A 57,671-nucleotide genomic window follows, 5' to 3' on the forward strand; every position below is an offset into this window, starting at 1 on the left:
GGCCGCGGCGATCATGGCGCGCTTGAGCGAGGCCACTTCCAGCGAGGTTTCCGTCAGCAGCGTGCCGGTAACAGCCGAAGCCCCCGTCATGCAGATATCGGCATGCAGCGTTTTGATGAAGCTTTCCCCCGGCTCGCCAGCAAGATGGCGATGCCCGGGCCGCACCGTGCCGCCCGGCAGGATGGTGCGCCAGGATTTGATGTCGGCGGCGAAATCGGCGATCTGCAGGCTGTTGGTCACCACCGTCAAGGGAAGGTCGCGTTCGGCGGCGGCCCGCACCGCCTCCATAACCGTCGAGGAGCTGTCGAAAATGACGCTGTCGCCGGCACTCAGCCGCTCCGCCGCCTCGCGGCCTATCGCAACTTTTTCCGCGTGCTGAAGCGCGGCATTCACCGTCATCTCCCGTTCGAAGGTCGCACGCATCGGCTGCAGCAGATGCGCGCCGCCGTGGGTGCGCTCGAGATAGCCTTTTTCCACCAGATGCTCGAGATCACGCCGCACGGTCGATTGCGATCCGCCGATCGTATCCGCGAGCTCCTGAATGCCCGCCGCGCCATTGATGCGCAGGTGCTCCAGAATAAGCGCCCGTCTTTTGGCGGGAACCATATCAACACGCTTGCTCGAAGACTCCATACAATCACCCGGTTTTCGGCCCGTAGAAACGCGCCGATTCTCTCCAATGTCCGTCAAGCTCTACCAAATCGTGTATCCGCAATCCACTGCAACGATTGTGCCCGTCATGGCGCTGGCGGCGTCCGAAGCCAGAAACAGAATGGGCGCGGCGATCTCATCCGGTCTTGCGACGCGCTTCATCGGCGTCATCTCCATCCAGACCGGCATCAGGGTTTCGTCTGAAAAGCCGCCGCGCGACATGACGGTGTCGACATAGGTGGGCGCAACGCAATTGACCCGAACGCCGCGCTCAGCCCATTCGCCCGCGAGGCAGCGCGTCATGTGGTGAACGGCGGCTTTGGCCGTGTTGTAATGCACTTGCCGCTGTGGCTTGTTGGAAATCAGTCCGGACATCGAACCGAGGGTGACGATGGAGCCGTGTCCGCGCGCCAGCATCGGCCGGGCAAATTCACGGCATGACCAGTAAGCGCCGTTGAGATCGACATCCACCACCTTCAGCCAGACCTCGTCGCTCATCTCTTCGCCCGGCGTGTCCGGCCAGGCGATGCCGGCATTGGCAATCAGGATGTCGACGGCGCCGAAGCGGTCGTTGGCGGCCCGCGCGGCCTCGGCGACGGCTTTCGCATCCGTTACATTGAGCTGCATGGCATCCGCCGCATGGCCTCGTGCCTTCAGTTCCGACAGACCCGCCTCCAGCACTTCGGCATTCATGTCGGAAATGATGACATGCGCGCCTGCTTCCGCCAGCGCTTGCGCCGTCGCAAGGCCGATGCCGCGCCCGCCCCCGGTGATGAAGGCAGTTTTTCCATCCAGACGAAATCGTTCGAGAAACATCGTTTTTCCTTCAGGCCTGTTTGAGGGCGGCGGGGGCGGTTGCGACGCCGGGATTTCCGAGAACGAGAAGGCACCCGGCGGTGAAACTGTCGCCGAGGCCAAGCGTGGTGGCGGGCTTTTCAACATAGGGCGAAGCGCAGGCAACAAAGGTCCAGCGGCCTTTCCGCACGCGATTATCGAAGGGCAACGCGTGGAACTGCGCCAGCGCATCGGTACGGATCGCGTTTGCCGGCTCCCCATTGGCGGCCCGGGCGCTGGCAATGGCGCATCCGGCCATCAGCGCCAGTTCCTCCTCGTCGGGGTCGTTGCGTGTCACAGCTGCCGCCCAGGTGTCGGCATGCACGCAGACGCGGTCTATATCCAGCCGGTCTCCGAGAGCGATCAGCGCCTCCATCGGATGCTGGGCGGTGCTATCCATCGCCAGCAGTTCCGAATGACTCATGCCGAGCGAACTGATTGCGCCCCTGGCCTGATCGAGCAACTCGCTTACGGCGTCCTGCGAAGCGTAACCGGCAAGCTCGAAATGCACCGTCTTCAAGCCCGCATCCATCCAGTCGCGGCTGAGCGCAAAGACATGGCGGGCGGCGTCGCCGACATTTTCCGCGGCCTCGTCATTGAGGCCGGACAGAAGGCCGGCGGCGGCGGTGGAGGCGCGCTTTCGTGATACCGCCTCAAATGCCGCATCATGCTGGATACCGCGATCGCAAAAACGCACGATGATGCGTGTCGAACGATTGGGCGTGAGCGCACCGATTGGCTTGCCCGCGGTGAATTCGAAGATGAATATTTCAGGGATATGCCGTTCTGTCGGCGTCACTTCCGCTGCGGTTTTAAGTGCATTGCCCTCGGCCAATAAAACGCCCGGTGGGATCTGGCGAAGCTGTTGCTCATGGCGATCCTCCAGCGCCACCAGGGAGGCGACGCCGAGCCGCGAAAGCACCCAGGCGGCCTGCGGGCCGGTGCCGCCCAGCGCGTAGCGAACATCCAGATGATCGCGCAGCCATTGCGGGCCGTCCACCCAGTCGGCGCGTACTTCACCGCCGATACCCTTTGCGGCGCGCGCCAGCAACATGGCGGCGAATTGACCCGCCGGCGTTTCGGCTGGAGCATTAAGAAGCGGCTGCATATTGTGCATGTCGACCCGTGCATCGACACAGGTGGACATGCCGCACAAGAACAGCCCCGCCCGCGAAAGCGCCGATGTTCCAATCGGGCCGGAGCGCGGATCGGCGAGCGCAGCATAACGCTCCCCCCAGTCGCCTGTAAAAACGTCACCCATAGCCGAGTATCTCCTCCTCACGCGGCAATGATGTCAATTGCTACCATTATCTCTCAAATCGTCAACGAGATTTTGCGCTGAAAATGCTATTTTGCCAGAATTTGCGCAATGCAGCGCATTTTTAAAGCGGCGCAGCACATGTTTTGCGCATGCGAACGTCTTGGGTAGCGTATTGACCGCTAATTTGCCAAAAATAAAGACATTTCAAGCGTGTGGGCAGACGCCCATTGTGGCGCTGATGTTTTGTTGATGTGGCACGAAAAGACGCTGGAAGACGTTTGGACGAGTAATTTAAAATATTGATTTCTTTTTATAAAACTCGAACTTTGGAAACTTTGAGTCCTATCCTTCGGTCAAGAATATGGGGTGAGCCGCCTTCTTTTAGAGAGAAAAAGATAGCTATTGACAGAATATGAGAAGTGGCCGTTTATAAATGCAAGTCTGCGGTCGCAATAGAAGCGCTGGCAGCCGAACTCCAACATTCATTGAGGGCTACGATGGTCACGAGACTCGACAGAAAACTGGCGAATATTCGCGCAGGGCGTTACAAACCGACTGATTTTATCATTGCCGATGCAAAGGACAGCGATGTCGGCGCGGGTGTCTCCGCCACCGGTTTCGATTATTCCGTCAAGCCGCCCCGCCGTCGCACCCGCCAGGAATTCATCACCCAGATCGAGGAGATCATCGACCAGGACGTGGTCGACATCATGCTGGTGTCGCAGTCCAATCTCGATCTGCTGGACGAGCGCGGCGCGTTTTCCGGCAGCGAGGTGAAACCGGCCATTCGCGGCAATCTCGAAAGCATGTGCTGGGGTGGCGTGCGGCATGGCACCTATACACAGTCGCCATCCGTGCCGTTCCGCGATACGGGCCTTGCCCGCGCCATCGCCAACTATCCGACCTCGGGCACCGATCTCTGCCTTTATTCGGTGTGCTTCACCAACGATCTTGACCGCGACATATGCACGCTGAAAGCTTTCGCCGAGTTCCGCGCCGAAGCATCGAAGCACAATTTCAAATATTTCTACGAGGTCTTCAACCCGAATGTCGATATCGGCCTGACGCGCGAACAGACCGGCGAGTTTGTCAATGACCACATCATCAAGTCACTGGCGAGCGTGCCGCGTGCCGAACGGCCGCTGTTTCTCAAGATGCCCTATAATGGGCCGAAGGCGCTGGAGGAACTCGCCTCGTTCGATTCCGAGCTGATCGTCGGCGTGCTTGGCGGCGGAGCGGGCACCACCCGCGATACGTTCGAGCTGGTGGCGCAGTCGGAGCGTTACGGTGCGCGGCTCGCGCTGTTCGGGCGCAAGATCAATCTGGCTGAAGCACCGCTCAATCTGATCGTGCTGATGCGCGCGGTTGCCGACGGCGCCCTGAAGCCGGAAGAGGCGGTTCGCGCCTATCATGGCGAGCTGCAGACACTGGGGCTTTCCCCAGTACGCCCGCTCGCGGACGACCGCGTCATTACCGAGGACGTGCTGAAAGCGGCGGCGGCCAAGGCGGCCTGATAGCTGCCGGGTTTCGAGTGAACGCGGCTCTGGGGAGGGCCGCGACAAAATCGGGCGGCAGGTCCGCCGGCATCTTTAAACAATGCGTCTTTAAACAATAAAGGGAGGAATATGATGAGGAAGACGTTGTTTCTTGCAACGACAGTTCTGACTGCCGTTCTGTCCGCTGCTGTTGCGAGTGCCGCGCAGAAAGAAGTGACCGTATGGTCATGGTTCGTGCAAAGCACCATGAAGAAGTCGATCGCGGCCTTCGAGAAGGCCCATCCAGACGTGAAGGTGAACTACACCTATTACAATTATTCACCGGAATATATCACCGCGCTGAAGGCGGCTGCGGCATCCGGGAGTTTGCCTGACATCATCGGCCTGCAGCCGGGGTCCCTCACACAGCAATATCGCGATAATCTCGAGCCCGTAAACGACCGCGCCGCCAAACAATGGGGTGCAACATGGGAGGAGAAGATTTTCCCCGTCAACCGCAAACAGATGTTGATGGGCAATCCCGTCGGCGACAAGAATTTCTACATCATTCCCCAGGAATCGCAGGTTCTCTGCATCTGGTATAACCGCAAGCTCTTCGAAAAACACAATATCGCTGTGCCGAAGACCTATGCGGAACTGAAGGCTGCCGCCAAGACGCTGAGCGATAACGGCCTCATCCCGATGTTTCAGGGTGCTGCGGACGGCTGGCAGAACGAAAACGTCTTCCTGATGCTCGCCAACCAGTTTTCCCCCGGCATCGTCGACAAGGCGCAGGCGGGTGAAACGCCGTGGACCGCGCCGGAGCTGGTGGCTGCCATGAAGGCGTGGAAGGGCCTCTTCGATGACGGCATCTTCCAGCAGGGTGCGCTTGGCGCGCATGCCTATCCGACCGGCGCACAGCTCTTCGCACAGGGCAAGGTGGGCATGATGGCGCTTGGCTCCTGGTGGATGCAGGAAAGCAAGTTCCCGCCGCCGCTCTCCGAATATGTACAGAACATGGACGGGTTCGACTTCTTCTACATGCCTCCCGTCAAGGAGGGTAACAAGGCAAGCCCGCCGGTCGGCGGCATCGACATTGGTTACGGCCTGACGAAGAATGGCGGCAAGAATGACGCCGCATGGACCTTCCTTGCCGAACTGACCAATGGTGTCGGTCTGCAGGAGGCGCTGAACGACCTGAACGATCTGCCGGCCTTCGAAGGCCATACGCCGAAGGGCGATATTACCGACCACGTCAAGCAATTGTCGGCGCGGTTCATGGCAGATCTGCCCAAGGCCGAAAACCAGCGCTTTTCTTCGCCGGCAGTGGCCGAGGCGCTGGACAACGCCCTGGCGGGCGTATCCGCTGGCAGCATCGAAGCCGAGGCTGCGCTGGCCAAGGTGGACGAGGCGACCAAAAAAGCGCTCGCGTCCAAGTGACAGGCGGCCTCAAGATGCCGGGCGCTGCCAAATGCGCCCGGCGGGTTGAAGCGCATCGACCAAGACAAGACCTCCCAGGTGCGCTTCAACACCTTTCGATGCCGTTTCGTTTGAGGGCGGCGTGATTATCAATCGGTGAGAACCCATGCGTGCAGAAGTTTTAAGGGCCGGCGCTACGCCTGTTATCATTGAACGCAGCAGAGTTTCGAGGACGTCCATGCTTTATGTCTTCGCCCTTCCTGCCGTTCTGCTGTTCGTCGTTTTCATTGCCTATCCAATCCTTTGGGTGACGGGACAGAGCTTCTATGCGGCTTCCGGCGAGGCACGCAGCTTTGCGGGGTTTTCGAATTACGCCACGGTTCTTGGTGACCCCACCTTCTGGATCGTCGTGCGCAACATGGCGCTCTGGGGTGTCATCACCATTCCGGTCCAGATGCTGGTGGGCGGGGTGCTCGCCTGGTTCATCGAACGGCACACGGACCGTCTGCGCGGTTTCTTCCGCACCATGTTCTTCCTGCCCGTCGTCACCTCCGTTTCGGTGGTCAGTCTCGTCTGGGTGCAGATTTACGCGCCCTATTACGGCATCGCGCAGGAATATCTGAAATATGCCGGCATCGTCATGTCGACCTCGCCGATCGGCGATCCCAAAACGGCGATCTATGCCCTCATCGTTGTCAACATCTGGCAATGGACCGGGTTTTCCATGCTGATGTATATCGCCGGCATCGCCAACATGCCGTCTGAAGTGCTGGATGCGGCGCGCATCGATGGCGCGAAGGGTTTGAAACTCGCCGCCCATGTTGTGGTTCCCATGCTGGCGCCCGCCACGAAATCGTTGCTGCTTCTCGGCGTCATCGGCACGCTTCAGACCTTTCCCATCGTGCATCTGATGACCGGCGGCGGCCCGAACCGGGCAAGCGAGGTTTTCGGCACCTTCATCTTCAAGCAGAGCTTTGTGCTGGGCGATACCGGCAGCGGTGCAGCACTTTCCGTGATCGTTCTTGTCGTGGCGCTTGGCCTCTCGCTGCTGCAGATCGCAGCACTTGGCGCGCGGCTGACGCCTGCCGGAAAGGATCGGTCATGACGGCTTTTGCCCGCAACCGCGCACGCGGCCTTCTCGTTCATGCGGTGCTGTTCATCGTGCTCGGCATCTGGATGGTCCCGCAGGTCTATATGCTGTCCGTGGGGCTGAGAACGCCGGCGCAGGCTTTTGACGCCGCGCTCTTCACATGGCCCGTGACCTTCGACAATTTCATCACCGTCATCCGCGACAATCCGCTCGGCGGCATCTTCCTGAACAGCCTGATCGTGACGGTCGCGACGGTGGCGATCGTGGTCGCCGTATCATCGCTTTTTGCTTTTTCCATCGCCATCCTTCGGCTCAAAGGCACGCTGTTCCTCTACACCACGCTTCTGACCACGCTGATGGTGCCGCTTGCCTCGATGGTGTTGCCGCTTGCCATTCTCCTGAAGAATTTCGGCTGGGTGAACACCTATATCGGCCTCATATTGCCCTATGCCGCCCTTGGCGTGCCCTTCGCCATGGTCATCCTGAAATCCTTCATGGAAGACGTACCGCGTGAATTGTTCGAGGCGGCCAAGGTGGATGGCTGCAACGCCTGGCAGACCTACTGGCATGTGGCGCTGCCGCTGGTGCGCCCGGCGCTGGTTTTCGTCACCATCTGGCAGTTCATCGTCACCTGGAACGAATTTTTCTTGGCGCTGATCGTGCTGACGAAAAGCGAGATGAAGACGCTCACCATCGTGCCCATGCAATATTCCGGCCTTTACATGGCCAATCCCGGCGCGCTGTTTGCGGTGCTGACCCTGATCGCGCTTCCCCTCATTCTTCTTTATGTGCTGGTGCAGCGCGCCTTCGTGCGTGGCCTGACTGCCGGTGCGGTGAAAGGCTAGACCCATGGCGACGCTTTCGATCGACAAAATCACCAAGGCCTTCGGCAGCCTGACGGTCATTCCCGAATTGTCGCTGACCATAGAGGATGGCGAATTCTGCGTGCTGGTCGGCCCCTCCGGTTGCGGAAAATCGACGCTGCTGCGCATCATCGCCGGGCTGGAGCCGATCAGCTCGGGCCGCGTGCTGGTGGATGGCGCGGATATGAGCGATGCCGAGCCGCCCGAACGCGGCGTGGCCATGGTCTTCCAGTCCTATGCGCTTTATCCGCATATGGATGTTGCCCGCAATATCGGCTTCGGGCTGGAAATCGCCCGGACGCCTACGGCTGAAATCGGCGAGCGGGTGGGCCGGGCAGCCGGGAAACTCAAGCTTTCGAACTATCTGAAACGCAAGCCGCGCGAATTGTCCGGCGGTCAGCGCCAGCGTGTCGCCATCGGCCGGGCGATGACGCGCAAGCCGAAGCTGTTCCTGCTCGATGAACCGCTTTCCAACCTCGATGCGGCCCTGCGCGTCGGCATGCGGGTGGAAATCGCACGGCTGAAGGCGGAACTCGGCTGCACGATGATCTATGTCACACATGACCAGGTGGAAGCGATGACGCTTGCCGACAAGATCGTCGTCATGAATGGCGGTCGCATCGAGCAGATCGGCTCGCCGCTTGCGCTCTACCAGCGTCCCGCCAATCTTTTCGTCGCGGGCTTCATCGGCTCGCCCGCCATGAACCTTCTGAAAGCGCGCGTTGTCGCCGTTGCAGAAGGCATCGCCACCGTGTCTCTCGCCGCTGGTCCCTCCCTCAATATTGCTGTTTCAAGGCCGCTTGAGTCCGGTGACACCGTAACCCTCGGCATCCGCCCCGAACATATTGCAATCGGTGAAGGGCAGGGCGGACAGTCCTATCAGATGAAAGCGACGATGGTCGAACTGCTCGGCAGCGATACTTTCATCCATGTCCGCGAGGGCGAGGAAACCATCACCATAAGAGACAGTTTTGGCCGCATGGTGCGCGCGGGAGACCGCATATCCATGTCATTCCCGGCCGCCGCCTGCCATCTGTTCGATGCGAACGGGCAGAGAGTGTCGCGGGATATGAAGAACCCGCAGGAAACTGAACCGGGGCGGATCAATTGAAACGTTGTGAAGGGTGCGGAATCTTCGGCACCATGAGGGAGGAAGACGGGAAATGACGGATTTTCAGGGCAGAACGATCCTTGTGACGGGCGGCAGCGGCGGTATTGGCGGGGAAACGGTGCGCCATCTCGTGCGCGCCAATGCCGATGTCATCGCGGCAGGACGTTCGCAGGAGGCGCTCGAGGCGATCGCGAAGGAAACCGGTTGCCGTACATTGACGTTCGATCTTGCCCGCGACGAGGAAATCCGCGCCGCGCTGGAGGGGCTCGATCTATGGGGCGTCGTCAATTGCGGCGGTTTCGGTGGCGAGATCGCCACGCCGATGGATACGGATATCGCCATTTTCGACAAGGTCATCACCATCAATGCGCGCGGGGCGCTGCTGGTGACGAAATATGCCAGCCAGTCCATGGTGAGGCTCGGCAAGGGCGGCGCCATCGTCAACGTGTCCAGCCAGGCCGCTCTTGTGGCGCTGCCGGGCCATATCTCCTATGGGTCTTCCAAGGCTGCTCTCGACAACATCACCCGCTGCTCGGCGCTGGAGCTCGGCCGCTACAATATCCGCGTCAACAGCGTCAATCCAACTGTCGTGATGACACCGATCTCGTCCGGCCATTGGAGCCAGCCGCATGTGGCCGAGCCTTTCCTGAAGCAGATGCCGCTCGGCCGGTGGGCCAGCGAAGCGGAAATCGCCGCCCCCATCGTCTTCCTGCTCAGTGATGCAGCCTCGATGATTACGGGTGTTTCGCTGCCCATTGACGGCGGGTTCACCTGCTGCTGATTGGCAAGTTTATTCGGCGATCATCCGAATTGTGTGGCGCATCCATCAGGTGCTCCTCCTCTCCCCCGCATCTATCGCAAGATTGCCGAAGTCAGATTCCTTTGGATGCTTCACCATGAGCACCGCTTAAAGTCGATCCGAGCTACCTCCGTTTTTAAGAAACTGGGCGACCGCAGACTTCAGCGCTACACCGCTGACGCTGGTTTTCACCATGTCCCTGACCAGCATGGAAATGATCTTGGCGGCTTCGCGGACCGGCAAACCACCATCGCGGATGTTGGAAACGCAGTTCCGTCTGGAATCCGGGTTCCCCGATTTTGGACCGTAGGTGATATAGGCCCCTAGACTGTCGGCAGCGGAGAGGCCCGGACGTTCTCCGACCAGCACGATCGTCAGTTTTGCACCGAGCGCCTCGCCGACAGGATCACCAAGCGCAACCCGAGCCTGGTTCGCAAGTACAATCGATGCAATTGACAGGTTCAGGATAGCCAGTTTTGGCACAAGCGCCTCGATCAGTGGCGCTGAGTTGAGATCGACCGCACTGGATGACAAGCCATCTGCCGCGATAATCGCCACGTCATAACCCTTGCCCGCGCCCGCCTGTTTCAGCCGCTCGGTCGATTCCGCGGCGAGCAGTCGTCCGAGATCCGGTCGTCTTACATAGATGTTGCGATCACTCGCCATGCTGTCGACCCGGACCACGGAAAGGCCGAGGCGGTTGAGCCGTTCCGTGAGCGCAGTCCTGTCAACGCTGGTCCAGACCGCTTCGCGCGCCCGCGCGTGATCGAGCAGGAAGGATAGCTGTGCTCCTGTTGGCAGACCTGCACCATGGCGCCCGAGCGAGACGCGCGCGTCGGTCATTTCCTTGAGGTTCAACCCCTGTTCGGTAACGGAGGGTTCGATCACCATTGTCATATATCAGGCTCCGATCAAATTGCTGCTGCGGACATAGTCGGAGAGCACGGCCGGCTCGCCAATCAGCGCACCGTCGCAATCCGTCAGGCCGATTTCGGAAAGCCATCTTTCGAATTCCGGCGCCGGCGGCCGTTTCAGCGTCTCGCGGCAATAGACAGCATCGTGATGCGACAGCGACTGGTAGTTCAGCATGATATCGTCGGCACCCGGCACGGTAATCACGAAATTGACATTGGCGGCGCAGAGCAGCGTCAGCAGCGTATCCATGTCCTCCTGGTCGGCATCGGCATGGTTGGTGTAGCAAACGTCGACGCCCATCGGCAGGCCCAGGAGTTTGCCGCAGAAATGATCCTCGATGCCGGCACGGATGATCTGCTTGCCGTTGAACAAGTATTCCGGCCCGATGAAGCCGACGACCGTGTTGACGAGCAGCGGATCGAACTCGCGTGCCACCGCATAGGCGCGGGTCTCCATCGTCTGCTGGTCGACGCCAAAATGCGCATCGGCGGAAAGGGCCGCACCTTGTCCCGTTTCGAAATACATCACGTTTGCATCCGCCATGCCGCGCCCCAGCGACCGTCCCGCCTCATGCGCCTCCTTCAGCAGAGCCAGATCGACACCAAAACCGCGATTTGCCTTTTCCGATCCGGCAACCGACTGGAAGACGAGGTCGACCGGAGCGCCGCGCTGGATCGCCTGGATCGCCGTGGTCACATGGCCGAGGCAACAGGTCTGGGTCGGGATCGCAAGTTTTTCCCGCAATTCGTCGAGCAACGAGACTATGCGGACATAGTCATCTGTCGCATCGGTTGCGGGATTGACGCCGATCACAGCATCTCCCGACCCCATCAACAGTCCGTCGATGGCAGACGCCATGATGCCTCGGCTGTCATCGGTCGGGTGGTTGGGCTGGTTGCGGGTGGAAAGCCGTCCTGCAAGCCCGATTGTGTTGCGAAATCTTGTCACGACGCGGCGCTTGGCGGAAACAGCGATCATGTCCTGCAGCCGCATGATCTTCGATACTGCCGCAACCATTTCCGGCGTCAGCCCCCAGGTAACGGCCTCAAGCCGGTCATGCGTTGTCTCGGGCTTGAGCAGCCATTCACGGAATTCGCCGACGGTAAGTGAGGAGACTGCGGAAAAGGCTGCCGGGTCGTGCCGCTCCGCGATCAGACGGGAAACTTCGTCTTCTTCCGACGAAATGATTTCCTCACTGAGAAATGCCTTCAAGGGCAGATCGGCCAGCGCCATCTGGGCCGCAAGCCGCTCGACCGGGCCTGCCGCGGCAATGCCAGCCAGCTGGTCGCCGGAGCGTTCCGGCGTCGCTTTAGCCAGCAGCATTTTCAGATCATCGAAGCGGAAGACAGTCCGCTCGAGCGTCGTCGTATAGGGCATTTTTTAATTTACCAGTTGAGTAGTGAGAGGGCTTCGTCGTGAAGCCTTGGAGTGGCGGACGCCAGAACTCGTCCATCGGAATGTATCGAAAGCGCATTGCCCTTCCAGTCGGTAATGCACCCGCCAGCTCCCGCGACAACGGGCACGAGAGCCATGTAGTCGTAGGGCTGAAGTCCAGTCTCGAGAGCGATGTCGCAATGGCCGGAGGCGATCAGACCATAGATGTAGCAGTCTCCACCGAAACGCCGCAGCCTGGCTTTGCGAGAGAGACGCTCGAAGCTTTCGGCTTCGCTGTCCACAAACATATCCGGTGAGGTTGTATAGAAACGTGCCTCGGACAGGCTCTCGCAGCCGCTGGTGCGGGCCTGCTTGCCGGCAAAGAGTGCCTGTCCCGGCAGTCCCTGCCACCGTTCACCGGTGGCTGGAATATCGATCACGCCGCAGAACGGCTTTTCCTCGAAAGTCAGTGAGATAAGCGTGCCGAATAGCGGAAAGCCGGTGATGAAGCTTTTGGTGCCGTCAATCGGGTCGAGCACCCAGGTGAAGGCATTGCCTTTTTTGACGCCGAACTCCTCACCATAGATACCATGGTCGGGAAAACGCGCGCCGATCATCTCACGAAGATGTTTTTCGATTTCGCGGTCGGCGATTGTCACCGGGCTTTCGTCGAGTTTTGAGATCACGTCGAGCTGCGTTCTGAAATAAGAGAGCGCCAGCGGACGCGTGGTATCGGCAAGTTCAGCGGCGAAGGCATTATATGTCGCTGCCTCTTGCGGGCTGATATCGGTGATGGGCATCAGAGTGCTTTCAGGAACAGGGGCCAACGGGGATCGTGGATGATCGATCGGGCACGCATGTGCTTCCAGATTCCGTATTTGTAAAAGTCGAAATCGAGGGTCGAGATCCGGTTCTGCACCATCGCCCAAGTGCTCCATTTGATGTCGGCAAGTGCTTTGTGGACGATGAAGCGAGCGTGGTACGACTTGTCGTAACGTCCGAAATATTCCTCGATTATCTCGCAGTCGGTTGCTTCCGAATAGAACATCTCGCCGCTCCAGATTGCGAGATCGTAGAGCCTTTCATTGTTTGATGCATATTCGAAATCGATCAGCTTGATGGACTTGTCGTCGCCGATCAGGAAATTGCCGGGCATCGGATCATTGAAGCAGGGAACGAGGTCGAGCCCCGATGCCTCAAGCGCAGCGCGTGCCTGCCGGTAGTTCCACAAGAGCCAGTCATGGTCGAGCGGCCAGTGGCCGCCAAGCTGGCGCACCTGATCGAAATGTTCCTCGATCATGTCGAAGACGGTTTTCGTGAGAGGCAGGGCAGGCGCGTCGTGAAACTGACGGTAGACGCGCACCGCTTCGTTGCGGATCGCTCTATCGGCAAAATCCCTGTGGGTCGAGGCGCGGCGACCGTCAATAAATTCGGCAATTTCGATATCGAGGTGGTCGAGATAATCGAATGTCTTCGGTCCGATGCCGATCGCTTCCGCTTGCTTGCTGGCTGCGGCTGCGGCTTTGCGGTCGATGAACATTTCGGTGCCACGGCCTGGGATTTTCAGAAAATACCCCCGCTCTTCGCCTTCAACCTCAATGCGAAAGTTGGTGTTACTGATGCCACCGGAGACAGGACGGTAGCGCAGCCTTCGTCCTTTCCATGGGGCCACCTGGACAATTGCGGCCTCAACCGCCTTTTCGGCGTCGGACCGTGCCGTTCCCAGTTCGTTCATAGGCTTGTTCCCGTTATCGTTTTAGCCTGTCGTGACGTATGGTCGTGCTCTAGAGCGATCGTAGCCTGGCCTCGAAATCCGGATGGCCAAGCAGCATCCGGCAGCGCAGGAAACGCCAGCCGGCATATTTCAGGAATTCAACGCCTTTTGGCGGCGATCGAAGCTCAAGCACGAGGCTGCGCAATGCCCAGTAGAGATCGTCTGCCGCGGCATAGACACGGCAGCGATTGAATGCCTTTTCGCTGAAGCTGCCATCATGCATTTCAAGCAGCGGCTTCATCTGGCTTTCGAACTGGTAGAGTTCGTTCATCTGCGCGCCGAGCTGATAATAGGGGTCGAGATCGGCCGCCATGTCGAAATCGACAAGTTGCAACGCACCATCGGGTCCGAGCATCACATTCGAGGAATGCTGATCGCCATGGGCGGGTTTCAGGTCCATGCCGGCGGACGAAACCGCCTCGCGGATCGGCGTCATCCAGGACAGCATCCATTCGGCATCACCGGGTAGGCTGGCATCGCCAGCCGCAACGATCGACCAGAGATGGTCGATACCTTCGAATACCGACCATGTGCGGCCGGTGGAAACGCCGGTTGCGATCGTCTTCTGCATTTCGATCAATCGGGCGACAGTTTCCGGTCGCATCAGATCGTCAATCTTCGCGGCTCGCCAGCCGTCGCCAAGCCGGGCAAACAGCGCGCTGCGGGTACCGCTATCGTAACCAACAGGCTCCGGTGAAAAACCAAGCTGATGAGAGCGGGTGGCGGCAGCATAGGCAGCCTTGCTCTCCACAAGATCGGCTACCTCGTCGGCACCCAGACGCAGGAAATAACACGCCGCGCCGTCTGCCGGTGCGACCGCAAAATTACAGGATTCGACGGCATGATAGGACGGCGATGCGACAGCCGCCGTCGTTGACTCATAGGAAGGGGTATCGCCAATCACGGCCGAAAAGGCTGACAACGCCTTCTCAGCGCGGGCTTCCATCGCTGATTGAGGAAAACCCGTTTTCTTCATTCGGCAGCCTCGCTTAATTCCGCGGCCTTCACACCTTCGCAGGCGATCTTGTAAAGCATGTCTGCCAGTATCTGCGTGCCGAGGGCCTGGTCTTCAGGGGAGGTGTATTCGGTCGGGTGGTGGATTACGCCGTCACGGCTGTGGACCGCCAGAACCACCGCCGGGCAGACATCGGAGACGGCAACGGCGTCGTGACCGCCGATCGTATCAAGATGGCGAGCGGTTTGGCCGAGATGCGCCGCAGCGCTTTCCGCGAGCGTCACCAGGCCCGGCGCGAATGTTCCTGCCTTGCGGCGGTCGATGGAGCGGACCTCTGAGGTTACGCCCGCTTTCAGCGCCGCCTCCTCGATCTTGATCTTCATCTTTCCTTCCGCCGCCGTCAGGATCTCCGGCGATCCTGAACGCAGCTCGATGAAAAGGATGGCTTCGGCCGGCACCACGTTGGGAGAATTGGGGAAGACTTCCAGGCGGCCGACGGATGTATGCAGGTCGAGGCCGTATTCCGTCGATAGCTGCTTGAGGTCGGCGATCAGATATGCCGCCGCGAGTACCGCGTCTTTGCGGTCGGCCATCGGGGTCGCGCCGGTATGGGCCTGGCGTCCCTGGAAGGCGAGGCGATATTTCGTGGCACCCCAGAACCGCGTGAAGATACCGAAGCGTTCACCGGCGCGGCTGAGCGTCGTGTCACCCTCGATGTGCAACTCGATCAATGCGTGGGGAATATCCACCTTATCCTTGCCGGCATAGCCGATCTCGTCCAGTGACTGGCGCACCGTAATGCCGTCGCCATCGCTCCGTTCCAGCGCCCATTCGAGCTCGAGGGCGCCGGTAAACACGCTGCTACCGAGTAGGCTCGGCTGGAAACGGGCACCCTCCTCATTTGTCCAGTTGACGATCTGGAAGTTGCAGGCGGACAGCCTGCCTTCCGTCTTGAGACGTTCGCTCACGGAGAGAACCGCCTCACAGGCGGCTATGACACCGAGAGCGCCATCGAAACGACCGCCGTTCGGCTGGCTGTCGATATGGGAGCCCACCATGATCACTGGCGCGTTGGCGCCGGCCAGGGTCAACTTGCCGAACTGGTTGCCAATTGCGTCGACGGCCTGTTCAAAACCGTTTTCCGCAAACCAGCGGCCGAGCCAGTCGCGCGCCATTCCATCTTCCCTGGAAAGCGTCAGGCGGGTCATCGATCCGTCTTGGCCGCCGCCAAAGGAAGAGACTGCTTCCATCAGCGACTGGAGCCTCTCGGCATTGATCGGTGCAGGGGAGGAGGAGACGTCAGGCATGTATGATTTCCACTTTGGATTGACTGAATTGATCTGAAAATTCCCGCGCCATGACGCCGCTGGTCACTACCGCATCGATATCGCTGAGGCCGAATGTGTGGATGGAGCCGAGGCGGCCGAATTTGGAGCTGTCGGCGACGACGATCGCACGTTTGGCCTGGGCCTTGGCGACCCGGCGCAGGATCGCCTCGTCTTCACCGAAGTCCATGAACCCGCGTTCCGGATGAATGGCGCTGATGGCGATGATCGCAAGATCGAAGAAATGTTCCTTCAGCGCAGCCACGGTCTCATGGCCGTAGGTTGCCTGATAGTCGGGGCGCATACGGCCGCCCAGAACCCGCACGCTTGCCTGCGGCAAATGGAAGAAGTGAGCCGCGACCGCCAGCGAATTGCTGACAACGGTCAAGTCCTTGCGGGTCTCGATATGTTTCAGGCAGGCAAGCGTCGTCGTTCCTGTATCGATGAAGACCTTCATACCGTCTTCGACGAGAGACGCTGCGGCCTCGCCGATCTTGGCTTTTTCGCGGGAACTGACGCGCAATCGATCCGTAAAAGGCTGATCGCTTTCCTGCTGGTCGAAAACCGCACCACCATAGATGCGGCGCGCATAACCGCGCATCTCGAGTTCCTTCAGGTCGCGCCGGATCGACTCCTGGCTGACCTGCAGATGATCGGCAAGTTCCCTTACATTGACGCGCTGGGTCTGCTTCAGCATGTCGAGGATGAGCTTGAGGCGATGTTCAGTGAAACTCATGAATGCACCCTGGATTGTAGTGATTGTCGCGGCCCCTTCAGTGGTGCCGCAACCATGTTCAGGCCGTAGCCATTAGACGGGTTTCGTCATCGAGAGCCAATGGCTGGATGAGATGACAGGCGGCGAAATCCTGGCGGCCACGTGCGGTAAGGACGGGCTGCAGGCTGCCGCATCGTTGCATCGCACGCGGACAGCGTGACTTGAAGCTGCAACCCGGAGGAATATCGATCGGGCTTGGCGGTTCACCTTCCAGCAGGCAGTCTTCCGGCTGGTAGCGGCGTGCTTCAAGGGTCGGCATCGCACTGAGAAGCGCCATTGTGTAGGGATGCCCAGGATCGAAGAACAGCCGCTCGTTATCGGCCAGTTCGAAGACCTCGCCGAGATACATCACCGCCACCCGGTTGCAAACCTTGCGGACCATCGCAAGGTCGTGGGAAATGAAGATGTAGGTGAGGTCGTATTCCCTCTGCAGCTTCTGAAAAAGATCGAGAAGCTTGAACTGTTCCGTCTGGTCGAGGGCGGACAGCGTTTCGTCCATGATCAGGATTTCAGGCTCGAGAACCAGTGCACGGGCGACGTTGATGCGCTGGCGCTGGCCCGCACTCAGACCGAGCGGCAGTTCTTCGTAGAGGTCGGCGGAAAGACCGACTTCACCCATCACCTTGAGTACGCGCTCACGGATATTCGCGCTATCCTTCCATCCGTGGGTGCGAAGCGGCCCTTCGAGCATCTTTCCAACCGATGTGCGTGGCGGCAGCGAACCAAAAGGGTCCTGCAATACCATCTGCAGCTTCTTGCGAAAGGTAAGAAGGTCCTTGCCGCCGAGCGTGGCGATGTCGTCCTTGCCACACAAGACCTGCCCGGAACTCGGCAGTTCCAGCCGGCTCAGAAGCCGCATGAGCGTCGACTTGCCACAACCCGATTCACCGACGATTGCGAAGCTGTCGCCGCGGCGAACGTCGAAGGTGACGTTGCGAACCGCACGGACATGGTTGAAGCCGCCGAATCCGGTCTTCTTCTTCACCTTGTAGACCTGCGAGGCGTCGCGCAGGCTCAGGACAATGTCGCGCTTGTCTGCAAGGCGCGGCATCTCGGTCTCTTCGATCCAGATCTTCGGCGTCTGTTCGACAAGCTCCTTCGTATAGGCATAGGCTGGGGCAGCGATCAGCTTTTCGGTTGCCTGCTCTTCAACGATGCGGCCTTTCTCCATGACCAATATCCGGCTGCAGGCTTCGCGGGCAACGGGAAGCGAGGAAGAGATGAACAGCACAGCGGTATCGAAACTATCAGTCAGTTCCTTCATCAGGCGGATGACCTGGGCTGCGACGGTGACGTCGAGCGGTTGGGTGACATTGTCGGCAATCAGCAGCGCCGGGTTTGTTACCAGCGCATCAACGATCAGTGCCCGTTGCATCATGCCGCCGGAAAACTGCCAAGGATAATCACTGAAGCGACTGCGTGCCGAAGGAATACGGACGGCTTCCAGAAGCTCTATCGTGCGCTTTTCCGCCTCCTGCCGGGAGGTGCCTGGAACGACAGCACGCAGTTTCTCGACGATCTGTGAGCCGACCGGCAGCGTCGGATCGAGTGCGCCCATCGGATTAGCGCCGACATAGGCGACCCGGCGGCGCAGGATCCGCATCTCGTTCTCGGAGATGCCGTAAATATCCTTGCCTTCGAAGAGGACGTTGCCGGAACGGACGGAAAGGGGCGGTTCCAGCCAGTTGACGACGGCCTTCGACAGCACCGTCTTGCCGGCGCCGCTCGCCCCGACGACACCGACGATTTCTCGCGGCGCAAGGCTGAAGGAGATATCGTTCAGAATGATCTTCGCCTTATCCGAGCGACCGGCGTTAACGGTGAGGTTTTTCAGTTGAAGAAGTGGCGCGATCATCACTCTGACCCTCCGTGGATGGTGTTGCGGGCCCGCTCCAGCGAAGCGCCTATGAGATTGATGCTGGTTAGCGTGAGGCCGAGGAAAATGCCGGGCATGGTGGCGATCCACCATGCATTCAGAAGATATTTGCGGCCGTCGGCAATGATGTTGCCGAAGGTCGGTGTCGGCGGCTGGACGCCGAGGCCGAGGAAGCCGAGCGTCGATTCAAAGATCATCATGCGCGCCACATCAAGCACCGAGGTGAAGATCACGGGTGGCAGGAGCAGCGGCAGAAGCAGGCTGATGATGATGCGGAAATCGGTCGAGCCTCCCAGTTTCGCAGCCCGCACATATTCCCGCTGCCTTTCCGTCATCACGATGCTGCGCATGATGCGCGCATAAACCGGCCAGCTTGACAGACCGAGCACCAGGACGATGGCCGGAATTGTCGGGCGCGATACGCCGAGAACGGCGATTGCCAGAATGATCATCGGGATAGACAGCTGCGCATCGGTCAGGCGCATGATCAGCATGTCGATGCGACCGCCGAAATAACCGGCAATCGTGCCGAGAGCGCAGCCGATGATGAGTGTCACGGCAATCGATGCAATACCGATCAGGAAGGAGTAACGCAGGCCGACAAGCGACCTCACCAGCATGTCGCGGCCGATCTGATCGGTGCCGAGCGGGTGGCCCCAGCTCCAGTTGTCACCGAGGAAAAGCGGCGGCAGAAGCCGGGCCTTCACATCCATCTTGGTCGGGTCGATGCCACTGATTTCCGGATAGAGCGCGGCGGCGATCGCAAGCAGCAGGAAGATTGCAAGGCCGATGCGGAAACCCGGTGTCGATGCGGCGCGATCGAATATGCGGCGCGCAATCGAGCGGCTTGCCATTTTCGATGTCATCGGGGTGTCGAGTGCGGATGTGATGGACATCAGTATTCAAGCCTCGAATCGATGGTGGTTGCGATGAGATCGACAACAATGTTGATCAACACAAAGATGGCGCTCGTGACGATCGCTATCCCCTGGATCAACGGAAAGTCGCGCTGCAGCACGGCATTGATGGTCAGAAGGCCGAGCCCGGGATAATCGAAGATATATTCAACGATGATGACGCCGCCGAGCAGGCTGGAAAATTGCACGCCGAGCAGGTTGAGAAGCGGCACCGAAGCGTTGCGCAGCGCATGGTTGGAGATGATCCTCGAACGGCTCAGGCCACGTACGCGGCCAACCGACACATAGGGCTCCATCATCTGGCCGGATACGGAACTGACCAATGTGCGGATCAGTACGGGAGACAGTTCCACCGCCAGCACTATTGCTGGCAGGATAGTGTAGGCAAAGCCCTGATATCCAATTGCAGGCAGCCATCCGAGCTTGACCGAGAAGAGCAATGCCAGAACGATGCCGAGCCAGAAATTCGGTAGCGAGATAAATATCGATGATATGTAAAAGGCGAGCTTGTCCGGCCACCTGCCGATTGAAAGCCCGCCGGCGATACCGATGATTGCCGAGAAGATCAGTGCGATCACCAGCGTCACGGCCGCCAGTTGAAGCGTCATTGGAAGTGCATCGAAAATCAGGTCGAAGACTTTTGCTCGTTCGCCGCGAGTTGTGTCGTTGAATGTCGCGCCACCGGTCGAAGCGCCGTTTGCCGGGCGCACAAAGGACTGGCCGAGATCGCCGCGAACCACGCCGCCCATATAGCGACCGAATTGCACCAATATCGGATCGCGAAGACCCATGTCGGTCGCGATCTTTTCGATCAGTGCTTCGGGCGCCATGCCACCCGCCATGAGGCGCACCGGGTCGCCTGGCACCACCCGCAACAGGGTAAAGATCAGCAAGGACACAAGGAATATGATGATGGCGCCCTGAACGAGGCGGCGCATAAGGAAGTTCACGGCAAACATTCAGTCACTCCGCTCGAAAAGCCACGGGCAAGTCCACACGCCGCCGGATGGTGCGCGGCGTGTGGCTGATGACGGTCAGGCAGCAGGCTTGGCGGCGTCTATCGATCCGTCGGGATAGATGTACATGCCCTCAAAGTCCTTCTGCATTGCGTGGATCATCACGGATGTGAAAAGCGAGAGGGCCGGCATCTTGGAAGCGATGAGCGGCATTGTTTCTTCCTGGAGGATTTTCTGGCGTTCTTCCAATGTCGGTGCAGAACGCTCCTTGTCGAGGCTGGCATCGATCTCCTTGTCCTCAATGCCGCAAATGCGGTGCGAGGTGGAATGGAAATGGGTGCGGAGAACGAGATCCGGTTCCGGAGAAGCTGTCGACCAGCCGCAATCGACCATATGACCCGGGCCGCCGCCGGGGCGATGGTAGAGCTGCTCGTTCCAGGCTGCCGGCTCAAGCACCGTCAGGCTGACGTTGAAGCCCTGCTCCTGTAACATGGCAGTCAGCATCTCACCGTACTCCTTGGTTTTCGGGTAGAAGCCAACGGAGGTGATGTATTCAAGCGGGGGCAGTCCCTTGCCGTTCGGGAACCCTGCCTCGGCAAGCAAAGCCTGTGCTTTCTCCGGGTCGAATTTTGGATAATTCGGCAGGTCGACATACCCAAATTTGACCGGCGAGACAAAATTTGACGAGGCATGTCCGGCCGAGCCCATCAGCTCCATGATCATGTCACGATCAATCGAATGGCAGGCGGCAAGGCGGATGCGCGGATCGTCGAAAGGAGGTTTGGAGCAGCGAAACCACAGATATTTGTTTTCGACCGAAACGACCTTGTTGATGTAGATCGCGGGATTGTCCTTGATGGAATCCACCTGTTCGGGCTCCAGGCGCTCAACGATTGAGGCCTGGCCATTCATCAGCGACAGCATGCGGGTGGTGGAATCGCCGGTGAAGGTGAAGTTAATGCCGGGGATGGCCGGCTTGCCTTTGAAGTAGCCGTCAAAGGCCTGCATCACGGTGTCGTTGCCGCGCTGTTCGACGAATTTGAACGGACCGGTGCCATTGAGCCGCTGGGAGAGTGGGCCGCCGGGGCCACCAGCGACATCCTTGGCCGACATGATCGGCAGGAAGGATGCAAGAAATACGAAGAGATGGGCAGGATAGCCACCCTTCGATGTGTCGACGATGACGGTGTAATCGTCAGGTGTTTCGATCGTCAGCGTCTCGGTCGGGCCGGGATACCACTGCGCGGGACGATCTGCCCGGGAACCATATTCGAACGTTGCCTTGACATCCTCTGCCTTGAACGGCTTGCCGTCATGGAAGACGATGCCTTCGCGCAGCTTGATCTGCAGTCGGTGAGGGTCAAGTAATTTGATATCTGTCGCCAGTTCGTAAACGACCGCTCCCGGATCATCGAGTTTCATCGGCGTGCGGGTAAGAAAGCCCATCACGAAACCTTCGATATTTTTCTGCGAAAGAGTCGTGTGAGCGGTCGGATCCCAGTTGCCGGTGATGTTTTCGGCCGACAGGAAGGTCATGGTCTTTGCGGTCTGCGCGAAGGCCGACGAGATGAAGAAGTCAGGATTAATCTGCATATAGCCGGCGACGGCGGCTGCGCCCACGGATCCTTGCAGGAAGCGACGACGATTGATTTCCGAACACATCGAGTTCCCCTTTTTTTCTCTTGAAAACCGTCATATCAGTCAAAACGGTCAAATCAGTCATAAGCAAAAGGCGTGCCAACTCGAAAAAATCGCGGAAATCCGCGATTCAGAGCAAAGTTTTTGTGGGATTTGACCATTTATTGGTCGAATGAGAAGGAATTAATCGGCGGGTGTTGTCAGTCGTGACGCTGCTTTCCGCTATGAACAATTCAAAGCCGCCTAATTTAACGACACTGTCGAAACATTCGGGCGAGCGATGCTCGCCTGTTTCTGGCCCAGTTTCGAGAATGGAACTGGCGATTGAACCGCTCATACAGCCGAAGCGCTAGCCCAATATCAGTCACTGCGCGGGCGATTCCTTCATATGAGCATCAACAGCGGTCGCTGAAAGTTCATGCTAGGCATACCGAGCTTGTTTCAGCAAACCGGCTTGAAATGGCGATACCGCTCCTGACTGGTGGTAATGGTGCAAAGCTTTATCGTTTCCAGCGTTCAAATTACCGGCCCGTCTCAATGAGGCGGGCCGATGCTTGGGCCGGATCAGGACAGATGGTGCGGCTTATGCTGCCCATAAACCGGTGTCTTCAGGCCAACCTGCCTGGCTTTGAGCTGGAGCGACAGATATTGCGAGTAATGGCGGGACTGATGCAGGTTGCCGCCGTGGAACCATAGGGCCTGCTGTTGGGTCGGCTTCCACATATTGCGCTGTTCACCTTCCCATGGTCCAGGGTCCTTGGTTGTGTCGGAACCGAGCCCCCAGCATTTGCCCACCTTGTCCGCCACCTCACGTGAAATCAGATCGGCCGCCCAGCCGTTCATTGAACCATAACCGGTCGCATAGACCACCAGATCGGCGGGCAGTTCCGTGCCGTCCTTTAGCACAACAGCATTTTCCGTCAGGTGCGAGATATCCACCCCGGATTTCAGCTTGATCGAGCCGTTGATTACGAGGTCACAGGCCCCGACATCGATGTAATAACCCGACCCACGGCGCAGATATTTCATGAACAGGCCGGACTCGTCATCGCCGAAATCGAGCATGAAGCCAGCCTTCTCCAGTGCGGCATAAAAATCGGCATCCTGTTCGCGGATTCGGTTGTAAACCGGAACCTGGAATTCATGCATGATCCTGTAGGGCAAGGATGCGAAGATAAGGTCCGCCTTACGCGTCGTCATGCCGCTTGCCACAGCCCGCTCGGAATAGAGGTCGCCGAGACCGATATCCATCAGCGAGTCCGATTTGACGATATGGGTGGAGGAACGCTGCAGCATGGTAACATCAGCCCCGGCCTCCCAAAGTGCTGCGCAGATGTCATGGGCGGAGTTGTTGGAACCGATGACAACGACCTTCCTGCCGGCATAGGCGTCCGGACCCGGATGCTGCGAGGAATGCTGCTGCTCGCCCTTGAAGATATCCTGGCCGGGTAGTTTGGGAATATTCGCCTTGCCGGACATGCCGGTCGCCAGCACCAGCTGTTTCGGCCGCAGCACGACCTCCTTGCCGGCGCGGTCGACAACCACGGTCCATTCGCCCGTCGCTTCGTCATATTGGGCCGACTTGCAGGTGGTGGAGCCCCAATAATTCAGCTCCATGACCTTTGTATACATTTCCAGCCAGTCACCCACCTTGTCCTTGGGCGTGAAGACCGGCCAGTTTTCCGGGAAGGGAATGTAGGGCAGGTGATCGTACCAGACGGGGTCATGCAGGCAGAGCGACTTGTAGCGCTTGCGCCAGCTGTCGCCCGGCCGTTCATTCTTTTCGATGATGATCGTTGGCACGCCGAGCTGGCGCAGGCGGGCGCCGAGTGCAATGCCACCCTGTCCGCCACCGATGATGACGATATAGGGCTGTTCCGAATAGCCGAGTTCGGCGGCCTCAGTCTCACGTTTTTCTTTCCAGGTTCGGCGGTTGCGGTCATGGCCGTGTTCGGCGCCCATGGGCCGGCGAATGCCTTTCGGTTCTTCGTGGCCCTTGAGTTCGCTCATTGTGGTGAGCAGGGTCCAGATGAGCCCGTCCTTCAGGCGGATGTGGCCATAACCACGGGCAACCCCGGTTTCGAACTCGAACCAGCCTTCGGTGACACCGCCACCTTCCGAAGCCTGCTCCTTCACATCCTGCACGAAGCCCGAGGGTTTGGTGGCGGAAAGCTGGCTCGTCAGCATGTCGCGGATTTGCTCACGGCCCTCCAGTGTCTTCAGGTTCCAGGTGAAAGTCACGAGATCGCGCCAGTAACAATCGGCCTGAAACAGGTTGACGGCCGCGTCTATGTCTCCATTTTCCAGCGCATTGCCGAGTTTGGAAAGAACCGTGTCGATTTTGGTGGCGGGACTGACATCAAGCATATTCATCTCCTCCAAGGTGCTTGGTCTGATGGTGGAGCGACGAAATCGCCGCCCCCGAAAGCTAGTGGCCTCCGCATGCCGGGCTCCTCTTCCCGGCAAACAGAGGCAAAAGCCTATTTCGAAAGATCGATCAGGATCTTCAGATGGGTGCCGGCGGGGTCGAGCAGGGCGTCAAATCCCTCCGACACGGCCGTATCGAGCGTGATGCGTTTGGTAACGATCTTCGTCGCCGGCAGCAGCCCGGAGGCGATGAGCCGGATGACCCGCGGCCAGTAATGGGTCGGATAGGCCCATGAGCCCTTGATCTCCAGGTCGCGGAATGTCACCTGGAACCAGTCGATCGGGTTTTCATGCGGATGCAGCCCGGTCTGGACGACGACGCCCTGTTTGCGCACCGCATCGACGCAGGCCTTGAGCGCATGTTCATTGCCCACGCATTCAATGGCGACATCGCAGCCCACATTGCCTTCCGTTGCCGAGCGCACGACATCGCCGACATTCTCCCGCTTCGGGTTGATGGTGATGACATCGGGAATGACGCTGCGGGCAAGGTCAAGACGGGCATCATTGAGATCGGATACAAAGAGCTGCGCGGCGCCGGCCGCACGCGCTGCCAGAAGCGTCAGCATGCCGATCGGGCCGGCGCCTGTGACCAGAACGCTGTTACCGGCGGTGACTCCGCCGCGGTCGCAGGCATAAACGGCGACGGCCGAAGGTTCGACAAGTGCCGCCTCTTCATCCGTCATCCCGTCGGGAATCTTCTGGACGTTATATTCGTTGACGAGTGCGGCTTCCGCCATGCCGCCGCCATCCCAGCTGAGACCGACCAGCGCCAGCTGCGTGCTGAGATGAAATAGGCCACGATCCGCGAAATAATCGCCGGATCGCGGCATGACAAGCGGCTGTATCGAAACGCGGTCTCCCACCTTCACCGAAGTCACGCCTTCGCCGATGGCCTCCACGACACCGCCGAATTCGTGACCGAGGATTTGCGGGCCATAGGCGCCGGTAAAGGGGTGCGGTTCGGTGGGTATGAAGATCGGGCCGTAACTATATTCATGCAGATCGGTGCCGCAGATACCAACGAACCGGTTACGGACGAGAACCTGTCCCGGCCCCGGCCGTTTCGGCTCGGGAATGACTTCAACCCGCAGGTCCTTTGCTGCATGAAATCTGAGCGCGCGCATGTTTTCTCCTCAATGGCTCTTGATGCCGGAGAAGGTGCAATGCCCGTGCCAGCACGGTTTGCCGTGCCGGAAGCCCAAAATTGCGGGGTTTTACCAGAATGCCGGTTTTGTATGGCGCCACAGCTGTGGCGCAACAGGCGTGGCGTATGCCTCACTTGTTCTAGTGAGGTTTTCCGATGCCGAGGCGTCGCATTCGCCGGTGCATCGTCGTGCGATCAATGCCGAGCCGGCGTGCGGCCTCCGACACATTGCCGTTGCAGGCGGCGAGAAGCGCGCCGAGGTCCGCGCCATGACTGTCAATCAAGGTTGCTGACGTTGCGGAGGCGAGATGATCGGGAAGGTCTTCCGCCGTAATCAGCCCGTCGTCGCAAAGGGCAGCGGCAAAGGCTATCGCGTTGTCCAGCTCGCGGATATTGCCGGGCCAGCGATGGCCGAGGATCAACATCCGGGCGGCGTTGGACAGCGTGAGGGGACGATCAGGCAGCCCATGTTTTTCGAGAATTTTATTGAGTAGCCAGAGGAAGTCATCACGCTCGCACAGCGCCGGCAAGGTCAACACGGCCGCATTCAGACGGTAATAGAGATCTTCGCGGAATGCACCGGTGCGAACCATGTCGCTCAAGGGGCGGTGCGATGCCGAAATTACCCTGAAATCCACCTTCTGCGGTGTGGAGCCACCAACGGGCAGGATCTCGCCTTCGGCCAGCACCCGCAACAGCCGACTTTGTGCCGCAAACGGCATGTCGCCGATCTCGTCGAGGAAAAGCGTCCCGCCCTGCGCCTCTTCCACCAGTCCCTTGCGTCCTTTCGCCAACGCGCCCGTGAAGGCCCCGGGCAGATAACCGAACAATTCGCTCTCGATCAGCTGTTCGGGAATGGCGGCGCAATTGACAGCGACGAAGCGCCCGGAAACGCCGCTGGCGTCATGGACGATACGTGCGAGATGCTCCTTGCCGGTTCCGGTCTGGCCCTGCAGTAGGATCGGCAGTTTTGCAGGCGCCAGTTTTTCCACCTTGCGCCTGAGATTTCGAACCGCCGGCCCATCGCCGCCGATCTCTGTCATGACTGGCTGGGATTTTGGACGGGCAAGCGGCACGGTCGACCGGCGTTGTTGCGGTTCGATCGCGTGCGCATAAAGAACCGTGCCGTCCTTCACGACGATGCGCCTTTCCTGCGGCAGGCTTGACCGGGTGAGGGAAGCAAGTTCGTCAAAGCCGGCTTCGAAAAACTCCTCCACCCGCTCCCCGAGGAGACGTTCCGGCATGCGCCAGTCAAGCCCGCGCGATGCGGCGAGAAGGCGGGCGGCGGCATGCGTCATGCCCGTAATCCGGCCGGAACCATCCACCGACAGGGCCGCTTCGGGATCGACATCCAGAAATTCGGGGGCGCCTGCAAAGCGCAGCACGAGATCATGACGGCTGCTGGCCATCAGATTTGCCAGTTCGATTCTTCGCACGGTCGATGAAACCAGATGGCGCGCCATGTTCTGGCTCGTCTTGAGGATCGGTGAACTCAGGAGCGAAATATCCAGCACCGCCGTCAATGCGCCCTGCGTATCGTAGATCGGCGCAGCCGTGCAGGAGAGTGGCGTATGCGTCACATCGAAATGGTCGGTCTGATGGATCGTCAGCGCCTCGCCGGTGGCGATGCAGGCGCCGACGGCGCAGGTGCCGGCACGCGGTTCCGACCATTCCGAGCCGAGGTAAAGCCCGGCCTTGCGGAGATTGTTATTGAATGACGGGTCGCCCAGAAACTCGACCGTCACCCCTTGTCGATCCGAAAGAAGAAGAACGTAATTTTGCTCCGCCACCTGCCGATACAGTCGTTCCAGGCCGGAACGGGCGATATGGACGAGGTCTTCCGCCCGCTGGCGGTGCTCACGCAGACACGTCTCCGAGACGATGACCGCTTCTCGCGCCTTTGCTGGATCCAGCTGATAGGTATCAAGACAACGCCGCCAGGATTCGAGCACCACCGCATCCCGGCCGGTGTTCCTGCCTTGCCCGACGTGCTCGATTTCCTTGATGTGATCAGAAAAACCCATAAACCACCGGCTCTGGACAGCCGCCTCCCGTGATTTTTCAGGCGATCATAGCCAGTTTTATGAAATCTGGCTAACCTTCCGGCGATTTTTTAGCGCATGGGCTCGATTGCTGCGGCAACGAATCGACCGGGTTCGCGTCTCGTCAACTGACACCCTTCAGGCTGCGTGACCGCAAACGTCGCAGCCGGACTTCCATCTGCCTCTTGGCCTGAATGTCGCCTCGCCTGATGGCCACCAAGATGCCTTCCACCCATGCCGCAATGGCGCCGTCGTCATCTCCCAGCCGTGCGCGACATTCGCCGAGTTCGGCCCAGACCGCGGAATAGTCGGGATCCTGCCGGATGGCCGCCTGGAGATGATGGGCGGCATCTTCGAACTGCCCCGTCGTAGCCAGAGACTTCGCGATTGAAAAGCGCAGGAGCGGACCGTCCCGTCCGTCTTCAAGCATTCTCATGAGTTTTTCTATCATCACTATCCCGTTGCAATGGTGAAGCACCCTGCAATCGGTACGACCTCAAGCGCTGTTGAGGTCAAGTGGCATTTCGCTTGTCATCGCGCCATGCGGCGTAATGCAAGGGGATCCCATATGTCATCGAGCGGGCCTTCGAGAGCGGTTCGCGGCGGAATGAGTGTCGGTTCGATAATGGTGACTTCGGGCTCGGTCCGGTTCTCTGCCAGAAGTTCGAAGCCCTTGTTGAGCATCTGCGCTATATCCGGCTTGATCATGTAGACCGGGAAAGGAAGGAACGATGCGAACGGGTCGTAGTCAAAACAGCCGACAACGATGTCGCCAAACGCCTCGCCGTCATGACGCCCCATGAAACGCAGCAGGCCTTCGAAATTGATCGATGAATTGACGAAAAAGCAGCGGGGCAGGCGGCCTTTGCGTTCAAAGAAACGCTCGAAAGCCAGTTCCGTCATGCGTGGCGAATAGCCGGTGATCTCGATATCATCCCCGTTATCGACCCCGAAATAGGCGGCCTTGGTGGCATGGAAGCCATCTATACGGGCGCGGCTGGCGTGGTCGTCATGACCGCCGAACAGGATGACGTCGTCAGGGCCGAGAGGTCCGCCTTTTTCCGCATGGGCAAGGATTGCGGATGTCAGTATTTCCGCACCGTGCCTGTTGTCGGAAATGACGGAGGGTACGAATTTGCCGGGAAGGTCGATATTGACATGCGGCAGTGCCGCGCGGGCGCAGACCTGGTGCACGCCATCGGGATCGGTCGCGCCCGCAATGAAGAGGGCATCGATCGAATAGGCGATCAGGGTCTCCACGGTGCGGCGTTCTTCCTCGGGATCGCGCCGCCCGGAGACCACCATGGGCGACAGGCCGCGTTTGCGGGCCTGCCCTTCGAATGTCTGCGCCATCGATGAAAAGAACCGGTTGTCATAAATGGGTACCAGAAGCCCGACGAGACCGGATTTTGAACTCCTCAAACCGCGGGCCTGCAGGTTGGTGGTGTAGCGATGCGCTTTGGCGAGCGAGAGAATCTTATCGGCAGTCTCCTCCGAAATCCGCCGTTTGCGCCATGATCCGTTCAACACCGCGCTCACTGTCGAGGCTGATGCGCCCGACAATATCGACAAGTCATAAATGGTGGCTTTCTTGGAAGTTATACCCGTCACTGTGATCTCCCCAACTGATTCCAATTATTAGAGCACACATCCCCTTGACGGAAGGGCGCTTCATGATATGGTTATTGCACCATCGATTGTGCAACTTGGCAATATCGATTGTGCAAGATGGTTGCTGTGGGAGTGGCAAGGGAGAGTCTCGAATAAGCGAGATGAGAAATTTTGAACGCGCCAGATGAAAAATGGCTGCGGCGGGTTTCGTTTGCCTAGTTTTTTGAGGAGGAGCATCATGAAGAAAATTATTGTTGCAGCGGTCGGCCTGTCGCTCGCGCTGCTCTCGTCCGTAGCCTTCGCCGAAGGGCCGAAGGTGGGCGTCGTCGTCAAGATCGGTGGCATTCCGTGGTTCAACGCCATGGAGGCCGGCATCAAGGAGCAGAGCAAGAAGCTCGGCGTTGACGGTTTCATGGTCGGCCCGACCAGCGCCGATCCCGCCCTGCAGGTCCGCGCCATCGAAGACCTGATCGCCCAGAAGGTCGATTTCATTGGCGTGGTGCCCAATGATGCAAAGGTGCTGGAGCCGGTACTGAAAAAGGCCCAGGCCGCCGGCATCAAGGTCATCACCCATGAATCGCCCAAGCAGCTCGGCGCCGACTGGGATTTCGAACTGGCTTCTGCCAAGGGCTTCGGCGAGGCGCATGGCAAGCTCTTGGCTGAAAAGATGGGCGGCAAGGGTTCCTATGCCGTGTTCGTCGGTTCGCTTACGGTTCCGCTTCATAATGCCTGGGCGGATGCCGCCATCGCTTATATCAAGGCCAATTATCCGGACATGAAGCTCGTTGGCGATCGCTACGGTGTCGCCGAAGACCTCGACAAGAGCCGTTCGACGGCGCTTGACCTGATGTCCGCCAATGCCGATCTGAGCGGTTTCCTCGCCTTCGGTTCGCAGGGACCGATCGGTGCCGGGCGCGCCGTTGAAGAGCGACGCAAGGATGGCAAGGTCTTCGTCATCGGCCCGTTCTCGCCGGGGCAGGGCGCAAAGCTGATCAAATCAGGGGCGCTGACTGGTGGATTCATGTGGAACCCGAAACAGGCTGGAGAGGTCTTCATCACGCTCGCCGACCGTATCGCCAAGGGTGAGACACCCAAGGCCGGCGACAATATCGAAGGTCTTGGCACCATCAATCCCGAGGGTAACACAATCGTTGTCGACCAGCTTTTGAAGATCGACAAGGAAAGCATCGACAAGCTCGTTTCCATGGGCCTCTGATCCTCCCCAAGGCCAAGGCGTCGCGCGAGGTGTAATACTCGCGCGACGCCTCATCTGGAAAACATGCCGAGCGCCACGTCTGCAATGCTGCCGCGGCGAAGGAGATTTACATTATCATGAGCGCAGAACCGCTCCTGTCCCTTAAAAATGTCAAAGTCACCTTCGGCGGCGTCCGCGCGCTGAAGGGTGTTTCTTTCGAGGTCAATCCGGGTGAAGTGCATTGCCTTGCCGGTGAAAACGGCTGCGGCAAAAGCACGCTGATCAAGGTCATAACGGGCGTTTACACGCCCCAAAGTGATGCTGAACTCTATTTCGACGGCAAGCCGATAGCCACAATGACCCCAACGCTTGCGCAATCGCTTGGCATTCAGGTGATCTGGCAGGATCTGGCGCTGTTCGATGAAATGACGGTGGCTGAGAATATCGGCTTCCAGTACGCGGTGAATGGAAAATACGGGCTGGTCGACAAGCGCGCCATCGAACAGGCTGCCGAAAAGGCGCTGGCCCGGCTCGGCGTCGAGATCGATCTCGACAGGCCGCTCAAGGAACTGCCCATCGCCCAGCGTCAGATCGTGGCGATTGCCCGCGCGCTGGTCGGGGAAGCGCGGCTCGTTTTCATGGACGAACCGACCGCGTCGCTCACGCAGTCTGAAACCGACTATCTGATCGATATCGTCCGCAACCTGTCGGCCTCGGGTGTCGCGGTTGTCTTCGTCTCGCACCGCCTTGCGGAAGTGCTTGAGATTTCGGATCGCATCACCGTGCTGCGAGACGGGTCGCTCGTCGGTGTCTTTCCCGTTGAAGGCATGACTCAGTCGCGGGTGACCGAGCTGATGACCGGCCGCAATTTCGACAGCGCCGTCATTGCCGCCGATCACGATGACAAGCCCGTCGTTCTCTCGGTGCGCGGGCTGAGCCGGGCCGGCGAGTTCGAGGATGTTTCGTTCGATCTGCGGCGGGGCGAAACGCTCGGCATTACCGGCTTGCTCGGAGCCGGCCGCACGGAACTGGCTCTGACGCTGTTCGGCATGCATCGGCCGCAATCGGGTGAAATCCTCATCGATGGAAAGAAGGTGGATTTCCATTCCAACCGCGATGCGATCCGGGCGGGTGTCGCCTATCTTTCCGAAGACCGGCTATCGCTTGGCCTGAACCAGCCGCAATCCATTGCCGACAATCTCGTCATGGCCTCGCTGGACCGGCTGCTGAGCGGCGGCCTCATCTCACCCTCTAAAAAGGCGGATGTCGTTTCCCGCTGGATTTCGGCGCTCGGCGTCAAGATCGGCCTGCCCGAAGATCCGATCCGCACGCTTTCGGGCGGCAACCAGCAGCGTGTGGCGATTGCCAAGTGGTTGGCGATCGGGCCGAAAATCCTCATCCTCGATGCGCCGACTGTGGGGGTCGATGTCGGCGCTCGCGCCGGCATCTTCGAAATCGTCCGCAAGCTCGCCGCAGAAGGTCTCTCTATCATCGTGATCTCCGACGAAGCCCCGGAAGTTTATTTCAATACAGACAGGGTCATACACATGGTCGAAGGCCGGTTCCACGCCACCTATGATCCGCGACGCCTGTCGCTGACCGAACTGGAGTCCGCCATCTATGCGTAGGCTCATCCTCGGACATACGACCGAATTCACGCTACTTGTGGTCATGGTGCTGCTCTGCACGGGACTGTCTTTCGCCACCGACCGCTTTCTCACCATCTCCAACGCCTTCGATGTGCTGAATGTCTCGGCGGTCAACATCATCTTCGCGGTTGGCCTGCTCGTGGTGCTGATCTCGGGCGGTATCGACATTTCCTTCGCGGTCGCAGCCTCCGTCGTCCAATATGTCACGGTGCTGGCGCTCAATGCGCTCGGCGGCGGCAACTGGGCGGAAGGTTTCATCATCGCCGGCGCGGTTGGCCTTGGTCTCGGTTTCGTCAACGCCTTCCTTGTCTGGCGGCTCAACATCATTTCCATTGTTGCGACCATTTCCACCTTCAACATCTTCTTCGGGCTGTTGATGTTCTTCACCAAGGGCGTGTCGATCTACGACCTGCCGGAATGGCTGTCGACGCGCGTGGTGTTTTACGAGCGCGAGATGTCCGATGGTTCCTGGGTTGAGCTGACGCTGCCGGTCGTGGTCATGATCCTCTGCTGCTTTGCCACCTGGTTCATGATTTCGCGCACCACCGTCGGCCGCAAACTTTATGCATTCGGTGACAATCCCGAAGGCGCACGCCGCTTCGGCATCAATATCGGCGCCATGCATTACATTTCCTTCGGCTGGCTCGGCCTGATGGCGGGCATTGCCGGGCTCATGCAGGCGCATTACGCGCAGGAGGTGGTGCCGAACGCGCTTTATGGCCGCGAGCTGGATGTTCTTGCCGCAACCGTCCTCGGCGGTGCACGGCTTGGCGGCGGCAAGGGCTCCGTCATCGGCTGTGTGCTCGGGGTGCTGATGGTGTCCATCACCCAGAACGGCCTCAACCTGATGGGCGTTTCTCCCTTTGCCTTCAAGATGATTGTCGGTGCCATCATCCTCATCGCCATCACGCTTTCTTCCACCCGCTTCGACAAGCTCCTGCCGAGCGCCTTACGGACATCCGCAAAGAAGGGGAGCGCCCAGCGATGAGCAGCCTTGTCAGGAAATTCAACGCGGTTTTCGGTGCCGACATGGCCGGGCCGGTGATTGCCTTCATCGCGGTCATGCTCATCTTCGGAATCTTTGCCGATAACTTTCTCTCGCTCGCGACATTCGGTTCGGTCGCCTTCCAGCTGCCGGAACTCGGCCTGCTGACACTGGCGATGTTGCTGCCGCTGCTGACGGGTGGCATCAATCTGTCCGTTACCTTCGCCGCCAATCTGTCAGGTCTCGCCGCAGCCTGGGTGTTGCAGGCCCACGGCGGGGTGGATGCGCCGCCGAGGGCCTTCCTGTTTGCCTGCCTTGCCGCACTTGTCACCGGCGGTGCTGCCGGAGCCATGACAGGAGCGGCGATTGCCTACACCCGTGCGCACCCCATTCTGGTGACGCTGTCGATGATGATTTTCCTGCGTGGCCTTGGCGAGTTTCTCACCCGTGGCGGAGACGTTTCCGGTTTCCCCGCCTATATGGCGCCACTCGGTCACGGCACGCTTCTCGGTCTGCCGATCCCGCTTCTGATCTTCATCGTCTGCGTCGGCCTCTGGCATGTGCTGCTGACGCGCACCAAGCTCGGCTTCGGCCTGTTGATGATCGGCTCGAACATCGAGTCCGCCCGTTATTCCGGCCTCAATACGCGCAAGATCCAGGTTCTCGTCTACACGCTCTCGGGTCTGATGTGTGCGGTTGCCGGCATCATCATGCTTGCCCGTTTCAACTCAGTCCGTGTCGGCCACGGGGAATCCTACCTGCTGATCACGGTGCTGGCGGCCTTTCTTGGCGGCATCAATCCGTTCGGCGGTTTCGGTCGAGTGTTGCCCGTCTTCGTCGCGCTCATCGTTCTGCAGCTTCTGTCATCCGGCCTCAATCTTCTCGGCGCCAACCAGCATCTGGCAACCGCGCTCTGGGGTGTGCTGATGATTGTCGTCATGGCGGCGCGCGGCCTGTTTTCAAGCTACTTCGCATCTCTCAGAAAGAAGGTATGACGTGAAAGGCTTCGGTGTTCACGCAATGATGTGGTCTCTCAAATGGGACCACGAAAACGCCAGACGGTCCATCGCCGCTGCCGCGGATTACGGTCAGGATTTCATCGAGATTCCGCTTATCGATATCCCTGCCGTCGATGCAAAACATACCCGCGCCCTGCTGGAGAAATACGGCTTGCGCGCCGTCTGTTCGCTAGTGCTGCCGGAGCCCGCCTGGGCGTCCGTACGTCCCGATGCGGCAATCGACCATCTGAATGCCGCGCTCGACAAGGCCGCAGAAATGGGCGCGGAAGCGCTGACGGGTGTTACCTATGGCGGCACCAATGAGCGAACCGGATTTCCGCCGACGCAGGCTGAATATGACAATCTGACAAGGGCGCTCTCCAGCGCTGCCGGCCACGCAAAAACACTCGGCCTGCAATTCGGCATCGAGACCGTCAACCGCTACGAGAACCATCTGCTCAACTCCGCCGAACAGGCGGTGGCGCTGGTGGAGCGGATCGGTGCGGACAACGTCTTTATCCATCTCGATACCTTCCACATGAATATGGAGGAAAAGGGCATCGCCAATGGCATCATCGCCGCCCGCAACCATCTGAAATACATGCATATGTCGGAAAGCGACCGTGGTACGCCGGGCTGCGGCAATGTTGCCTGGGACGAGGTGTTTTCGGCGCTCGCAGCCATCGGCTTCAAGGGTGTGCTGACGCTCGAAAGCTTCGCCGCGATGCCCAGGGAGATGGCGGGCGCGATTTCGACCTGGCGGCCGGTTGCGCCCAGCGCCGATGAGGTTCTCGACAAGGGACTGACATTCCTGCGCGACAAGGCAAACCAGTACCGCATTTTCTAAAAGCACTCATTATCGGGGCAAGCACCTTGAGTAAAATTGACGATAATGCCCGCGAGATTGCGGGCCTTGCCCTCCAGCGACTGGAAAGGTCAAAGGGCCGGCGTGTGATGATTGCGATTGCCGGTGCCCCCGGATCGGGAAAATCAACCATTGCCGAATGCGTGGTCGATGCGTTGAATGCAGGCGAAGGCGTATCGGCCGCACTGTTCCCGATGGATGGCTTTCATTATGACGATGCCGTTCTGGAAGAGATGAAACGCCGTCCCTTCAAGGGCGCCATCGATACGTTCGATGCGCACGGCCTGCGCCACATGGTTGAGCGCCTGAAGGCCAATGAAGACGATGTCGTTGCCGTCCCCGTCTTTGACCGCGCCATCGAGATCGCCCGCGCCGGCGGCCGCCTGATCCCGCAATCCGTCGATATCATCGTCTGCGAAGGCAATTATCTCCTTGCCGGCCAGTCGCCATGGGATCGCCTCAAGCCGATCTTCGATCTCACGATTTTTGTTGATGTCGACGAGGAGGATCTGCGTGCGCGGCTGCGGGACCGCTGGCGAAGCTTCGGTCTCGGCGAGGATGAGATCAACCGGAAGGTGGAGGAAAACGATCTTCCCAACGGCCGCTTCATTACATCGACAAGCACGGAGCCGGATCTTCGCATCGGAAATCCGGGCAGCAGTCCCGCATCCTGAACCTGCCTGAAGGGCTGCGCCTCCCTATCCAAAGTCAAGCGAAACAGAAAAGCGAAAGAGACTCCCATGAAACACGGCATCTATTATTCCTACTGGGAACATGAGTGGAGCGCCAAGTTCGGCCCCTATATCGAGAAGGTCGCCAAGCTCGGTTTCGATATCATCGAAGTCGCCGCCCACCACATCAATGAATACAGCGACGCCGAACTCGCCGTCATCAGGCAGAGCGCGAAGGATAACGGCATCATCCTCACCGCCGGCATCGGCCCGTCGAAAACCAAGAACCTGTCGTCGGAAGATGCCGCAGTTCGCGCAGCCGGCAAGGCGTTTTTTGAACGTACCCTGTCCAATGTCGCCAAGCTCGACATCCACACCATCGGCGGCGCGCTGCATTCCTATTGGCCGATCGACTATTCGCAGCCGGTCGACAAGGCGGGCGATTATGCGCGCGGCGTCGAAGGCATTCACGGCATTGCTGATTTTGCCAATGATCTCGGCATCAACCTGTGCATCGAAGTCCTCAACCGCTTCGAAAATCACGTGCTCAACACGGCGGCCGAAGGCGTTGCCTTCGTCAAGGATGTCGGCAAGAACAACGTGAAAGTCATGCTCGATACCTTCCACATGAATATCGAGGAAGACAGCTTTGGCGAGGCCATCCGTACGGCGGGCCCGTTGCTGGGGCATTTCCATACCGGCGAGAGCAATCGCCGCGTACCGGGCAAGGGCAGGATGCCCTGGCACGAAATCGGCCTCGCCCTTCGCGATATCAATTACACCGGCGCGGTCGTCATGGAGCCTTTCGTCAAGACCGGCGGCACGATCGGCTCCGACATCAAGGTGTGGCGCGATCTCAGCGGCGGCGCCGACCTCGCGAAAATGGACGAGGATGCCCGCGATGCCCTGGCATTCTCCCGTTTCGTCCTTGGCGGCTGATGACCCATAAGTGCATCGACCGGGCGGCGGCCATCTGTCGCCCGGGCAGCCACTGCTATGTTTGCCCGCCATCGCCGAGTTGAAAAGATAACCGCTTGTGGGCTAAAGCACTGATGTCTCTTCGGGATCAAAACGATCCGCCCAAGACCATTGGTTTGCATGATCCCTGTCGCACTACCGTCCGTCGAAGCGCTGCTTCTCCTTGCTTTCTTGCTCATCACGACCCTCATATGGATCGTCTGGACGTTCTCGCTGTTCGTGCGATATTTGGCAGGCCGCTTGAAGCGCCCGATGATCCTGCCCTATGGGCTGGTAACCGTTGTCGCGCTTTTCACCCTCTTTCGGTTCGGTGATTTTTATCTGCAGATGCGCGCCTATGACAAAGAGAGGGCGGCAAGCCATCGGCCGGAACTGCTCGAGCCGGCGCGCCTTGGCCAGATCGATATGCCCAAGGGCACGAAACTCGAACTGGCCATTGCCAATAACAGGGAAGCCTTCGACCGGGCCGTATTTCCGCATTCGGTGCGGGTGGCGGATATCGATGCCGTCGAGATTGCCCGTTATATCGCGATAAAAACCAACGAGAATTACGAAACGGTGGGCTTTACCCCGCAGACCATGCGGATTACCGGCAACGGCGTGACCACCCAGAGCGGCTGGCGCTGCGACGCGACGCAACCGGTGGAGTTCGATCTTTCCCCCGATGGCGGCATATCCGCTTTCAGCAACTGCACTCTTTCGGATGGCAATGTTGTTGATGGCATCACCCTGCCGAAAAGCACGTCCCTGCGCGCCTCCACCGGCAATGTCTATATCGATGGCTTCGTCGATTCCGATCAATGGGTTCTCGATACGGCTAAGGACCAGACCGTTCACATCGACGGTTTCGATCTTTCCGAGGTGACGCTTGCCCTTGATGGCGAGCGAAAACTCCACGAGATCAAAAGAGGTGTCCTGTCAAAAGACGCAACGTTTGGGACGCTTCACCATGCCGCCGGAACCAATATTCGTTACAATCCCCGGCATCTTCGCAACGACTATCCCGGCGCGTGGTTGATAATCGCGGCTCCGTCGCATGAAATCGTGCAGGGCAGGGACGGAACGGTTCTGTCCAACTCTGCCGACTGATTGCACTATAGAATTCACCGTAAGACGGAAGCGAGAAATTCGCGTGTGCGGTCTTCCTTCGGCTGGCCGAAAATCTCGTCCGGTTTTCCTTGTTCGCAGATGCGGCCCTTGTCGAAGAAGCAGACTCGGTCCGAGACTTCCCGGGCAAAACGCATTTCATGGGTGACGAGAAGCATCGTCAGGTCATGCTCATGGGCCAGATCGCGGATGACGGACAGCACTTCGCCGACCAGTTGCGGGTCGAGCGCCGAGGTCGGCTCATCGAAAAGCAGGACACGCGGACGCATGGCAAGGGAGCGGGCAATGGCGACACGCTGCTGCTGCCCACCGGAAAGCTGCACCGGATAATGATCCTTTTTATCCGCTAGCCCGACCATCTTCAGCAATTCGATTGCGCGCGCCTCCGCCTCTGCGCGGCTGATGCCCAGAACCCGCACCGGTGCCTCCACGATATTGCGAAGGACGGTCATGTGAGGAAAGAGATTGAAGCTCTGGAACACCATGCCGACGTGGTTGCGGATCTGGCGCAGATGTTTTTCCGAGGCCTTGAAAGGTCCTTTGCCGCCTGGCTCATGGTAGGACATGTCCGCAAGGGTCAGCTTTCCCTCCTGGAACGGTTCCAGCGTCATGAGAATGCGCAGAACCGTTGACTTGCCAGAGCCGGAAGGACCAATGAGGGTGACTTTTTCGCCCTTCGCCACGCTGAAATTGAACTGATCGAGCACCGTCAGAATGCCGAAGCGTTTCGTGACATCGGAAAATTCGATCAGTGGCTGGTTGGTGTTGTTGGTCATCGCAAGGGTATTCCTGCTTTTGGAAGCGCCCTTTGCAGGCGGCTGAGGCCTACCGAGCAGATTATGGTCAGAAGAAGGAAGATCAGGCCCACAAGCGTCAGCGGCACCAGATATTCGAAGGTGCGCTCGCCGATCATGTTGGCAAGGCCCATCATTTCCAGAACCGTGACGACGGAAAGCACCGGCGTTTCCTTGATCATGGCGACGAGATAGTTGCCCATGGCCGGAACGATGCGCGGAATGGCCTGCGGGATGATGATATCCCGATAGGTCTGCATGCGTGTGAGATTAAGCGCCGTCGCCGCTTCCCACTGGCCGTGATGCACTGCCTCGATGCCGCCACGATAGACTTCGGACGTATAGGCGGCATATTGCAGGCCGAGCGCGAGAGCGCCGGTCAGAAACGCCGGCAGGACAATGCCGAAATCCGGAAGCACGTAATAGAGAAAGAACAGCTGCACCAGAAGCGGTGTATCGCGCAGGAACTCGACAACCAGCGCGGTTGGCCAGGAGATCATCCTGACGCGGCTGCGGCGCAGCAGCGCGAAGACGAGCCCCAGAACCAGCGCGATGGCGAAGCCGGCGGCGGCCGCCTTCAGCGTCACTGTCAGGCCGATCAGGATGATCGGCAGGATGGAGGTCGTGTAGGTGAGCCAGGTGGTCGTGTCCCATTCGTAACCATACATCATGAGCCGATATCCTTACGAATGGCGGGTGCGCGGGAAGACGTTGCCGCGCCGCACGAAGCGTTCGATCACCCGGATGACGACCATCAGGATCAGCGACATCGCGAAATAACAAAGCAGCGTGATCGAATAGATGCTGGCGCTGTCCAGCGTCAGGTTGCGGATCGACTGCGCCGCGAAGGTGAGATCGGCAATCGAGATCAGCGACACGAGCGAGGAAAGCTTCAGCGTTTCGATGGCGAGATTACCGAAGGCCGGCATCATCTCGACAACGGCCTGCGGCAGCGAGATGCGAAACAGCGTCTGCATCCGCGTGAAATTCAGCGCGCGTGCGGCCTCCAGCTGCTGCACCGAAACGGAAGACAGCGCGCCGCGCACGATCTCGGCGCCATAACCGCCGGCATGGGCGGCAAGCACCAGCACCCCCGTCGTGATAGGATCGAAGCTAAGCCCGACTAGCGGCAAGGCATAATAAAACCAGAAAAGCTGCACCAGCAGCGAGGTGCCGCGGAACACTTCCGTGTAACAAAGCGCGATGGTCGACAGGATTGGTCCACCCTCGACGCGCAGAATGCCGAAGAAAAAGGCGAGCACCGTGCCGACGACAAGGGCTGCGAGCGTAATCGTCATGGTGACGACGGCGCCTTGCCATAACATCGGCAGATAGGCGGTCATGTCCATCTGGCGTTTTCCCGAATTCCCGAGGAACGACGCCCGGTTTTGGCCGGGCGCCGGCTGGCATTATTTGCCGGCGCAGAGATCGGCGACCTTCTTTTCGGCCGCCGCCGCGATACTCTGTTCGGACAGACCGTATTTTGCGAGGATTTTCTTGTAATCGTCGGTCTTGCGGAATTCGACGAGCGCGGCGTTGAAGGCGTCACGCAGTTCCTTGTCTTCCGGCCGGAAAGCGAAACCGCCGTAATTGCGCACTGGCGCATCCTTCACGACGGGGTCGGTGAAAGGCTTGACCTGCTCGACGTTGGCCTGGCCCTTGGCGAGTTCCGAAACCGTCAGCTCCGTGGCCGCATAGGCGTCGGCGCGGCTCTGGACGGTTGGGATGGCGTCGGCATTGGCAGGGATGAAGACGATCTGGTCTTCCTTGACGCCGACCGCCCGCAGGAAGTCGACATTGTTGGCACCCGACACGACCGCCACCTTCAGCGAGGGGTCCTTGGCAATATCGGCATAGGTGGTGAGCTTTTTCGGATTGCCCTTCTTCACCAGCAGGCCTTCGCCATAGGACGAGTTCGGTTCGGTGAAGGCGACCTGCTTGCAGCGCTCGGGCGAAATGTTCTGTTCGGCCGCCGCAAAATCGAATCGACGGGCTTTGAGGCCGGGGATCAGCGTGCCGAAGGGCGTCACCGTCCAGTTGACCTCCTCGATACCCATCGATTTCAGAACCGCATTGGCCACATCGGGGCCGATGCCGGCGGAGGTGCCGTCTGGCTGCATGTAGGAATAGGGGACTTCATTGGCCGTGGCGGCGCGGATATAGCCCTGGCTTTTGACTTCCTCGACTGTCAGGGCGCTGGCGGACGTCACGCCGATGGTAAGGGCGAGGGCGGAAAGCCCGGCAAGTCTGATCATACGCATGTTCTTATTCCTCTGGTTGGGTTGCGTGGTCCGTTTTCGGATCTCACGATGTTTCTAATGGCTAGTTATTCTCCGTGACCGTGGCGATGACGGAAAGGCAGTCGCCGGCCTTGATCAGGCCGGGAACATGGCGCGCGGCAAGCACGCCATTGATGGAGGCGCGGTAATCGAACGGCGCGAGGCCGGTTTTGCCGACGGGATAAACCCGGGCGATTGTTTCACCCGCCGTGACCGCGTCTCCCAGATCGCGGACAAAAGCGACAAGCCCGTCGTCTTCGGCAAAGGTGAAGCAATCGCTGGATGGCATGTCCAGCCAGCGGCTTGGGGCGGGCACCGGCGCACCGGACAGTACGCCGGCATGGCGCAGCAGATTGACGATGCCTTTCCGGGCAATGTCGATCGATCTTGCGCTCGCCGTGCCCGCTCCGCCGAGTTCGGTCGTGACAAAGACCTTGCCCATCTCCTCGACTGTTGTGTCGAGCATGCCGACGGCATCGATTTCCAGCATCTTCATCGAATAGGGGGCCGCAAAAGCCGCCACCGCTTCAAAACACCGGGCCTCCTGCGTCTTGTCGGGCAATTCGTGGGTTGCGGCATAGGGCAGGAAATCAAGCGTCCTGCCGCCGGAATGAAAATCGAGAACGATATCCGCGAGCGGTATCAGATGGCGGGTCACGTAGTCGGCGATCTTCTCCGTCACCGTGCCGTCAGGGCGGCCGGGAAAGCTGCGGTTCAGGTTTCCGCGGTCGATGGGTGAGGTGCGTGTTCCCGCGCGAAAGGCCGGATAGTTGAGCGCCGGCACGATGATGACGCGCCCGTTGACGTCTGCCGGATCGAGCGTGTGGGCGAGTTCGAAAAGTGCTGCCGGTCCTTCATATTCGTCGCCATGATTGGCACCGGTCAAAAGGGCTGTCGGCCCTTCGCCATTGGCGATGACGCAGATCGGGATCATCACCGAACCCCAGGCGCTATCATCGCGGCTGTATGGCAGCCGCAGATGACCGTGCTGCACGCCCTTCGCGTCAAAATCGACGGTGGGCGTGATCGGCGAGGGGCGAAGCACGGTCTTCAACATCGTCTCAGCCTTTCACGAAGAGTTGCCGCGGCACATTGGAAAGGCATTCGACACCGGTTTCGGTGATCGCGATGCTTTCGGTGATTTCGAGGCCCATGTCTTCCAGCCAGAGACCGGTCATGAAATGGAATGTCATGCCGGGCTTCAGCTCCGTGCGGTCGCCCGGCCGCAGGCTCATCGTGCGCTCGCCCCAGTCCGGCGGATAGGAGAGGCCGATCGGATAGCCGGTACGGTTGTCCTTGATGATCCCGTATTTTTTCAGCACGGCGAAAAAGGCATTGGCGATGTCCTCGCAGGTGTTGCCCGGCTTCGCCGCGGAAAGACCGGCTTCCATGCCCTCAAGTGTTGCTTTTTCTGCGTCGAGGAACGCCTGTGTCGGCTTGCCGAGAAAGACGGTGCGCGACAGCGGGCAATGATAACGGCGGTAAGCGCCGGCGATTTCGAAGAAGGTGCCTTCGCCTGAGCGCATCGGCTTGTCGTCCCATGTCAGATGCGGGGCGGACGCGTCGGCACCCGAAGGGAGGAGCGGCACGATGGCGGGATAGTCGCCGCCGAATTCGGCGGTACCACGAATGCCGGCATCGTATATTTCGGCCACGAGATCGCATTTGCGCATGCCCGGCTCAACGACATCGACGATACGCTTGTGCATCAGCTCGACGATCTTGCCGGCCTTGCGCATATAGTCGAGTTCCGTCGGGCTCTTCACCGCGCGCTGCCAGTTCACGAGACCGGCGGCATCCTTGAAACGGGCGTTCGGCAGATGTTTTTGCAGCGATGCAAAGGCGGCGGCCGAGAAATAATAATTATCCATCTCGACGCCGACCGTCAGGCCGGACCAGCCGCGCTCCTCGATGATCTCAGACAACAGATCCATCGGATGCCGTTCGGTCGATTGAACGTAATGGTCAGGATAGCCGACGATATTGTCGTGGGCGAGGTAGGCCGTGCGCTTGGCGCCGTTGGCATCCTGCTTGCGGCCGTACCAGATCGGTTCGCCCTCTGGCGGTACCAGCACGCATTGATGCACATAGAAGGACCAGCCGTCATAACCGGTCAGCCAATGCATGTTGGACGGGTCGGTGACGACCAGAAGATCGATCCCGGCCTTTTCCATGGCTTTGCGGGTTTTGGACAGGCGCGCGGCATATTCCTCGCGCGTAAAGTTCAGCGTTACGCTCACGCTGCGTCTCCCATTTTTACGCTGTTTTCGATGGTTTGACCGCTCTTGGCTTCCTTTGCGCGGGCAAAGGCGAGATTGGCGATGGCGGTGTCCTGCACGCCGGTGCCGGTCAGATCGGCAAAGGTGATGTCCTTGTTCGAAACACGGCCCTGCACCTTGCCGGCAATGACGCCGCCAAGTTCGGCGAAGTGCTGATCCGACGCGGCGTGGTCTGCGGCGATGGCGTGATGCAACTCACCGAGAATGCGGGTCTGCGACAGCCGGTCCGCGACATAGCGCGCTCTGGCGAATAAGGCCGGATCGATCTCGTTCTTGTGTTCGGCATCCGATCCCATGGCTGTCAGATGCTGGCCTTCTTCCAGCCAGTCGGCAAACAGGATCGGCTTTTCGGCTGGTGTCGTGGTGACGATGATATCGGCACCCCGCGCGGCGGCCTGCGGATCGGCCACAGCGACGATCTCGATGCCGTGTTCGCTGGCGAAATCGCCTGCAAGTCTCTCCGCCTTTTGGTGGTCCCGCGCCCATATCCGAGCCGACCTGATCGGGCGCACCAGCATCAGGGCTTCAAGCTGCAAACGGGCCTGCATGCCCGCCCCGAAGATCGCGGCGACGGAAGCATCTTTGCGGGCCAGATGCCGCGCCGCGACAGCACCGGCCGCGGCGGTCCTCACATCGGTAAGATAGCCATTGTCGAGGAGAAGGGCCTCCACCAGTCCGGTCTTTGCGCTGAAGAGGATCATCAGGCCATTGAGGCTGGGCAGGCCGAGTTTCGGATTGTCGAAGAAACCGGGGCTGACCTTGATGGCGAAACCGTCAAAGCCCGGCACATAGGCCGTCTTCACATCCACTTCGCCGCGAAACTCGGGAATATCGAGCCGCAGGATCGGCGGCATGGCAACGGCTTGCGTTGCGAGCGCCGTAAAGGCCCGCTCCACACAATCGACAGCGGAAAGGTCGAGCTTGATGACACCGCGGAGGTCTTTTTCTGTCAGGATGGTGATGCGGCTCATGCGGCTCCCCCGTCGATGATGGTCTTATGCATCGCCGGATCGATATTTCCGCCCGACACGATGATGGCGGTTGGGCCGCTGATGTCGATCTTGCTCGACAGAATGGCAGCGAAACCAACGGCGCCCGCACCCTCCACCGTCAAACCTTCTTCGCGCGCCGCATGGCGGATGCCGGCTGCAATCTCGTCTTCGGAAACCAGCACGATCTCATGGAGGAGTTGCTGGCAGAGCGCGAATGTCACGCGGTTCTCCAGTCCAATCCCGCCGCCCAGCGAATCCGCCAACGTTTCTTCCTCCCGGACGGCGACGGGCCGGCCGGCTGCGACCGACGCCTGCATGGCCGCACCCCGCTCCATGGAAATGCCGATGACCCGTGCCCGGGGCTTCAGCGCCTTGACCGCGACGGCGATACCGCCCGCAAGGCCACCGCCGGAAAGAGGAACGAGCACCGTTGTCAGTCCCGGCATGTCTTCGACAACCTCTAGACCGATCGTTCCCTGGCCGGCCACGACGTCAGCATCATCGAATGGCGGGATTGCGGTCAGGCCGAGACTCTTGGTCAGGCGCTCCGCTTCCTCCTGCGCGTCATCCTGTGACCTGCCGACGATCCGGATATCCGCACCGAGCGCACGGATCGCCTCAACCTTGTTTGCCGGCACGAGCGCCGACATGCAGATCGTGGCGGGAATTCCGAGTTTGCGTGCTGCATAGGCCACGGCCCGGCCATGATTGCCGGTCGAGGCGGTGACGAGGCCACGCCTGCGTGCCTCCTCGTCAAGCGAGAGAATAGCGTTCATCGCGCCGCGCAGTTTGAAGGCGCCGATGGGCTGAAGGGTTTCAAGTTTGAGATGAACGGGATTACCACAGCGTTCGGACAGAGTGTCCGAGCGAAACAACGGTGTTCGCTCCACCTGTCCGGCAAGCCGCACAGCCGCCTGCTCTATCGCGGCCAGCGAGACCGGAAGCGGGTTTTTATCGGCGGATATGGACAGGTTTTCGCTCTTCATGATTGTCATGTTGAGAGCGAAGTAAAATCATGTCAATTATTATATTGTAATGATTCAATGATTTTCGGGCGGCTGCCTTAGCCGATTGAACCGATATCGTAGACCGGCGGCAGCTGCTCGAAGGCCTGCCGCACGGTGGTCAAGGCTTTGATGAGGCTTGGGTGATTGAGGCGACCGCCGAGACATATGCGGATGCCGCCGCCATGGCCGGGACCGGCAATGAATGGTTCCGACGGCGTGACCGCGACGTTCTGGTTTGTGAGCGCACGCACCAGGCCGTCTTCCGTCCAGCGCGGTGGAACCTTCAGCCAGGCGCAGAAGGAGAGGGGGTGGGTCGAGGCGATATGGTCGCCCAATATGTCCGCGGCAATTCTTTGCCGCGCACGCACTTCGGCGCGCTGGACATCCAGCAGCCGTCTTGCGGTGCCGTTTTCGACCCAGCGCGTGGCGATTTCGGCCGTGAGATAGGTTCCGCTCCAGCTCGATACACGCAGGATAGAAGCGGCACGGATGGAGTAGGCGGGCGGCACGACGAGATAACCGACGCGCAGCCCGGTCAGGACTGTCTTGGTAAAGCTGGTGACGAAAAAGCCCAGATCGGGCAGCATTTCGGTGATGGATGGCAGATCATCCTCAATGATCGGGCGATAGACTTCGTCCTCAATGACAAAGACGCCGTACCGTTCAGCAATCGCGGCAATCGCCCGCCTGCGCTCCGCACCCGAAACATGCCCGGTCGGATTGTTGAGGGTGGGAATGAGCACGATTGCCCTCACGCCACCGGCTGCACAGGCGGCCTCCAGCGCGTCCGGCAGAATGCCCTCTTCGTCGGTTGGCAGGCCCTTGAGGCTGAAGCCCAGAATGTTCGACAGGCCGATAATGCCGTGGTCGGTGAGGTTTTCGCAGAGAACCACGTCGTTCGAGCGGATAATACAGCTCAGGGCGAGAAAAATGCCGTGCGCAGCACCATTGGTGACGAGAATACGCTCCGCGCCGGCGGTCACGCCCATCATACCAAGCCAGATCCGGGCGGTTTCGCGATGGCTGTCGAGGCCCGCGACCGGCCGGCAAGGGCGCATGAAGCCCGAATTGTCGCCATCGGCCAATTCGCGAAGGATGGCGCGCGAGGCGTTTTCATGGTCGTCGAGATAGACGCCGCGGATAATCGAGAGATCTAGCACCTCGGTCGGGCTGTGATCGAGCATCATGCGTCCCGCCCGGTCCGTCACACGCGTCTTCACGAAGGTGCCGCGGCCGATTTCGCCGCTGAGATAACCCAGCCGCTCGGCCTCCTTGTAGGAGAGGCTGACGGTCTGGACCGAAAGGCCGAGTTCGCGGGCGAGATCGCGGTGGGTCGGCATGCGGTCCATCGGCTTCAGGACGCCGGCGTCGATATCGGCAATGATGCGTTCCGTCAGGGCGGAATGTTTCGTTTCGCCTTTCTGCTTGGCCAGGGTCGGCCGCCATGCCACCGGTTTGGTTGCGGAAACCGGATCTGAGCTGAGCGGATTGGCTTGACGACGCATGAAATTGTCTCGTTTTTGACGACGGTAATTTCATGACATTATGCATGCTTCTGCGAAAAGATGAAGCCTTATGCAGCGCAGATGACAACTGCGCCGCAAATAGGCGCAGTTGTCATGTCGTTGCTTTCGAAATGGGCAGCAGCTGTGACCGTTAAACGCCAAGGCTGGCGTCAGATTTTTTCGCCGGCCCGCACCAGATCGTCCATGACGCTGCGCACGGCGGCTTCGGCGATAGCGATGATCTCATCCACCTCCGCCTTCGTTGTGACGAGCGGCGGCGCAAAGCCCAGAATATCGCCATGCGGCATGGCGCGCGCAATAAGGCCGCCATTGCGCGCCGCCTTCGAAACGCGCGCCCCCACAGTAAGACCGGGGGCAAAACGTGTCTTCTTTTCACGATCCGCCACGAATTCGATAGCACCCATCAAGCCCACGCCGCGCACCTCTCCGACGATCGGAAGCTGCGCGAACTTCGCCTTCAACTGCTCCTGAAAATAGCTGCCGACGGCCCGCGCATTGCCGGGCAGGTCTTCCTTTTCGACGATGTCGAGCACGGCATTTGCCGCAGCCGCACCGATGGGGTGGCCGGAATAGGTGTAGCCGTGGGAGAAGGCTCCGACGCGATCGGCGCCCTCCTCCATAACCTCGTAGACTTTCTCCCCCACGATGGCGCCGGAGAGCGGGAAATAGGCCGAAGTCAGGCCCTTGGCGACTGTGATCAGGTCCGGCTCGATGCCGTAATGTTGCGAGCCGAACATGGAGCCTGTACGGCCGAAGCCGGTAATCACCTCATCGGCAATCAGCAGGACATCGTATTTTTTGAGAACATCCTGTATCGCCGGCCAGTAGCCTTCCGGCGGCGGCGTGATGCCGCCCGTGCCAAGCACCGGTTCGGCAATGAAGGCGCCTATCGTGTCGGGGCCCTCGCGCAGAATGAGCGCTTCCAGTTCGTCGGCGCGCCGTTTTGAGAATTCCAGCTCGGTTTCACCGGCTTCTGCGCCCCAGTAATGGTGCGGAACGCCGGTGTGCAGCACGCCGGCACGCGGCAGGTCCATGTGGTCGTGATAAAAACTCATGCCGGTCATGGAGCCGGAAACCACGCTGCAGCCGTGATATCCCCTTTCGCGGGAGATGATTTTTTTCTTCTGCGGCTTGCCGCGCAGATTGTTGTAATACCAGACGAGCTTTGCCTGGGTCTCGTTGGCGTCCGAACCCGACATGCCGTAAAAGACCTTGCTCATCTTGCCGGGCGCCATCTTCACCAGCCGGTCGGAAAGGATCGCCAGTTCGTCCGTCGTGTGGGCGGCGTAAGAATGGTAGTAGGCAAGCCGATAGGCCTGACGGGAGATGGCCTCCGCCACCTCGGTGCGGCCATAACCGACATTGACGCAATAAAGACCGGCGAAGCCATCGATCAGCTGCTTGCCATATGCGTCCTGAATACGGATGCCCTTGCCGGTTTCGACGATGGTGGGTTCACCGAGCTTGCCGCTGGCGAAATCCTTCAGCTGCGTGAAGGGATGCAGAACCGCATTTCGATCCATTTCCGCGATGTTTTTGATGTCGATGGTCATAGGCAGTTCCTTTCAGGCAGCCAGGTTGCCGAAGCAGACATATTTGGGTTCGAGATATTCCATGAGTCCATGACGCGAGCCTTCGCGGCCAAGGCCGGATTGTTTCCAGCCGCCGAATGGAATGGGCGCGCCGGTGAATTTCGGCGTGTTGACGGCAACCATGCCGTATTCCAGCTGGTCCGTCAGGCGCATCGCCCGGCCGAGGTCGTTGGTGTAGACATAGGCCGCAAGCCCCATCTCCGTGGCATTGGCGCGGCGGACCACCTCCCGCTCGTCATCGAAGGGCAGGATGGCGGCGACCGGGCCGAAGGTTTCTTCGCGCGCGATCAGCATGTCGTCGGTCACATCGGCCAGCACGGTAGGTGTGACGAAATTGCCACCGAGCGGGCTATCCTGCCCGCCGCAGACGAGGCGCGCGCCGGAAGAGAGCGCCTGCGCAACCTGCTGACGGCACTTTTCGGCGACGGACGGTCGTGTCATCGGCCCGATGTCGATACCGGGTTCAAGGCCATGGCCGACGGTCAGTCTTGAGGTCGCATCGGCAAATCGCTCAATGAAGCGGTCATAAAGCCCGCGTTGAATATAGATGCGGTTTGCCGCAAGGCAGTCCTGTCCCGATGTGGCGAATTTGGCGGCGAGGCAGCCCTTCACGGTCTGGGGCAGGTCCGCATCGGCGAAGACGATGAAGGGGGCGTGGCCGCCAAGCTCCAGCGAGGCTTTTTTGATGGTCGCCGCCGATTGCGTGAGGAGGAGCCGTCCCACCTCGGTCGAACCGGTGAAGGAAAATGCCCGCACCTCGGTATGTTCCAGCAGGCGGCGCGCAAGCGGTGCGGCTTCACCCGGCAGAACCTGCAACACGCCGGCCGGCATGCCCGCCTCCTGCGCCAGTTTTGCCAGTGCCAGTGCCGAAAGCGGTGTTTCCGGGGCCGGTTTGACGATCATCGTGCAGCCGGCAGCCAGGGCCGCGCCGGCCTTGCGGGCGATCATGGCTGAGGGGAAATTCCATGGGGTGATGGCCACCGTGACGCCGATCGGCTGCATCCGGACGGAAAGATTGCCGCCTTTTAGGTGGCTTGGAATTGTCTCGCCATAGGATCTCTCGCCCTCGCTCGCAAACCAGTCGAGAAAGGCGGCGGCATAGGAAATTTCGCCGAGCGATTCCGCAAGCGGCTTTCCCTGTTCGGCGCTGATGATAACAGCGAGGTCGCGGGCATTGTCACGCATCAGCCGGCCCCATGCCCGCAGGATATCGCCACGTTCGACGGGCAGCATGTCCCGCCACCGGAGAAATGCTCTGCCGGCGGCCTCGACTGCGGCGTCCACGTCGTTCAGGGAGCAGGAAGAGACATCGAGCAGATGATCTCCGCTTGCCGGATCGACAACGCCCAGCGTCTCCTTACGCGCCACCCATTGCCCGTCCAGAAAGGCACGATGCTCGATCAGCTCCGGTCGGTGAAGGTTTTTAAGCGCTGCGCTGGCGATAGCTTCCATCGGCAAGTTCCCTTTTCATTTGCCAGAAGCTTAACTGCGCTGCATGATTGATCGGCGGCGTTTAAGCGCGCTTCGACGCAGGAATAATGCTTAGTTTGATATTCATATGCAGGAATCCCGCATGACCCAGATTGACCGAGCCGACCGGGCGCTGCTTGACGCCGTGCAGAAGAACAATCGCCTGACATCGGAAGAACTGGCCAAAATCGTCAACCTGTCGCCAACCGCGTGCCAGCGTCGGTTGAAGCGCCTGCGTGATGAGGGGGTGATCGAAGCCGATGTGGCAATCGTTTCGCCCAAGGCTGTCGGGCGCGGCATCACCATGATCGTTCTTGTCTCGCTGGAGCGAGAAAGGGCCGATATTGTCGACCGTTTCAAGGCCGCCATTCGCGCTACGCGGGAGGTAATGATCGGTTATTACGTGACGGGTGACGCCGATTTCATTCTGGTTATCACGGCCAAGGACATGGAGGACTACGAGGCCTTCACCCGCCGGTTCTTTTACGAGAACCACGATATCAAGGGGTTCAAGACGATGGTCGTCATGGACCGCGTCAAGGCCGGCTTCGCCTTCCCGATAGACCCTTGACGGCATGGCAGGTTAACGCAAAGACCGGCCTGTGATAAATACCGCTTTCCTTACCAGCCGTAGCTGAAGGTCAGGCCGCTGCCATTGTCGCCATCCTGCACCACATTGGTTTGCGTGTTGCGGCCATACTGGAAAATGCCATAGGCATTGTTGTTGCCATTCTGCTGCAATGTTGCGGCATGGCCGTTGCCCCGTTGCCGGATGAAACCGAGATTGCCGCCGCCGTTCTGGGCGATGCCGGCGGCGTTGCCACGGCCAAGCTGCCGGATATCGGCATCCTTCAGGCCACGGTAAAGCGAATAGGCGCGCAGCCCGGTCGAGAGAAGATCACCATCCGCTGTATTGCCTGGCGCGAGGTCGAATGAAATCCGGCCGCCGGCATGAGCGGGTGTTGAAAGCCCGATTGGCGCGAGGCTACCGACAAGCAAAGTAATGGTAACAAGTTTCAATATGTTGCGGGTCATTTTTGTCTCCCATCTGTCAGCGTCTTGCCGATGATCCACTGTCGCATTTCGCAACTGAACCAGATCGGAATTGCCCATTCACATGTCGTTCAGCGGTTCGGCACGATCAAAAGAAAAGGGCGCCGAAACCGGCGCCCTTTTCTCTTGAAATATACGACACGACGGCAGCCTAATCGCCGCCAATCTGCTTCGTACAACTGAAGCTCCTGCCGTCGATCACGAGATCGAGCACCGCCTTGTAGCGGGCTCCCTTCGCATCGAGCGTCACAGAACTCAGCAATTGCGAACGTCCGGCAGCGGCGTCGAAATCGCCGCCCTGATTGATGACGGAACGCCCGCTGCCGCCCGATTTTTCGACGTGAAAGGAGTAGGTCCCGCCGCCACCGGCGTCACCCTTCGTGACGGCTTCCAGCCTTACCATGCCGGCCTGCGGTGTTGCCCTGATCTCGCAGCGCTGCCCTTCGGCCGGTTCCTTTGCAGTCGATATGGCTGCAACGGCGCCGAAAGGAAGCAGGGCCATTGCAAGGATCGCCGCCAGACGGCGCGGATGTCTGAGGGTATGGGGCATGGCTCGTCTCCCTGACGATCTGATATTTCGATCTCGACCGTTTCACGTCATCGCCGACTGCTTAAGGGCAGGCCTGCACGAAGGCAGCGACATTGTCGTTGCCGCCCTGGCTCACATTGGCGCTGCAGCCACGGCCCACCTGAACACCGGCGGCGATATTGCCGTTGCCGTCCTGGGTGAGGATGGTGGTGTGGTTGGAGCCGAATTGCCCGATGCCGGCCACGTTGCGGCTGCCGTTCTGATAGGTGGAGCCGTAATTGTCATGCCCCTCCTGACCGACGGCCGAAAGGTTTTGCCGACCATATTGATGGCCGACAATCCGGTTGTAACCGCCATTCTGGTAGGTGCGGATCCGGTTGCCATAACCTTCCTGCGCGCCACCGGCAGAGTTGGACCAGCCATATTGTTCGATGCGCACATCATTGGCCATGGCGGGTGCCGCGGCAGCGATGCCAACGAGAGCAACGAGTGCACTTGCAATGAAAGACTTCCGGATCATGACTGTCTCCTCAGGCGGATAGGACCGCGGTTGAACGTCTTTGTTTTAGACGGCCCCGCCGGAACGGAAGCTGAAGAGATTATTCAGTCGGGGTTCATGGCCCGCTCTCATGCGTTTCAAACATAATCGTGTTCCGGATCAAATCCGCGCGGCCGTCCTCTCCAATCTGACAAGCGGCGCAGTTTTCTGCCTGCGCCGCTTTGTCTTTTTAGTTCCCGAGAATTCCAGGCAGGCGCAGGCCCTGTTGCTTTGCGCAATCGAGGGCGATCTCGTAACCGGCATCGGCATGCCGCATGACGCCGGTTGCCGGGTCGTTAAAGAGCACGCGTTCAAGCCGCCTGGCCGCATCGTCCGATCCGTCGGCGCAGATGACGACGCCCGAATGCTGGGAAAAGCCCATGCCGACGCCGCCGCCGTGATGCAGCGATACCCAGGTCGCACCCGATGCCGTATTAAGCAATGCGTTGAGCAGCGGCCAGTCGGACACGGCATCCGAGCCGTCCTGCATCGCCTCTGTTTCCCGGTTCGGCGAGGCGACCGAGCCGCTGTCGAGATGATCGCGGCCAATGACGATCGGAGCCTTCAGCTCGCCGTTCCTGACCATTTCATTGAAGGCAAGCCCGAGGCGGTGACGGTCGCCAAGCCCGACCCAGCAGATGCGGGCCGGGACACCCTGGAAAGCGATGCGCTCGCGCGCCATGTCCAGCCAGTTATGCAGGTGCTTGTTATCCGGCAGCAACTCCTTCACCTTGGCGTCGGTCTTGTAGATGTCTTCCGGATCGCCCGAAAGAGCCGCCCAGCGGAACGGGCCGATGCCCTTGCAGAACAGCGGGCGGATATAGGCCGGCACGAAGCCGGGGAAAGCGAAGGCGTTTTCAAGACCCTCATCCTTGGCGACCTGACGGATGTTGTTGCCGTAGTCGAAGGTCGGGATGCCCATGTCCTGGAAGGCGATCATCGCTTCGACGTGGTCGCGCATGGAGGCGCGGGCGGCCTTTTCCACCGACTTCGGATCGCTGACCCGCTTTTCCTTCCACTGGCCCATGGTCCAGCCCTTTGGAAGATAGCCGTTGATCGGGTCGTGGGCCGAGGTCTGGTCCGTGACCATGTCGGGGCGGATGCCGCGGCGGACCATTTCCGGCAGGATTTCGGCGCAGTTGCCAAGCAGGCCGACGGACTTGGCTTCGCCCTTTTTCGTCCAGCCGGCGATCATGTCCATGGCTTCGTCCAGCGTTTCGGCCTTCTCGTCGAGATAGCGGGTGCGCAGGCGGAAATCGATCGAATCCGGGTTGCACTCGACGGCAAGGCAGGATGCGCCGGCCATGACGGCTGCCAGCGGCTGGGCGCCGCCCATGCCGCCGAGGCCGCCGGTCAGGACCCACTTGCCCTTGAGGTTGCCGTTGTAATGCTGATTGCCGGCTTCGACGAAGGTCTCATAGGTGCCCTGCACGATGCCCTGGGTGCCGATATAGATCCATGAGCCGGCGGTCATCTGGCCGTACATGGCGAGACCCTTCTTATCCAGTTCGTTGAAATGGTCCCAGGTCGCCCAGTGCGGCACCAGGTTGGAATTGGCGATCAGGACACGCGGCGCATCCTTGTGGGTGCGGAAAACACCGACCGGCTTGCCCGACTGCACGACGAGCGTTTCATCCTCGTTCAAATCTTTCAGCGTCGCGACGATGCGGTCGAAATCGGCCCAGGTGCGGGCAGCACGGCCGATGCCGCCATAGACGACCAGCTCATGCGGGTTCTCGGCCACGTCAGGATCGAGATTGTTCATCAGCATGCGCAGCGGCGCTTCGGTCATCCAGCTCTTGGTGTTGAGCTCAATACCCTTTGGCGCGCGGACGTCGCGGATGTTGTGGCGCGGATTGTTCATGTGATTTCCTCCGGTGTCAGGCCAAGCGCAGAAGCTTCGATGCGCTGGAGAATGGTTTTTAAGATTGGGCGGTGCCGTAAGCGAAGGGTTCGCCATGGTCAGCAAGCGGCGTTGAAGAGAAGCTTGCTCATACGGCGCTTTGGAACAGGCCTGCTTTCGTTGTGCGCACCAGGGATGCGATGCGGGCGAAATCGGTGTTCAGGGGACGATCGTCGGCATAATGGGGGACGGTATCGCGTATGCGATTGTAGAGCCTCGTCAGAGGGGCCCCGCGATGAACGTCCGGTGAGAGGTCATAGGCCTGAGCAGCGCAAAGAAGCTCGATTGCGATGACGGTTTCGAGATTGTCGAGAACGCGCAAGGCCTTTTCAGCCGCCGGTGTGGAATGTGGAAGGACGTCTTCCTGAAGGGCTGACGTAATTCCTCCATCAATGCTTGCGGGCGCAGAAAGTCTGCGGTTCTCTCCGCAAAGCGAGACTGCCGTATATTGAGCAATCATGAACCCGGAGCCAACGCCACTTTCGCCGGAAAGGAAAGCGGGGAGGCCGCTGACGAGAGGGTTGACCAGCCGGTCCGTTCGACGCTCCGAAATAATCCCGAGCTGCGTTGTGACGATTGCAAGCTGATCCATAGCAAAGGCCAGCGTCGTTGAAAGCGCATGCGCTTGAGAATAGACAACCGGTTCCTCGGGACTGCCCTTCACAAGCGGATTGTCTGTTACGCTTGCAAGCTCCCGTTCTGCCGTTTCCGCGATTGTGGCAAGGCTATCCCGGATTGCGCCATGAATCTGTGGAACCGCCCTGATGCTCATCGGGTCCTGCGTTCGCACATCCGCGCCGTTGCGCACCGTCCCGGTTAGCCCTTCGCGGAGGTGTCGTGCGGTTTCCCACAAACCGGGCGACTTTCGCAATCGCATGGGTTCGTCGGCAAACGTATTCTGCTGGCGGCCGAGAACGCCATAGGTGAAGGCCGCGGCGGCATCGGCCCAATCAAGAAGACGCATCGCCCTGTCGAGAGCGACGCATGTCAGCCCCGTCGTGCAGGGGCTGCCGTTTACGAGACTCAATCCTTCTTTTGCGCCAAGCGTCAAAGGGCTCAATCCCGCAATTTCGAGCGCCTCCGCTCCCGAAACCTGCCGTGACTGGAAGGTGGCTGCTCCATGCCCGATGACAACAAGCCCTATTGCCGCTGCATGGGTGATGTAGCCGAGAGACCCCCGCGACGGTATGACCGGAATGACGCCCGCATTGAGAAGCGCAACAAGCGTCTCGACGACCTCAAGCCGAATGCCGGAATAGCCGTGAGCGAAATTGTTGATCTGAGCAGCCATGACGGCGCGCGCCTGGTTTTCAGGCAAGGGCGTTCCCACACCGCAGGCATGGCTGAACAGGATGTTGTGCGAAAGACGGCTTTGTTGTTCGCGATCAATAATGACCTCGCAAAGCGCGCCGACACCGGTGTTGATGCCATAACCCCGAATGCCACGATCCACAATTGCATCAACGAGTTCTCGAGACCGGCTGATCCGTTCACGAGCACCGGCTGACAGGACGAGCTTTGCCCCGCCCGCAATGGCTGCGATATCGGCGGCCCTCAAGGGAAGATCCAGAACGATATCTTCAGCCATGTGCCCGGTTCCTGCCCTGTACAAAGCGGGCGACATACTCATTCGCCGGGTTTTCGAGGATCTCGTTGGGAGTGCCCTGTTGAACGAGTTCTCCATCTTTCAGAATGGCAATCTGCGACCCTATGTAGAGGGCTTCGTCGAGGTCATGCGTGATGAACACGATCGTTTTTGAAAGGTCCTGCTGGAGCTGCAGCAATTGATCCTGCATGTCGGCCCGGATCAACGGGTCGAGGGCGCTGAAGGCCTCATCCATCAAAATGACATCGGTGTCGGCGGTCAGCGCGCGGGCCAGTCCGACACGCTGTTTCATGCCGCCCGAGAGTTCGTGAGGATATTTGTTTTCATAGCCCGAAAGACCAACGGTTTCGATCCACTGCATTCCCAGCTCTTCGGCCTTCTTGCGGGGTGTGCCGCGGACACGCTGGCCGTAAATCACGTTCTGAAGCACCGTGCGATGGGGCGCCAGCGCAAAGCTTTGAAAAACCATGCTGACCTTATGGGTCCGGAACTTTCTGAGCTCCCGCGCCTTCAGTGACAGGATGTTGTTGCCTGCGAACACAATCTCTCCGGCGGTTGGTTCGATCAACCGGTTCAAGTGGCGCACGAGCGTGGACTTGCCGGAACCCGACAATCCCATAATCACGAAAATGCCACCGGCCGGGATATCCATGCTGACGTTGTTCAGCCCAAGGCTGCAACCGGATCGCGCGAGGATTTCCTGTTTGCTGACGCCTGACTTCGCCAGCTCGAGAGCGGCGCGGCTATTGTGGCCGAAAATCTTGTAAACGTTGCGAATGCTGATGCTGGTGACCATCACTGCTCTCCCCGGCTCTTCCCGAAACCTTGTGTGATGCGATCCAGAACGATCGCAAGGATGACGATGCCCAATCCAGCTTCAAGGCCCATGCCGACATTCAGGGTCTGAATCCCGTTCAGAACGGTTTCGCCAAGGCCGCGGGCACCGATCATTGAAGCAACCACCACCATGGACAAAGCCATCATGATCGTCTGATTAAGGCCCGCCATGATTGTTGGCATGGCAAGCGGGAGTTCGGTTCCGAAAAGAATCTGGGTAGGGCTGCCGCCGAAAGCCACCGCAGCTTCGGTCACCTCCTTGTCGACTTGGCGAATTCCAAGATCCGTCAATCTGATCAGCGGCGGTATGGCGTAAATGATCGTCGCCAGCACGGCTGGAACCTTACCAAGGCCAAACAGCATCAAGGCCGGTATCAGATACACGAAACTCGGCATCGTCTGCATGACGTCGAGAACCGGCAATGTAACGCGCCTTGCCCAGACGGATTTTGCCGTCAGTATGCCTATCGGGATGCCTATGAAAATGGAGATCAGCGTCGCCATTAACATGAGTGCGAGGGTTTGCATGGTCTGATCCCAAAGCCCCAGCACGCCGACGAGAAACAACATGACGCCGACCAGGACGGTAACGACCAGATGTCTGGTGCCGAACCAGGCGAGAACCATGAAGCAGGCAATGATGATCCACCATGGCGTCCCGCGCAGGACATTTTCGATGGTCAGAAGAAAATGTAGTATGGCGTTGGAAAACGCGCGAAAACCTTGTCCGTAGTCTGTAACCAGCATGGTCACAAATGAGTTGACTGGTTGACGGATCGAAAAACGAAATTGCTCGGGAAACAAGGCAACCTCCAGAATATAGTGGGGTGACGGAGTCCGGGAGGAACGTCTTGCGCTCCTCCCGAAAGGTTCACTTCAGGCTTGCTTCGATTTTGGTGCGCGCCTCGTCGCTCACCCAAGCATGCCAGATGTCGCCCTTTTCCTTCAGAAAGCGGTTGGCGACCGTGGCGCCGTCGGCGCCGTTGTCGACCATGTAAGCCAGCGTCTTGTTGACTTCATCGAGCGGGAACGTCGCCTTCTTGAGGACCTCGATGATTTCGGGAGCCTCCTTCGCGAAGTTGGCATTGACACCATAGGCAACTTCCATCGGAGAAAGCGCGCATGCCCCTTCGCGGTTGCTGCCGCCACCCTTGACCTGCTCCCGGCAAGCGTCGCTATATTCAGGGGCGTCCAGCCGTATGAGCTCGAATTTCCCCATGATTGCGGTCGGCGTCCAGTAATAGAACAGGACAGGCTGACCTTGCAGATATGATGAGGTGATTGCCGAATCGAGTGCAGAGCCACTGCCTGGGCGGAAGTTCACATACAGGTCCTGAATGCCATAGTCCGTCAGCTTGATGGTCGACTCGCCTTCGCAGGTCCAGCCGAACGGGCAATTCAGGAAACGGCCCTTGGACGGCTCCTCGGGGTCGCTGAAAATCTTGACAACTTCCGGATCCTTGAGTTGTTCAACCGATTTCAGGTCTGGAACCAGAGGTTTGATGCCGCGCTTCTCGTCGCCTTTGACAACAAAGGCGGGAACGTACCATCCCTCGCTGGCACCGACGATCGGCGCGCCGATA

Annotated in this window: 53 protein-coding genes (2 of these 53 running past the window's edge); 15 read left to right on the top strand and 38 right to left on the bottom strand. The window is 59.5% G+C overall.

Translation table 11 applies throughout. The features are described 5' to 3' along the window. The 3 genes in view from FY152_21020 to FY152_21030 are tightly spaced (at most 60 nt apart) and all read right to left on the bottom strand, a layout consistent with a single transcriptional unit that may run on beyond the window. Positions 1 to 633 carry the 5' portion of a DeoR/GlpR transcriptional regulator gene (locus tag FY152_21020; GenBank protein ID UXS34591.1) on the bottom strand. Its footprint begins 189 nt before the window's first position, so the window shows 633 of its 822 coding nt (coding positions 1-633); it begins with the start codon at positions 631 to 633; its stop codon lies off the left edge, out of view. 60 nt (positions 634 to 693) lie between these two features. Beyond that, positions 694 to 1,467 (bottom strand): SDR family oxidoreductase, encoded by a 774-nt coding sequence (locus FY152_21025; GenBank protein ID UXS34592.1) that lies wholly within the window; start codon positions 1,465 to 1,467, stop codon positions 694 to 696. A gap of 10 nt (positions 1,468 to 1,477) precedes the next feature. Continuing rightward, a complete protein-coding gene (locus tag FY152_21030; GenBank protein ID UXS34593.1) occupies positions 1,478 to 2,746 on the bottom strand; it encodes a 6-phosphofructokinase in 1,269 nt (422 codons plus the stop codon). A gap of 497 nt (positions 2,747 to 3,243) precedes the next feature. Between FY152_21030 and FY152_21035 the strand changes: the two genes are divergently transcribed. From FY152_21035 to FY152_21060, 6 genes are all read left to right on the top strand, one after another. Continuing rightward, a complete protein-coding gene (locus FY152_21035) occupies positions 3,244 to 4,260 on the top strand; it encodes a hypothetical protein (GenBank protein ID UXS34594.1) in 1,017 nt (338 codons plus the stop codon). Between the two features lie 114 nt (positions 4,261 to 4,374). Next, positions 4,375 to 5,661: an extracellular solute-binding protein gene (locus tag FY152_21040; protein UXS34595.1), complete on the top strand. Its 1,287-nt coding sequence runs from the start codon at positions 4,375 to 4,377 to the stop codon at positions 5,659 to 5,661. A gap of 217 nt (positions 5,662 to 5,878) precedes the next feature. Beyond that, the gene (locus FY152_21045) at positions 5,879 to 6,745 is read left to right on the top strand and encodes a sugar ABC transporter permease (protein ID UXS34596.1); all 867 of its coding nucleotides are present in this window, start codon (positions 5,879 to 5,881) and stop codon (positions 6,743 to 6,745) included. After that, entirely contained in the window at positions 6,742 to 7,575 is an 834-nt protein-coding gene (locus tag FY152_21050; GenBank protein ID UXS34597.1) for a carbohydrate ABC transporter permease, read from the top strand. The genes FY152_21045 and FY152_21050 overlap by 4 nt, the downstream gene beginning before the upstream one ends. Positions 7,576 to 7,579: 4 nt before the next feature. Next, positions 7,580 to 8,704 (top strand): sn-glycerol-3-phosphate ABC transporter ATP-binding protein UgpC, encoded by a 1,125-nt coding sequence (gene ugpC / locus FY152_21055; GenBank protein UXS34598.1) that lies wholly within the window; start codon positions 7,580 to 7,582, stop codon positions 8,702 to 8,704. A 52-nt stretch (positions 8,705 to 8,756) separates the two neighbouring features. Further along, positions 8,757 to 9,485 carry an SDR family oxidoreductase gene (locus tag FY152_21060; GenBank protein ID UXS34599.1) on the top strand — a complete coding sequence of 243 codons (729 nt, stop codon included), beginning with the start codon at positions 8,757 to 8,759 and terminating at the stop codon, positions 9,483 to 9,485. Between the two features lie 126 nt (positions 9,486 to 9,611). On the opposite strand, the gene FY152_21065 is transcribed toward FY152_21060, so the two are convergent. From FY152_21065 to FY152_21140, 16 genes are all read right to left on the bottom strand, one after another. After that, the gene (locus FY152_21065; protein UXS34600.1) at positions 9,612 to 10,400 is read right to left on the bottom strand and encodes an ethanolamine ammonia-lyase subunit EutC; all 789 of its coding nucleotides are present in this window, start codon (positions 10,398 to 10,400) and stop codon (positions 9,612 to 9,614) included. Positions 10,401 to 10,403: 3 nt separating this feature from the next. Beyond that, positions 10,404 to 11,795 carry an ethanolamine ammonia-lyase subunit EutB gene (locus FY152_21070; GenBank protein UXS34601.1) on the bottom strand — a complete coding sequence of 464 codons (1,392 nt, stop codon included), beginning with the start codon at positions 11,793 to 11,795 and terminating at the stop codon, positions 10,404 to 10,406. 8 nt (positions 11,796 to 11,803) lie between these two features. Beyond that, entirely contained in the window at positions 11,804 to 12,592 is a 789-nt protein-coding gene (gene hisN, locus FY152_21075; GenBank protein ID UXS34602.1) for a histidinol-phosphatase, read from the bottom strand. Further along, positions 12,592 to 13,527, bottom strand: coding sequence for a phosphotransferase family protein (locus FY152_21080; GenBank protein ID UXS34603.1), 936 nt, complete (start codon positions 13,525 to 13,527; stop codon positions 12,592 to 12,594). Before FY152_21080 ends, hisN begins: the two co-directional genes overlap by 1 nt. 49 nt (positions 13,528 to 13,576) lie before the next feature. After that, positions 13,577 to 14,512: a phosphotransferase gene (locus FY152_21085; protein UXS35140.1), complete on the bottom strand. Its 936-nt coding sequence runs from the start codon at positions 14,510 to 14,512 to the stop codon at positions 13,577 to 13,579. 26 nt (positions 14,513 to 14,538) lie between these two features. Continuing rightward, positions 14,539 to 15,828, bottom strand: coding sequence for a Zn-dependent hydrolase (locus FY152_21090; GenBank protein UXS34604.1), 1,290 nt, complete (start codon positions 15,826 to 15,828; stop codon positions 14,539 to 14,541). Next, positions 15,821 to 16,582 carry a DeoR/GlpR transcriptional regulator gene (locus FY152_21095; GenBank protein ID UXS34605.1) on the bottom strand — a complete coding sequence of 254 codons (762 nt, stop codon included), beginning with the start codon at positions 16,580 to 16,582 and terminating at the stop codon, positions 15,821 to 15,823. The genes FY152_21090 and FY152_21095 overlap by 8 nt, the downstream gene beginning before the upstream one ends. 58 nt (positions 16,583 to 16,640) lie before the next feature. Further along, positions 16,641 to 18,476 carry an ABC transporter ATP-binding protein gene (locus tag FY152_21100; protein UXS34606.1) on the bottom strand — a complete coding sequence of 612 codons (1,836 nt, stop codon included), beginning with the start codon at positions 18,474 to 18,476 and terminating at the stop codon, positions 16,641 to 16,643. Beyond that, positions 18,476 to 19,393, bottom strand: coding sequence for an ABC transporter permease (locus tag FY152_21105; protein UXS34607.1), 918 nt, complete (start codon positions 19,391 to 19,393; stop codon positions 18,476 to 18,478). The genes FY152_21100 and FY152_21105 overlap by 1 nt, the downstream gene beginning before the upstream one ends. Beyond that, complete coding sequence (locus tag FY152_21110) at positions 19,393 to 20,373, bottom strand: ABC transporter permease (protein UXS34608.1); 981 nt, start codon at positions 20,371 to 20,373, stop codon at positions 19,393 to 19,395. Before FY152_21110 ends, FY152_21105 begins: the two co-directional genes overlap by 1 nt. A gap of 75 nt (positions 20,374 to 20,448) precedes the next feature. Next, positions 20,449 to 22,032 carry an ABC transporter substrate-binding protein gene (locus FY152_21115; protein ID UXS34609.1) on the bottom strand — a complete coding sequence of 528 codons (1,584 nt, stop codon included), beginning with the start codon at positions 22,030 to 22,032 and terminating at the stop codon, positions 20,449 to 20,451. Positions 22,033 to 22,572: 540 nt separating this feature from the next. Next, positions 22,573 to 24,375, bottom strand: a complete 1,803-nt coding sequence (locus FY152_21120) for an NAD(P)/FAD-dependent oxidoreductase (protein ID UXS34610.1) — start codon at positions 24,373 to 24,375, stop codon at positions 22,573 to 22,575. Between the two features lie 113 nt (positions 24,376 to 24,488). Beyond that, positions 24,489 to 25,562, bottom strand: coding sequence for a 2,3-butanediol dehydrogenase (locus FY152_21125; GenBank protein UXS34611.1), 1,074 nt, complete (start codon positions 25,560 to 25,562; stop codon positions 24,489 to 24,491). A gap of 160 nt (positions 25,563 to 25,722) precedes the next feature. After that, positions 25,723 to 27,606: a sigma-54-dependent Fis family transcriptional regulator gene (locus tag FY152_21130; protein ID UXS34612.1), complete on the bottom strand. Its 1,884-nt coding sequence runs from the start codon at positions 27,604 to 27,606 to the stop codon at positions 25,723 to 25,725. A gap of 142 nt (positions 27,607 to 27,748) precedes the next feature. Next, on the bottom strand, positions 27,749 to 28,075 hold the full coding sequence (locus FY152_21135) for a tetratricopeptide repeat protein (protein ID UXS34613.1): 327 nt from the start codon (positions 28,073 to 28,075) through the stop codon (positions 27,749 to 27,751). An 80-nt stretch (positions 28,076 to 28,155) separates the two neighbouring features. Beyond that, the gene (locus FY152_21140; GenBank protein UXS34614.1) at positions 28,156 to 29,235 is read right to left on the bottom strand and encodes a LacI family transcriptional regulator; all 1,080 of its coding nucleotides are present in this window, start codon (positions 29,233 to 29,235) and stop codon (positions 28,156 to 28,158) included. A gap of 238 nt (positions 29,236 to 29,473) precedes the next feature. Here FY152_21140 and FY152_21145 point away from each other — a divergent pair, with 238 nt between their 5' ends. The 8 genes from FY152_21145 to FY152_21180 all read left to right on the top strand — a co-directional run bounded on the left by FY152_21145 (position 29,474) and on the right by FY152_21180 (position 37,665). Further along, positions 29,474 to 30,451, top strand: coding sequence for an autoinducer 2 ABC transporter substrate-binding protein (locus FY152_21145; GenBank protein UXS34615.1), 978 nt, complete (start codon positions 29,474 to 29,476; stop codon positions 30,449 to 30,451). A 116-nt stretch (positions 30,452 to 30,567) separates the two neighbouring features. Next, positions 30,568 to 32,058: a sugar ABC transporter ATP-binding protein gene (locus FY152_21150; GenBank protein ID UXS34616.1), complete on the top strand. Its 1,491-nt coding sequence runs from the start codon at positions 30,568 to 30,570 to the stop codon at positions 32,056 to 32,058. Further along, positions 32,051 to 33,067 carry an ABC transporter permease gene (locus FY152_21155; protein UXS34617.1) on the top strand — a complete coding sequence of 339 codons (1,017 nt, stop codon included), beginning with the start codon at positions 32,051 to 32,053 and terminating at the stop codon, positions 33,065 to 33,067. Before FY152_21150 ends, FY152_21155 begins: the two co-directional genes overlap by 8 nt. Beyond that, positions 33,064 to 34,059 carry an ABC transporter permease gene (locus FY152_21160; GenBank protein UXS34618.1) on the top strand — a complete coding sequence of 332 codons (996 nt, stop codon included), beginning with the start codon at positions 33,064 to 33,066 and terminating at the stop codon, positions 34,057 to 34,059. Before FY152_21155 ends, FY152_21160 begins: the two co-directional genes overlap by 4 nt. A 1-nt stretch (position 34,060) precedes the next feature. Further along, positions 34,061 to 34,909: a sugar phosphate isomerase/epimerase gene (locus FY152_21165; GenBank protein UXS34619.1), complete on the top strand. Its 849-nt coding sequence runs from the start codon at positions 34,061 to 34,063 to the stop codon at positions 34,907 to 34,909. Positions 34,910 to 34,935: 26 nt separating this feature from the next. Next, positions 34,936 to 35,601 (top strand): nucleoside triphosphate hydrolase, encoded by a 666-nt coding sequence (locus FY152_21170; GenBank protein UXS34620.1) that lies wholly within the window; start codon positions 34,936 to 34,938, stop codon positions 35,599 to 35,601. Between the two features lie 66 nt (positions 35,602 to 35,667). Continuing rightward, positions 35,668 to 36,537, top strand: a complete 870-nt coding sequence (locus FY152_21175; GenBank protein ID UXS34621.1) for a sugar phosphate isomerase/epimerase — start codon at positions 35,668 to 35,670, stop codon at positions 36,535 to 36,537. Between the two features lie 159 nt (positions 36,538 to 36,696). Next, positions 36,697 to 37,665: a hypothetical protein gene (locus tag FY152_21180; GenBank protein UXS34622.1), complete on the top strand. Its 969-nt coding sequence runs from the start codon at positions 36,697 to 36,699 to the stop codon at positions 37,663 to 37,665. Positions 37,666 to 37,679: 14 nt separating this feature from the next. Here the strand turns inward: FY152_21180 and ehuA are convergent, their stop codons facing one another. The 11 genes from ehuA to FY152_21235 form a co-directional block, all read right to left on the bottom strand. Beyond that, on the bottom strand, positions 37,680 to 38,459 hold the full coding sequence (ehuA, locus tag FY152_21185; protein ID UXS34623.1) for an ectoine/hydroxyectoine ABC transporter ATP-binding protein EhuA: 780 nt from the start codon (positions 38,457 to 38,459) through the stop codon (positions 37,680 to 37,682). After that, positions 38,456 to 39,148 (bottom strand): ectoine/hydroxyectoine ABC transporter permease subunit EhuD, encoded by a 693-nt coding sequence (ehuD, locus tag FY152_21190; protein UXS34624.1) that lies wholly within the window; start codon positions 39,146 to 39,148, stop codon positions 38,456 to 38,458. Before ehuD ends, ehuA begins: the two co-directional genes overlap by 4 nt. A 12-nt stretch (positions 39,149 to 39,160) precedes the next feature. Then, positions 39,161 to 39,826, bottom strand: a complete 666-nt coding sequence (ehuC, locus tag FY152_21195; protein UXS34625.1) for an ectoine/hydroxyectoine ABC transporter permease subunit EhuC — start codon at positions 39,824 to 39,826, stop codon at positions 39,161 to 39,163. 60 nt (positions 39,827 to 39,886) lie between these two features. Then, positions 39,887 to 40,738, bottom strand: coding sequence for an ectoine/hydroxyectoine ABC transporter substrate-binding protein EhuB (ehuB, locus tag FY152_21200; protein ID UXS34626.1), 852 nt, complete (start codon positions 40,736 to 40,738; stop codon positions 39,887 to 39,889). Between the two features lie 61 nt (positions 40,739 to 40,799). Next, entirely contained in the window at positions 40,800 to 41,813 is a 1,014-nt protein-coding gene (gene doeB / locus FY152_21205; GenBank protein ID UXS34627.1) for an N-alpha-acetyl diaminobutyric acid deacetylase DoeB, read from the bottom strand. A 4-nt stretch (positions 41,814 to 41,817) separates the two neighbouring features. After that, entirely contained in the window at positions 41,818 to 42,996 is a 1,179-nt protein-coding gene (gene doeA, locus FY152_21210) for an ectoine hydrolase DoeA (GenBank protein UXS34628.1), read from the bottom strand. Beyond that, on the bottom strand, positions 42,993 to 44,006 hold the full coding sequence (gene eutC, locus FY152_21215) for an ectoine utilization protein EutC (GenBank protein UXS34629.1): 1,014 nt from the start codon (positions 44,004 to 44,006) through the stop codon (positions 42,993 to 42,995). Before eutC ends, doeA begins: the two co-directional genes overlap by 4 nt. Next, positions 44,003 to 45,022 (bottom strand): hydroxyectoine utilization dehydratase EutB, encoded by a 1,020-nt coding sequence (eutB, locus tag FY152_21220; protein UXS34630.1) that lies wholly within the window; start codon positions 45,020 to 45,022, stop codon positions 44,003 to 44,005. The genes eutC and eutB overlap by 4 nt, the downstream gene beginning before the upstream one ends. A 68-nt stretch (positions 45,023 to 45,090) precedes the next feature. Beyond that, positions 45,091 to 46,539 carry a PLP-dependent aminotransferase family protein gene (locus tag FY152_21225; GenBank protein UXS34631.1) on the bottom strand — a complete coding sequence of 483 codons (1,449 nt, stop codon included), beginning with the start codon at positions 46,537 to 46,539 and terminating at the stop codon, positions 45,091 to 45,093. 170 nt (positions 46,540 to 46,709) lie between these two features. Then, positions 46,710 to 48,113, bottom strand: coding sequence for an aspartate aminotransferase family protein (locus FY152_21230; protein ID UXS34632.1), 1,404 nt, complete (start codon positions 48,111 to 48,113; stop codon positions 46,710 to 46,712). Positions 48,114 to 48,125: 12 nt separating this feature from the next. Then, positions 48,126 to 49,604, bottom strand: coding sequence for an NAD-dependent succinate-semialdehyde dehydrogenase (locus tag FY152_21235; protein ID UXS34633.1), 1,479 nt, complete (start codon positions 49,602 to 49,604; stop codon positions 48,126 to 48,128). A 121-nt stretch (positions 49,605 to 49,725) separates the two neighbouring features. On the opposite strand from FY152_21235, the gene FY152_21240 reads away from it, so the two are divergent. Further along, positions 49,726 to 50,193: an Lrp/AsnC family transcriptional regulator gene (locus FY152_21240; protein ID UXS34634.1), complete on the top strand. Its 468-nt coding sequence runs from the start codon at positions 49,726 to 49,728 to the stop codon at positions 50,191 to 50,193. Between the two features lie 50 nt (positions 50,194 to 50,243). Here FY152_21240 and FY152_21245 read toward each other — a convergent pair whose 3' ends face one another. The 8 genes from FY152_21245 to FY152_21280 all read right to left on the bottom strand — a co-directional run. Continuing rightward, on the bottom strand, positions 50,244 to 50,657 hold the full coding sequence (locus tag FY152_21245) for a curlin (protein ID UXS34635.1): 414 nt from the start codon (positions 50,655 to 50,657) through the stop codon (positions 50,244 to 50,246). Between the two features lie 169 nt (positions 50,658 to 50,826). Next, positions 50,827 to 51,225, bottom strand: a complete 399-nt coding sequence (locus FY152_21250) for a hypothetical protein (protein ID UXS34636.1) — start codon at positions 51,223 to 51,225, stop codon at positions 50,827 to 50,829. A gap of 61 nt (positions 51,226 to 51,286) precedes the next feature. Further along, positions 51,287 to 51,724 (bottom strand): curlin, encoded by a 438-nt coding sequence (locus FY152_21255; GenBank protein UXS34637.1) that lies wholly within the window; start codon positions 51,722 to 51,724, stop codon positions 51,287 to 51,289. Positions 51,725 to 51,932: 208 nt separating this feature from the next. Next, positions 51,933 to 53,606 carry a urocanate hydratase gene (locus FY152_21260; GenBank protein UXS34638.1) on the bottom strand — a complete coding sequence of 558 codons (1,674 nt, stop codon included), beginning with the start codon at positions 53,604 to 53,606 and terminating at the stop codon, positions 51,933 to 51,935. A 127-nt stretch (positions 53,607 to 53,733) separates the two neighbouring features. After that, positions 53,734 to 55,233: a histidine ammonia-lyase gene (locus tag FY152_21265; GenBank protein UXS34639.1), complete on the bottom strand. Its 1,500-nt coding sequence runs from the start codon at positions 55,231 to 55,233 to the stop codon at positions 53,734 to 53,736. Further along, positions 55,226 to 56,047: a betaine/proline/choline family ABC transporter ATP-binding protein gene (locus FY152_21270; GenBank protein UXS34640.1), complete on the bottom strand. Its 822-nt coding sequence runs from the start codon at positions 56,045 to 56,047 to the stop codon at positions 55,226 to 55,228. The genes FY152_21265 and FY152_21270 overlap by 8 nt, the downstream gene beginning before the upstream one ends. Further along, the gene (locus tag FY152_21275) at positions 56,047 to 56,892 is read right to left on the bottom strand and encodes a proline/glycine betaine ABC transporter permease (GenBank protein ID UXS34641.1); all 846 of its coding nucleotides are present in this window, start codon (positions 56,890 to 56,892) and stop codon (positions 56,047 to 56,049) included. The genes FY152_21270 and FY152_21275 overlap by 1 nt, the downstream gene beginning before the upstream one ends. A 67-nt stretch (positions 56,893 to 56,959) precedes the next feature. Beyond that, positions 56,960 to 57,671 carry the 3' portion of an ABC transporter substrate-binding protein gene (locus FY152_21280; GenBank protein ID UXS35141.1) on the bottom strand. The gene runs 323 nt beyond the window's last position, so 712 of the gene's 1,035 nt are visible here — the last part of the coding sequence; the start codon falls outside the window, past its right edge — the gene reads right to left on this strand; the stop codon is at positions 56,960 to 56,962.

Origin of the sequence: Agrobacterium tumefaciens, assembly GCA_025560025.1 — a bacterium.
Classification (GTDB): Bacteria; Pseudomonadota; Alphaproteobacteria; order Rhizobiales; family Rhizobiaceae; genus Agrobacterium.

Bases quoted from the DNA above. Each gene is read 5' to 3' on its own strand.
- FY152_21025 (UXS34592.1), bottom strand. From the start codon at position 1,467: ATGTTTCTCGAACGATTTCGTCTGGATGGAAAAACTGCCTTCATCACC.
- FY152_21030 (UXS34593.1), bottom strand. From the start codon at position 2,746: ATGGGTGACGTTTTTACAGGCGACTGGGGGGAGCGTTATGCTGCGCTC.
- FY152_21035 (UXS34594.1), top strand. From the start codon at position 3,244: ATGGTCACGAGACTCGACAGAAAACTGGCGAATATTCGCGCAGGGCGT.
- FY152_21040 (UXS34595.1), top strand. From the start codon at position 4,375: ATGAGGAAGACGTTGTTTCTTGCAACGACAGTTCTGACTGCCGTTCTG.
- FY152_21045 (UXS34596.1), top strand. From the start codon at position 5,879: ATGCTTTATGTCTTCGCCCTTCCTGCCGTTCTGCTGTTCGTCGTTTTC.
- FY152_21050 (UXS34597.1), top strand. From the start codon at position 6,742: ATGACGGCTTTTGCCCGCAACCGCGCACGCGGCCTTCTCGTTCATGCG.
- ugpC (UXS34598.1), top strand. From the start codon at position 7,580: ATGGCGACGCTTTCGATCGACAAAATCACCAAGGCCTTCGGCAGCCTG.
- FY152_21060 (UXS34599.1), top strand. From the start codon at position 8,757: ATGACGGATTTTCAGGGCAGAACGATCCTTGTGACGGGCGGCAGCGGC.
- FY152_21065 (UXS34600.1), bottom strand. From the start codon at position 10,400: ATGACAATGGTGATCGAACCCTCCGTTACCGAACAGGGGTTGAACCTC.
- FY152_21070 (UXS34601.1), bottom strand. From the start codon at position 11,795: ATGCCCTATACGACGACGCTCGAGCGGACTGTCTTCCGCTTCGATGAT.
- hisN (UXS34602.1), bottom strand. From the start codon at position 12,592: ATGCCCATCACCGATATCAGCCCGCAAGAGGCAGCGACATATAATGCC.
- FY152_21080 (UXS34603.1), bottom strand. From the start codon at position 13,527: ATGAACGAACTGGGAACGGCACGGTCCGACGCCGAAAAGGCGGTTGAG.
- FY152_21085 (UXS35140.1), bottom strand. From the start codon at position 14,512: ATGGAAGCCCGCGCTGAGAAGGCGTTGTCAGCCTTTTCGGCCGTGATT.
- FY152_21090 (UXS34604.1), bottom strand. From the start codon at position 15,828: ATGCCTGACGTCTCCTCCTCCCCTGCACCGATCAATGCCGAGAGGCTC.
- FY152_21095 (UXS34605.1), bottom strand. From the start codon at position 16,582: ATGAGTTTCACTGAACATCGCCTCAAGCTCATCCTCGACATGCTGAAG.
- FY152_21100 (UXS34606.1), bottom strand. From the start codon at position 18,476: ATGATCGCGCCACTTCTTCAACTGAAAAACCTCACCGTTAACGCCGGT.
- FY152_21105 (UXS34607.1), bottom strand. From the start codon at position 19,393: ATGTCCATCACATCCGCACTCGACACCCCGATGACATCGAAAATGGCA.
- FY152_21110 (UXS34608.1), bottom strand. From the start codon at position 20,373: ATGTTTGCCGTGAACTTCCTTATGCGCCGCCTCGTTCAGGGCGCCATC.
- FY152_21115 (UXS34609.1), bottom strand. From the start codon at position 22,032: ATGTGTTCGGAAATCAATCGTCGTCGCTTCCTGCAAGGATCCGTGGGC.
- FY152_21120 (UXS34610.1), bottom strand. From the start codon at position 24,375: ATGCTTGATGTCAGTCCCGCCACCAAAATCGACACGGTTCTTTCCAAA.
- FY152_21125 (UXS34611.1), bottom strand. From the start codon at position 25,562: ATGCGCGCGCTCAGATTTCATGCAGCAAAGGACCTGCGGGTTGAAGTC.
- FY152_21130 (UXS34612.1), bottom strand. From the start codon at position 27,606: ATGGGTTTTTCTGATCACATCAAGGAAATCGAGCACGTCGGGCAAGGC.
- FY152_21135 (UXS34613.1), bottom strand. From the start codon at position 28,075: ATGATAGAAAAACTCATGAGAATGCTTGAAGACGGACGGGACGGTCCG.
- FY152_21145 (UXS34615.1), top strand. From the start codon at position 29,474: ATGAAGAAAATTATTGTTGCAGCGGTCGGCCTGTCGCTCGCGCTGCTC.
- FY152_21150 (UXS34616.1), top strand. From the start codon at position 30,568: ATGAGCGCAGAACCGCTCCTGTCCCTTAAAAATGTCAAAGTCACCTTC.
- FY152_21155 (UXS34617.1), top strand. From the start codon at position 32,051: ATGCGTAGGCTCATCCTCGGACATACGACCGAATTCACGCTACTTGTG.
- FY152_21160 (UXS34618.1), top strand. From the start codon at position 33,064: ATGAGCAGCCTTGTCAGGAAATTCAACGCGGTTTTCGGTGCCGACATG.
- FY152_21175 (UXS34621.1), top strand. From the start codon at position 35,668: ATGAAACACGGCATCTATTATTCCTACTGGGAACATGAGTGGAGCGCC.
- FY152_21180 (UXS34622.1), top strand. From the start codon at position 36,697: ATGATCCCTGTCGCACTACCGTCCGTCGAAGCGCTGCTTCTCCTTGCT.
- ehuA (UXS34623.1), bottom strand. From the start codon at position 38,459: ATGACCAACAACACCAACCAGCCACTGATCGAATTTTCCGATGTCACG.
- ehuD (UXS34624.1), bottom strand. From the start codon at position 39,148: ATGATGTATGGTTACGAATGGGACACGACCACCTGGCTCACCTACACG.
- ehuC (UXS34625.1), bottom strand. From the start codon at position 39,826: ATGGACATGACCGCCTATCTGCCGATGTTATGGCAAGGCGCCGTCGTC.
- ehuB (UXS34626.1), bottom strand. From the start codon at position 40,738: ATGCGTATGATCAGACTTGCCGGGCTTTCCGCCCTCGCCCTTACCATC.
- doeB (UXS34627.1), bottom strand. From the start codon at position 41,813: ATGTTGAAGACCGTGCTTCGCCCCTCGCCGATCACGCCCACCGTCGAT.
- eutC (UXS34629.1), bottom strand. From the start codon at position 44,006: ATGAGCCGCATCACCATCCTGACAGAAAAAGACCTCCGCGGTGTCATC.
- eutB (UXS34630.1), bottom strand. From the start codon at position 45,022: ATGACAATCATGAAGAGCGAAAACCTGTCCATATCCGCCGATAAAAAC.
- FY152_21225 (UXS34631.1), bottom strand. From the start codon at position 46,539: ATGCGTCGTCAAGCCAATCCGCTCAGCTCAGATCCGGTTTCCGCAACC.
- FY152_21230 (UXS34632.1), bottom strand. From the start codon at position 48,113: ATGACCATCGACATCAAAAACATCGCGGAAATGGATCGAAATGCGGTT.
- FY152_21235 (UXS34633.1), bottom strand. From the start codon at position 49,604: ATGGAAGCTATCGCCAGCGCAGCGCTTAAAAACCTTCACCGACCGGAG.
- FY152_21240 (UXS34634.1), top strand. From the start codon at position 49,726: ATGACCCAGATTGACCGAGCCGACCGGGCGCTGCTTGACGCCGTGCAG.
- FY152_21245 (UXS34635.1), bottom strand. From the start codon at position 50,657: ATGACCCGCAACATATTGAAACTTGTTACCATTACTTTGCTTGTCGGT.
- FY152_21250 (UXS34636.1), bottom strand. From the start codon at position 51,225: ATGCCCCATACCCTCAGACATCCGCGCCGTCTGGCGGCGATCCTTGCA.
- FY152_21255 (UXS34637.1), bottom strand. From the start codon at position 51,724: ATGATCCGGAAGTCTTTCATTGCAAGTGCACTCGTTGCTCTCGTTGGC.
- FY152_21260 (UXS34638.1), bottom strand. From the start codon at position 53,606: ATGAACAATCCGCGCCACAACATCCGCGACGTCCGCGCGCCAAAGGGT.
- FY152_21265 (UXS34639.1), bottom strand. From the start codon at position 55,233: ATGGCTGAAGATATCGTTCTGGATCTTCCCTTGAGGGCCGCCGATATC.
- FY152_21270 (UXS34640.1), bottom strand. From the start codon at position 56,047: ATGGTCACCAGCATCAGCATTCGCAACGTTTACAAGATTTTCGGCCAC.